The organism is Dactylosporangium salmoneum (genome assembly GCF_039532525.1).
Lineage (GTDB): Bacteria > Actinomycetota > Actinomycetes > Mycobacteriales > Micromonosporaceae > Dactylosporangium > Dactylosporangium salmoneum.
This window is the reverse complement of record NZ_BAAARV010000032.1, coordinates 1-57,671: the sequence shown is the minus strand read 5'-3', so window position 1 is coordinate 57,671 and position 57,671 is coordinate 1. Positions and strand designations below refer to the sequence as shown.

The window sequence follows — 57,671 nt, the reverse complement described above, 5'->3', positions numbered from 1 at the left end:
GCGGCACCCGGCCGGCGCTGCGCATCGTGCTGCTCGAGCGCGAGAACCAGTTCGCGTACCACACCTCGGGCCGCTCGATCTCCTCCTTCTCCGAGAGCCTCGGCGGCGCCCAGCAGCGCGCCCTCACCCGCGCCTCGCGCACCGTGCTCGACGCGTTGGGCGCCGAGTCCGGTACCCCGCTGCTGCGCACCCGCCCCCTCGTGTGGGTCGCCGCGCGGGACGACCTGGCGAGCCTCAATGCCCTGCTGACCGCCAACCCGTCCCTGCGCGCCGTCGACCTGGCCGCCGCGCAGACGCTCTGCCCGGTGCTGCGACCGGAGGCGGTGGCCCGGGCCGCGGTCGAGCGGACCGCCCAGGACGTCGACGTGGACGCCCTCCTGCAGCAGTACCGCGACCGCGCCACCGCCGCCGGTGCGCTCCTTCGCACCGCCATCGGCCTCGAGTCGGGCGTCCGGGACGGGGACGCCTCGGCGACGTGGAACCCGTCGAGCGCGTCAGGCCCGTCGAGCACGCCAGGCCCATCGAGCACGCCAGGCCCATCGAGCACGCCAGGCCCATCGAGCACGCCAAGCCCATCGAGCACGCCAGGCCCGTCGAGCACGCCAGGCCCATCGAGCACGCCAAGCCCATCGAGCACGCCAGGCCCATCGAGCACGCCAGGCCCATCGAGCACGTCGGACACCCCAGCGAGCCCGGCGGCCTCGGGCGGGCCGGTCAGGGCGTCGCTTCCCACCGGACCGCTGGTGTCGGCGGGCTCGGACGGGGTGGGTTGGCGGCTCACCACCGACCGCGGCGAGCTCGTCGCGGCGTACGTCGTCAACGCCGCCGGCCCGTGGGCCGACGCCGTGGCCGCCCGCCTGGGCGCGGACCCGGCCGGCCTGACCAACCTGCGCCGCACGGTCGCGATCGCCTCGGCCGAGCGAGTCGGGCCGAACTGGCCCCTGGTCATGGACGTGGCCGAGGCGTACTATTTCCGGCCCGAGCGCGGTGGCCTGCTCATCTCGCCGGCCGACGAGACCCCGTCGCCGCCCACCGACGCCGTGGCCACGCCGGAAGGCGTAGCCCTCGCGGTCGAGCGCGTGACGGCCTCCACCACGCTGCGCCTGACCCGGGTCCGGACCAGCTGGGCCGGGCTGCGCACGTTCGCCCCCGACCGCAACCCGATCGTCGGTCCCGATCCGAAGCAGGACGGCCTGTACTGGTTCGCCGCCCTCGGTGGCACCGGCATCCAGACGGCCCCCGCTCTAGCCCGCCTGGCCGCCGCCCAACTCCTGGGCGAGCCCTACGAAATCCCCGATCTCCGACCAGAAGCCCTCCTCCCCCGCTGAGAAAGCCGATCCGTCCGCGCGCCAAGCGTATCGACCAGGTACGACATTTTCCGGCGCCGAACTAACCGATGCCCAACTCAGCCAACTCGAAGAAATCGCGGCCGAAGCAGACATACCCGAAATATCCGATAAATCCGTTGCGAAGCGGCGGATTATCGGATCACCAAACACGAACAGCGGGAACGATCAAGCACTGGCCGACAGATCGCCCACCGAAGGCGCCGAAACCGAACGAGCAGCGACCACCGGCAAGACCCCCTCAGTCCGCAGCAGCGCCCGATCCGCGTCCTCGACGAACGACAGATCCGCCTCGACATGCCGGCTGGCCGCCGACAACAACAGCGTCACCACCGGATCCGTGGCCTTGCGCCGCAGCCCGTCGAGATTGCGCAGCTCCCGCATGAGATACGTGCGCTGCTGGGCGAGCACGGTCCGTACCGTCTCCGGATCCCCCGACCGGGCCGCCGCCGTCACCTTGAGGAAGAAGTCGTCCCGGAACCCGCCGGAGCGCGGCGACGCCTCCCCCAGCCACCGCTCCAGCTCCACCAGCCCGGCATCGGTGATCTCGTAGACCACCCGGTCCGGCTTCACGGCCTGCGCGTGCCGGTGCGACACGACCATCCCGTCCCGGGACAGCCGATCCAGGATCTGGTACAGGTGCCCGATGTTCAGCGGCCCCCACTGCGGGCCCACGGCCGTCTCGAAGGCGCCCTTGAGCTCGTACCCGTAGCTGGGCCCCTGCGAGAGCAACGAGAGCACCGCGTGATGGATCGGCATGCGCAGACTCTACCCCTTGCATTGTCACAATGCAGGGGCCAGAGTAGGCACGTGATCCCATTCATCTGGGCACATCTACGGGGGCGCGCGGCGAGGTCGGTGGCGCTGCTCCTTGGTGTGCTGGTCGCGACCACCGGCTTCACCGTGCTCACCGGGGCGACGGACACCGCCCGCCTGCAGGTCACGGGCGAAGTGGACCGGACCGCCACGGCGGCGTACCAGGTGCTGGTGCGGCCCAGGAACACCCGCACGCAGCTGGAGACCGACAAGCAGAAGGTCCGGCCGAACTCGCTGAGCGGCATCTACGGCGGCATCACGCAGGCGCAGGTCGACAGGATCGCCGCCCTCGACGGGGTGGACGTCGCGGCGCCGATCGGCATGGTGGGGTACGCCAACACGATGACCTACCAGGATGTCGACATCACCGGCCTCATCGACAAGTCGCTGGACCGGCAGGTCATCCGCATCGACCGGAAGTTCCTGGGCGACCGGGGCCTGAGCAGCGCCGAGGGCCGCCCCTACTTCGCGTACATCACCAAGCACAAAATCAGCTGGCCCAAGATCGACGGCTACGGCTCGAAGCGGGCCGAGTTCAGCAACGGCGAGGTCATCCCCGGCGAGAAGCTGTGCGACAACGCGATCGCGGTGCTGGAGGACGGCCAGTCGGTGTGCAACTGGATCACCGAGGCCGTGCTGAGCGACCTGATCACCGACGTGCAGTACACCGACCTGAAGATCTTCCGCCTGACCCCGGACGGCCAGTTCGAGCAGGGCGGCATGTCGGCCGCCGCGGCGGGGACCAGCGACCGGGCCGTGATCGGCGTGTCCTGGACCGTGCCGATGCTGCTGGCCGCGGTCGACCCGAAGGCCGAGGCGCGGCTGGTCGGGCTGGACAAGGCGGTGCTCAACGGGCGGTACCTCGGCCCGCAGGACAAGGTCGGCAAGGAGTACGACACGCCGATCACGCCGGTGATCGCCGTGCGCGACCCGTACCCGGACAACAGCCTCAACATCAGCCTGAGCCGCATCCCGGTGAGCAACCCCCCGCCCGGCAACCAGGCCCACGACGCGCTCGACGCCCTCGAGGCGCTGCACGGGCCGGTGCTCGAAACCCGCTCGCTGCAGGGGCAACCGGTCCGGCTCGACGGTGGGCAGGTCCTGCACCCGTTCATGCGCACCGGCGGCATCGACTACGACGAGAGCCCCGACGGCTCGCTTGCCGCCAAGACCGTGCCGGAGAACTCCGACGCGTGGCGCACGCCGGACGCGCACGGGATCATCCTGCCCTGGCAGATCGACGACACCTCGTTCCGGACCATCGAGCAGGGGCACAATCTCGGCGCCACGACGGTCGTCGGGACCTACGACCCGCAGAAGCTCACGGCGTTCGACCCGCTGAGCAACGTACCGATGGAGACCTATCAGCCGCCGGAGGCGACCGGCGACGACCAGGCGACCCGCGACCTGCTCGGCGGCAAGCCGCTGCGGCCCGACGGCAACCCGGCCGGCTACCTGTCCACCCCGCCGACGCTGCTGACCAGCTTCGACTCGCTGCGCGAGCTCTACAAGCTGGAGTACATGGACGTGCCCGATCCCGTCTCCGCGGTCCGCGTCCGGGTGGCCGGCGTCAGCGGGTTCACGCCGGCCTCCCGCGAGCGGGTGCGGGTCGTCGCCGAGCGCATCGCCGCCGAGACCGGGCTGGACGTCGACATCACCTACGGCTCGTCGCCCGCGCCGCAGACGGTCACGATCGCGGCCGGGAAGCACGGCCGGCCGGCCCTGCGGCTGTCGGAGCTCTGGACCCGCAAGGGGGTGGCCGCGGCCATCGTCAGCGCGGTGGACCGCAAGAGCGTCGTGTTGTTCGCATTGGTACTCGTGGTCTGCGCCCTGTTCCTCACCAACGCGGTGGCCGCGGGCGTCCGGGACAGGCGCACGGAACTGGCGACGCTGACCGCGCTGGGCTGGCCCGCGCGCAGAGTGTTCGCCGTCGTCCTCGGCGAGGTGGCCGCGATCGGGCTGGTCGCCGGGGCCGGCACGATGCTGCTGGCGGCCCCGCTCGGGGCCCTCCTCGACGTGCGGGTGCCATGGGGGCGGGCGCTGCTCGCCGTACCGATAGCGCTGGCTCTTTCGCTCCTGGCCGGCCTGGCGCCCGCCGTCGGCGCGTCGCGGACCCGTCCGGCGCGCGGGCTGCGGCCCGTGGCGCTGCGTCCGCGGCGGGCGGGAAGGCCGAGGGGCCCGATCGGCATGGGCCTGCGCAACCTGCTGCGCGTGCCGGGCCGCACGCTGCTCGGCGCGGCGGCGCTGGCCATCGGCATCACCGCGGCCACGCTGCTGGGCGCGGTGACGTTCGCCTTCCACGGCGCGATCGTCGGCACACTGCTCGGCGACGCCGTGTCCCTGCAGGTCCGCTCGGTCGACACGATCGCGGTGGCGGCCACCGTGCTGCTGGGCGCCATCGCGGTGGCCGACGTGCTGTACCTGAACATCCGCGACCGCGCGGCCGAGCTCGCAACGCTGCGCGCCACCGGCTGGACGGCGGGCGCGCTGGGCCGTCTGGTCGCCGCCGAGGGTTTCGGCATCGGCGTGCTGGGCGGGCTGATCGGCGGCGGCCTCGGCCTGGCCGGCGCGGGCTGGCTGGTCGGCGCGGTCACCGCCGGCCTGATCTGGACCGCGGCCGGCGCGCTGGTCGCCGGCGCCCTGGTGGCCACCGCCGCCGCGCTCGTACCTGCGCTGTTGCTGCAGCGCCTGCCCACCGCCCAACTGCTCGCCGAGGAGTAAGCCATGTCGGGTGCCGCGCTGTCGGTCGACGGACTGACGAAGCGTTTCCAGGACATCGTCGCCGCCGACGAGCTCTCGCTGGAGGTCGCCGCGGGCAGCTTCACCGCGGTCACCGGGCCGAGCGGCTCGGGCAAGTCGACCCTGCTGCACCTCGTCGGCGCGATCGAGTCGGCCGACGGCGGCTCGATCACGGTCGACAGCGTGGAGGTGACCGCGCTGCGACGCAAGAAGCTCAGCGAGTACCGCCGCACGGTCGGCTTCGTCTTCCAGCGCTACCACCTGCTGCCCGCGCTCACCGCGCTGGACAACGTGATCGCGCCGGTACTGCCGTTCAAGGTCGGCTTCGACAAGCGGGCCCGGGCCCGGGAGCTGCTCGACGCGGTCGGGCTGGCCGGCCGCGAGCGCGCGCTGCCGGCCCAGCTCTCCGGCGGCCAGCAGCAGCGGGTGGCGATCGCCCGGGCGCTGATCGGCAGACCGAAACTGCTGCTGGCCGACGAGCCCACCGGCAACCTCGACTCGGCCAACGGCACGCAGATCCTCGACCTGCTGCTGGAGCTGCGCGACGAGCGTGGCATGACGGTCCTGCTGGCCACCCACGAGCAGCACATCGCCGCCCGCTGCGACCGGCTGATCCGCCTCGCCGACGGCCGGCTCATCGAGGACATCGACCTGACCGAGGGCGAGCCGCCGGAATCGACCCTGGCGCGCGCCACCCAGCTGCGGCTTTAGCCGGGGTTTGCACCTTTTCACGGGTACGATCGGGTGCACGGGCTTGCGGGTTGGGGGTGGTATGCCGCAACTCGATACCAGCGTCCTCGCGCAGCCCGAGCGCCTCCGGGCCCTGCGCCGCGCCCATCTGCTGCTCGAGTCCTCATCGGCCCCGGTCGACGGGCTCGTCCGGCTCGCGGCCCGCTCCGTGGTGGCCCCGGTCGGCCTGCTCACCCTCGTCGACGACGAGCGTATGCACGTCGTCGGCAGGCACGGCCTGCCACCGGACCTCGAGCGGGTGAACGCCGAGCCGGCCACGAGCTCGTTCTGCCAGTTCGTGGTCAGCGAGAACGCCCCGCTGGTGGTCCGCGACGCGCGCGAGGACCCGGTGCTGCGCGACCTCGGCGTGGTGCACACCCGGCACATCACCGCGTACCTCGGCCAGCCCGTCCACGACGCCGCCGGCCACACGCTGGGCGCCGTCTGCGTCACCGACTCCGTGCCCCGGCACTGGACCGACGACGACATCGCGGCCCTGGCCGAGTGCGCCGGCCTGCTCGAGATGCTGCTGGCCGCCGAGACGTCCCGCGACGACATCACGCTGGCCGCCGCCGAAACCGACGCGGTACTGGAGACCGCGCTGGAGGCGTTCGTGGCGATCGAGCTGACCGGCGAGATCACCCGCTGGAACCGCGCCGCCGAGCGCACCTTCGGCTGGTCCGCGCAGGAGGCGATCGGGCAGTACGTGCACGATCTGGTCATCCCCGAGCGGTTCCGCGCCGCCCACCGCGCCGGGCTGACCCGCCTGGCCCGCGGCGGGGTGCCGCGCCTGCTCGGCCAGCGCCTGCAGCTGTACGCCGTGAACCGCTCCGGCAACGAGTTCCCCGTCGAGCTGACGCTCAACGTCGTCGAGGGCCCGCTGGGCCGGCACGCCCACGCCTTCATCTACGACATCAGCGAGCGGGTCACCGCCGAGCGGCACCTGGCCCGCGAGCGGCACTTCCTCAGCGCCCTGCTCGACAACCTCGACGCCGGCGTGGTCGCCTGCGACGAGCGGGGCCGGCTGATCCTGTTCAACCGCGCGATGCGCGAGGTGGTGGGCCACGACGCCAACGGCAGCACGGCCGAGCAGTGGACCACCGCGGGCACCGCCCCGGGCGCTCAGGCCATCAACGGCGAGGAGATGCCGCTGACCCGGGCGTTCCGCGGCGAGCACATCCGCGACGCCGAGTTCGTCATCCACCTGCCGGATCGTCCGCGCCGCTCGTTCACGGTCAACGCCCAGCCGATCCGCGACTCCGACGGCGCCCGGCTCGGCGCGGTGGCCGCCCTGCACGAGGTCACCGACCGCCGCCGGGCCCAGCGGCTGATCGAGTGCGAGCTGGCCGTCTCGCGCATCCTGGAGCACTCGGCCACCATCGAGGCGGCCGGCCCGGAGCTGCTGGAGACCGTGGCCCGCACGCTGCAGTGGCCGCACGCCGAGATGTGGCTGGTGGACAAGGTCGGCAACGTCCTGCGCAACGCCGCGATGTGGACCGAGCCCGGGTACGAGATCCCGTTCCCCGACCCGCTGCCGCCCGGCAAGGGCGTCTCCGGCGTGGCCTGGGAGACCAGCCAGCCGACCTGGATCCCCGACATCTCGGCGGTCAACAGCCGGCTCAACGTGCCCTCGCTGGCCAAGCACGGCCTGCGGGTCGGCCTGGCCATCCCCATCCGCGACGGCACCGGGGTCACCGGCACGCTGAGCTTCTTCGGCGACGCCGCCGAGCAGCCCGAGCAGTCCCTCATCGCGCTGCTGTCGGGCATCGCGGCGCACGTCGGGCAGTTCCTGGAGCGGCGCTGGGCCGAGGACCTGGCCAAGCAGCTCGCCCGGACCAAGGACGAGTTCATCGCGCTGGTCGGCCACGAGCTGCGCACGCCGCTGACGTCCATCTCGTCGTACACCGAGCTGCTCCTGCACGACCACGAGGACGAGTCGACCCGGGCCGAGTTCCTGGCCGTCATCGCCCGCAACGCGGAGAACCTGCGGGCCATCATCGACGACCTGCTCGACCTGGCCGGCCTGGAGAGCGGCTACGTGACGCTGGTCGAGCGCCCCCTGGACTTCGCCGCCGTGGTCCGCGAGGTGGCCGACGCCAACGCCCCCTCCGCCCGCGACCGCGACCTCGACTTCGCCGTCACGCTGCCCGACAACCCGGCCCCGGTCTCCGGCGACCTCCCGCGCCTGCGCAAGGTCGTCGACCACCTGGTCACCAACGCGGTGAAGTTCACCCCCGCCGGCGGCCGCGTCGAGATCCGCCTCGACGGCGACGTGGCCGGCGTCACGCTGCGTGTGACCGACACCGGCGTCGGCATCCCCGCCGAGGAGCGCTCCCGCCTCTTCGAGCGCTTCTTCCGCGGCTCCAACATCCGCAACCAGGGCGTCCCCGGCACGGGCCTGGGCCTGGCCATCAGCCGCACGGTGGTGGAGCGCCACGGCGGCACGATCACCGTCACCGACCACGGCGAGAAGCCGGGCACGACCTTCGAGGTCCGCCTGCCCGCCTACTGCCCGTGACTTTGCCGGAACATCAGTAGGGCAAGCTGGTCCCATGCACCTTCGATGGTCGACGTTGCTCACCGTGAGCGCGCTGGCACTCAGCGCCTGCTCCGACTCGGGCACGTCATGGAAAAGCCCCGGCAGCGGTACGTCCAATGCTCCCGCCATCCACATCACGTCCCCGGCGGACGGAGCCTCGGACGTGTCGACGGCGCTGGACCTGGTGTACTCGGCCCCCGGCGCCGCGACGGTGACCCTGAAGGACGCCTCCGGCGCCACCGTCTCAGGCGCCCCGTCCACGGCTGACTCGTCCCCTTCGCCGAGCGCCTCTTCCAGCGCCTCCTCCTCTCCCGGCCCCGCTTCCAGCGCCGCCGCCGACACGCATCGGTGGCTGCCGGACAAGCAGCTCAAGTGGGGCACCGAGTACACGGCCACCGTGTCCGCGGGCGGCGGGTCGAGCAGCGTGAAGTTCACCACCATGAAGAAGCCGTCCAGCCTGTCCCGGGTCACCAGCCAGGTCGGCGACAACCAGGTCGTGGGCGTGGGCATGCCGATGATCCTGTCGTTCGGGGTCGACATCCCGAAGGACAAGCGGGCCGAGGTACAACGGCGGCTCTTCATGTCCTCCGACCCTCCGCAGGAGGGCAGCTGGAACTGGTTCAGCGCCAAGGAGATCCACTACCGCCCGAAGGAGTACTGGCAGGCGGGGACCAAGCTGGAGCTGCGCGCCGCCCTGGGTGGCGTCTCCCTCAGCGGCAACACGTACGCCGAGAAGGACCTCACCGTCGACGCCACCGTCGGCCGTCGCCTGATCATGGAGGTCGACAACGCCACCAAGCAGATGACGGTGACGCAGGACGGCACCGTGCTCAAGACGATGCCGGTCAGCCTGGGCAAGCCGAGCAACCCCTCCGACAGCGGCAACTTCATCGTGATGGTGAAGAACGAGTGGGAGTGGTTCGACTCCTCGACCTACGGCGTCCCGGTCGACTCCGCCGACGGCTACCGCACCAAGGTCCAGTTCCCCCAGCGCATCACGTGGAGCGGCCAGTACATCCACGCCGCCCCCTGGTCCGTCGCCGACCAGGGCAAGCGCAACGTCTCCCACGGCTGCGTGAACATCTCGCTGGAGCTCTCCCAGTGGCTGTACGGCGTGACCCACATCGGCGACCCGGTCATCGTCAAGGGCACCGAGGAGCGCGTGAAGTACGGCGACGGCTGGACCGACTGGGAACTCCCCTGGGACCAGTACGTGAAGGGCAGCGCGCTGTAAAAGGCGCCCGATCGGCTGGCCCGTTTTGGCTGGCCGCGGGGTGACCTGGTAGCCTGAATCCTCGCGCACGGTGACGCGTCGTTGTTCCATGCGCCAAGAAACCAACCGAGCTATCAAGACGAGGCTGTCGCGTGGCGAACATCAAGTCCCAGATCAAGCGCAACCGGCAGAACGAGAAGCGCCGCCTGCGCAACAAGTCGGTCAAGTCGTCGCTGAAGACGGCCATCCGTAAGTTCCACGAGGCGACCGCTGCCGGCGACAACGAGACGGCCGCTGCGCTGCTCCGTGACGCGTCGCGCAAGCTGGACAAGGCCGCCAGCAAGGGCGTCATCCACAAGAACCAGGCCGCCAACCGCAAGTCGGCGATCACCAAGAAGCTCCACACGCTGACCACGGCCTGATCCATTCTGCCGGCACTGCGAAAAGCGCCGCCCACCCAGTGGAGCGGCGCTTTCGCTGTGCCCGCGGTCGCCTTCGCGGCCAAAAAAGTGACCTTGGAGGCGAGCCCCCAAGGTCACACCACCGGCGCTAGCAGGCCGGATATATCGGATCTCGCGCGTGCATGCCGACCGACGAGCCGGACGGCAGATCAAAGCCTGTAGGTCCTCAGGTCGCCCCAGAGGCGGCGGACTGGTTCGCCCGGCGCACCTCCGGCTGGCGCGACTGGCCCGAGGAGGAGGTCCTGGCCCCAGCCGGCGCCCCCGGGCACCGGCCGGGCACCGCTAGGCGAATCGGCCCTGGTTGACCCCACCGGTACGCTGCCGAGCCAGGTCATCCTCCGACCGCCACGGCCGCTCCGCGTGCCGCCCGGTCGACAAGTGCCCGCTCGTCACGCCCTCGCCGTCATCGGAGCGCCGCCGCCCCGGAGGCTGCTGCCGCGCGTGCCGCCCGCCGCCGGCCTCCCGGTTCTGCGGCCGCCCGTCGTTCTCCTCGTACCGGCGGCGCTCCCCCGCACCCGCAGGCCGCCCGTGTTCCGCGTCCTGCCCGTAGCCCTCATCCCCAACGCCGCCCGCGTAAGCGCCGCCGCCGTAAGCGCCGCCCGCGTAAGCGCCGCCCCCGTAAGCGCCGCCGCCGCCGTAAGCGCCGCCCCCGTAGCCGTCGCCCCGGTAGCCGCCGTTCCCGGAGTACTCGGCCGAGGCGGAGTGCCCGTCCCCGCCCACCCGGTACGCCTCGCCCCGAGCCGCCAGGTCCCGCGCCGCCTGCTCCCGCTCAGCCGCGCCGAACGCGGCCCCGATCGCGGTGGTCTCCCCGGTGTAGTCGGCGACGTAGCTGGGCGCGTCGGCCTCCCACTCCCCGTACGGGTCCCACGACGACCTCGTCCCGGACGAGCGCGACACCCCCCAGGCCGCCTGGTCGGCGAACCCGGTCTCGTCATCCCAGTCCGCGACCGGCTGGGCCGGCGTCTGGTACCCCGCGGAGTACCCACCCCGGTACTCCGCGCCCTGGTACGCCGCCCCCGCCCGCTGCTCCGTCCATCCCGCCTGGCTCTCCGCCGCCGCGTTGCCGGCCGCCTGGCTCTCCCAGGCCGCCCGGTCGCCCCACGCCGTCTCGCCGCCCCAGTTCCCCGTCGAGCTCCCGGCCGCCGCGCCCGTGCGCCAGGCGGCCTGGTCGCCCCAGCCCCCGGTGTCGGACCAGTCGGCCTCCGCTCCCGGCGTATACGCCGGATCGACGGCCTGCTCCGCCCACGGGTCCTGCGCCGGCCGGTCGCTCCACGCGGCCGGCCGCTCGCTGCGCTCCGCCGGCCGATCGCTCCAGGCCGAGGGATGCAACGGCCGCGACCGCTGGAACCCGTGCGCGTCGGTGTCGGTCCACTCGTCCTCGTACGACTCGTAGCGCATCTGCTCCCCGGTGGCGCCGTGACGCACGCCGTCGCCGTCCACCCCATGGCGGCCGCCGTCCTCGTGCGCGGCGCCGTTGCCGGCGAGGACCGGGCCCGACACCTCCTGCGCCGGCGTCGGCTCGGCGCCGGTGGGCACCGGCGCGTCGTCCGAGGCCGGCGAGATGCCGTGGCCGGCGTCGAGGACCCGGCGGGAGCCGGAGTCACCGCCGTTGCCCGCGTCGCGGGCCGGGACCGAGATCCGGATGACGCCCACCTTCTTGCGCTGGGCGGGCGGCTCGACGGTCCGGGTGCGCACCGTGGTCGTGGCGGCCGCGGGGGCCTCCTGTGCCCGCTCGCCCGAGCCGTCGGCACCCGCGGCCCGAGACCCCGAGCCGTCGGCACCCGCGGCCCGAGACCCCGAGCCGTCGGCGCCTGCGGCCCGAGACCCCGAGGCGGCGGAAGCCGCGGCCCGAGACCCCGAGCCGTCGGCGCCTGCGGCCCGAGACCCCGAGGCGGCGGAAGCCGCGGCCCGAGACCCCGAGGCCGGAGCGCCGGGGCCCGACAGGCCGGCGTCGGATCCTGCGGCGCGGGCGGCGCGGGCGATCTCGGCGCGGTCCAGCGCGGTCGCGGTACGCCGCGGAACCGACGCCCGCTCGTCCGACCGGACATCCGGATCCACCCTGATGGATGACGCTCGATCGGGTGAACCCTCGGCAACCGCGCGGGCGTTCACGCGCGCCTTGCGGGAGCCGCCGATCACCATGTCGTTGACCTTGACCATGATCGCCACGATCGCCGGGAGGACGGGCACGGCCCACCAGCTGACCAGCTCCGCCAACGCCAGGAGAACTCCGGCGGCGATCATGCACTCGAAGAGCAGGAAACTCACGAACCCACCCACGTGCAGGTGGCGAAGCCGCAGCGCACGCACGTACAGCGGTGCCTGGTACGCCGAACCGTTGCTCGTCGTCATCGTCCTATTCCTCCACCGCGCGCAGCGACCACTGCGAACACCGCCCGTTCGAGCGCATAGCCGCGGTCATCAGATCCACCCTTCACGGCGGCATTGCACTCCGCCGCCGCTCGCATGGCATCAACGAGCGCCTCGGCCGTCCAGCCACGGGCTTGGCGCTGCGCGCGTTCGACCTTCCACGGAGGCATTCCCAAACTTCCGGCGAGTTGATATGCGCTCCCCTTGCCGGCCGCGGCCACCCGGGCCACGGTCCGGACCCCGTCGGCGATGGCGTCGGCGATCGGCACCGGGTCGACCCCGACGTGCAGGGCCCACCGCAGCGCCTCCAGCGCCCCGGCCACGTCGCCGACCATCACCGCGTCGGCGACCGTGAAGCCGGACACCTCGGCGCGGCCCTTGTAGTACTGCGCGACGACCTTGGCGTCGATGCGCCCCCCGGTGTCGGCCATGAGCTGCGAGCAGGCCGCCACGATCTCGCGCAGGTCGTTGCCCACCGCCGCGAGCAGCGCCTCGGCCGCGTCCTCGCCGATCTTGCCGCCCTGTCGCCGGATCTCGTTGCGCACGAAGTCGACCCGCTCGCGGTGCTTGCTGATCTTCACCGCCGGCACCACGTCGGCGCCGGCCGCCTTCAGCCCGTCGGCCAGCGCCTTGCCCTTGGCCCCGCCGGCGTGCGTGACCACGAGCACCACGTCGTCCTCGGGGTTCTTCGCGTACCCGACCAGCGCCGCCGACACGTCCTTCTTCGCGTCCTGCCCGTCGTGCACGACCAGCACCCGCCGGCCGCCGAACAGCGACGGGCTGAGCATCTCGGCCAGCTCCCCCGCGACCAGCTCGCCGCCGGGCCGCTGCCGCACCTCGGTGTCCGGCTCCTCGGCGCGCGCGGCGGCGATGGTCTCGGCGACGGCGCGGGAGACGAGCAGCTCTTCGTCGCCGATCACCAGGCGAAGGCGGGGAAGGTTCGACACGCCAGCCATCGTTTCACGCGTCCGGCCGCCGAGGCGGGACGCAACCGCCGCGGTCACACTCCGCGATCCCGCCATCACGCATCGAGCAACGTCCGCACCATTCGGTGAGACGGCGATACCCGAAAAGTCGGATATGTCCGTCACGACGTGGCGGACATATCCCGTCGAACGCTTACTCTCTGCGCACTGACACCGCCAGCCGGCCGTCCCCGTCCCGCAGCACCGCAAGGTCTCCGTGCTCATCGGTACGCAACACCTGCGCCCCGCCCCGCACGAGCCGAGCCATCAGTACCGGGCTCGGGTGCCCGTAGTCGTTGCCGGCCCCCACGCTGACCAGCGCGATCCGCGGCGCGACGGCCTCCAGGAAGCCCTCATCCTGATACGGCGAGCCGTGATGGGCGACCTTCAGGACGTCGGCCCGCAGCGCACCCGGATCGTCCGCCGCGAGCAGGCTGAGCTGCTCCTCCGTCTCCGCGTCGCCGGTCAGCAGCAGCCGCACCCCGCCGGTCGTCACCGCCAGCACCAGCGAGTTGTTGTTCGGATCCGAACGGGTGCCGGTCAGCGGACGCACCGGGCCGAGCACCACCAGGTGCACCCCGCCCACGTCCAGCGCCGCCCCCGGCGGGCCGGCCACGCGGGGCAGGCCGTGCGCGAGGACCGCGGCCCGCGCCGCGACCGGCTCGGCGAAGTCCGGCGCGAGCAGGCCGCCGACGGTGCGCCCGCGCAGCACGCCGTCGAGGCCGCCCACGTGGTCGGCGTGGAAGTGGCTCAGGACGAGCAGCGGGACGCGACGCACGCCGAGGCGACGCAGGCAGCCGTCGACCGGCTCCGGGTCCGGGCCCGCGTCGACGACCACCGCGGCGCCCGGGCCGGCCGCCAGGGCGAGCGCGTCGCCCTGGCCCACGTCGCAGGCCACGATCAGCCAGCCCGGCGGCGGCCAGCCCGCCGCGAGCAGGCGCACCGGCACCGCCCCGAGCACGGCGGCGACGGCGGTGACGAGGACCGCCCGCCGTACCGCCGGGAAGCGAAACCCCACCAGCAGCGCCGTCACCAGCAGCGCGAGCAGCAGCCCGCCCGCCGTGCCGGAGGGCCACGGCAGCACCCCGGCCGGCACGTCCGCGCCCCGGTGCGCGATGAGCACCAGCCAGCGGGCCGGCCACGACGCAAGCCAGGCGGCGAAGGCGGCCGCGGTGGGGGCGAGCGGCGACAGTACCGCCGAGAAGAGCCCCAGGATCGTGGCCGGCGCGACCGCGGGCTCCGCGAGGAGGTTGGCCGGGACGGTGGCCAGGCCGACCCCGCCGGAGATCGCGGCGATGACGGGCCCGCAGGCGGCCTGGGCCGCGGCCGGCACCGCGAGCGCCTCGGCGGCCACCCGCGGCCAGCCCCGGGCCTGCAGCGCCTCCCGCCACCGGGGCGCGATCAGCACCAGCCCGCCGGTGGCGAGCACCGACAGCGCGAACCCGGCGTCGACGGAGAGCTCCGGATCGACGACCACCAGCCCGAGCACCCCGGCCGCCAGCGACGGCACCGCCGCCCGCGGCCGCCCGAGCGCCAGCGCGACGAGGGCCAGCCCACCCATCGCGGCGGCCCGCAGCACGCTGGGCGAGGGACGCACCAGCACCACGAAGCCGGCCAGCGCGACGACGCACACGACGGCCGCCACCCGCGGCCCGGCCCGGGCCCACCGCGCGACCGCGAGCACCAGCCCGACCACGATCGCGAGGTTGGCGCCGGACACGGCTGTGAGATGCGTCAGCCCGGTCGTCTTGAAGTCGTCCGCGAGCGCGGGATCGAGCCGGCTGGTGTCCCCGACGACCAGGCCCGGCAGCAGCCCGCCCGGCTCGGCCGGCAGCCCCGCGCAGGCCCGCTGCAGACCGGCCCGGAGCACTCCGGCGGCCCGCTGCAGGTACGGCGCCGCCCCGATCGGCCGGGGCCTCCCCGGCGCCGAGACGAGCGCCGCCCGCAGGTCGCCTCCCCCGGCGGGCGCGAGCCGCCCCTCGGCCTCGGCCCGCTGGCCCGGCAGGAGCCCGAGCCACCCGCGGTCGGCCCCGAGCACCAGCACCCGGGCGCCCACGGCGATCCGCCGCCCGTCCCCGGTCGCGACCCACTCCAGCCGCGCCGGCACGACGACGGTGGCGTCCCGCCCCACGCGGCCCCGCCCGAGCCGGGGGTCGTCGGTGATCCGCACCTCGACCGTCACCTCCGCATGGCGCGCCGCCAGGCCCCGCAAGGGTTCGGCGTCGCGCTCCCCGACCCGCGCCGCCGTGGCCGCGGCGCCGCACGCCACCCCGGCCGCGACCGCCGCGACGACCCATCGCGTGGCCCGGACCGGACGCCGGCCGGCCAGGAATCGCGTGGCTCGGACCGGGCGCCGGCCGGCCAGGATGGGCCACGTGACGGCGATCAGCAGGGCCGATCCCGCGACGGCCCAGCCGGCGCCGGCCGGGACGAGGAGCGCGCCGATGGCCGCGGACCAGCAGCCCAGGGCGGCACCGGCCAGTCGCATGTCCGCGCTCATACCGTCACGCGGCCCTTGAGCTGCTGGTACTTGGCGTCGCCGATCCCCTCGACCTGCCGCAGGTCGCTCACCGCCCGGAAGCCGCCGTGGGCCTCGCGGTACTCCACGATCCGCTGCGCCAGCACCTCCCCGATCCCGGGCAGGGACTGCAGCTCGGCGGGCGTCGCGGTGTTGAGGTTGACCGGGCCGCCGGCGGGGCCGGCGCCCGGGTTGCCGGCGACCGCCCCCGGCGGCGGGGTCACGCCGATCGCGATCATCTCGCCGTCGACGACCTTGCGGGCGAGGTTGACGCCGGTGAGATCGACGCCGGGCAGCACCCCGCCGGCCGCCTCGATCGCGTCCGCCACCCTCGATCCGGCCGGTAGCCGCACCAGCCCCGGGTGCTGCACGCGGCCCGTGACGGAGACGACCAGCAGCGCCGCCGGGCTTGGCGAGCCCGCGGCCGCCGGGGCCGCGCTCACCTGCGGCGCCGCCGTCACCCGGGGCCGCGACCACCACACGATCCCGGCCGAGATGCACACCACGAGCCCGGCGACCACGAGCAGCACCCGCACCCCGCGCCGCCCCGGATCGAACGCCGAGAACCCGGCCCGCGGCTGTTCGTCCGGCAGCGCCGGGCGTCTCGATCTTCGGAACGCGCCGTCCCATGCGTACTCGTCGCCCGTGTCCGGGAGTTCCGAGGACAAGGGCGTGACCCGGGGGACATCGTCATCATGTTCGTCAGTGCGCCACATGACCCGGCAGGTTAGGCCGGAACGCCCGCCCCTCGCGGGCCTCGACCCCCGGATCTGTGGATAACCGACCCCTTGTGGATAACCGCCGGAACGGCAGTTGATCTGCTATGCGGCGGCCGCGGCCCGGTGCACCACCACGGCCACCATCCCCGGCCCGACGTGCGCGCCGACCACGGCGCCGACCTCGGTGAGGTACGCCGCCCGCAGCCGCTCCCCGAGCCGCTCCTTCAGCGTCGTGAGCAACGCGTCGGCCCGGTCCGGCGCGGCCAGATGGTGCACGGCGACGTCGACGTCCCCGTCGCCGGACACCTCCACGGCGATGTCGACCAGCCGGGCCAGCGCGCGGCCGGCCGTGCGGACCTTCTCCCGCACCACCACCCCCTGGTCGGTGGTGTGCAGGATCGGCTTCACCGACAGCGCGGTGCCCAGCAGCGCGGCCGCCGCCCCGATCCGCCCGCCGCGCCGCAGGAACTCCAGCGTGTCGACGTAGAACAGGGTCGTGGTCCGGGCGGCCGCGTCGACCGCCGCCTGCCGCACCTGCGCGAGCGAGCCCCCGGCGGCCGCGGCCTCGGCGGCGGCCAGGGCCGGGAAGCCGAGCCCCATCCCGGTCGACTGGGTGTCGATGACCGCGACCCGGTCGCCGAACTCCTCGGCCGCCAGCACCGCCGCGTCGTACGTGCCCGAGAGCCGCGCCGACAGGTGCACCGACAGGACGGAGTCCGCGCCGGAGTCGAGCAATTCGCGGTACACCTGGGAAAACGCCTCAGGCGAGGGACGCGACGTGGTCACGGCGACCCGCCGGGCGTTGAGGGCGTCGGCGACCGTGGCCGAGTCGACGTCGACGGTCTCCAGCCCCGGCACGCCGTTGACGACAACGGCGAGCGGCACGACATTGAGCCGCGCGGCGGGCGAGGCGGCGATGGGCAGCGGCGGAAGGTACGCGGTCGAGTCAGTGACCACGGCAACGGTCATGACCGCACCGTAGCCGATTCCGGCCCGGCGGCGCTCAGGGCTCGATCTTCGTGACCTTGAACGGCGTGCCCTGCTGGCAGGTCGTCATGAGGTCCGGCTGGGGCGTGCCGTACACGGTGACCTGCTGACCACTCTTCATCGCCGCCCGGTCCCCGCCGATCAGCAGGTAGGTCTTGGCGTCGGTGGCCAGCAGCACGCACCCGGGCTCCACCCCGTCCTTCAGCGTCCCCCGGACCGAAATCACCGAGCCGGCGGGCGGCGGGGCTGCCGCCGTTGGCGCGGTCGAGGAGGCCTCCGGCGAGGACGGCACGACCGAGGGCGGGGCCAGGGCCGGCGAGGACCCGTCGTGAGAGGCACAACCGCCCAGCGCCGCGAGCACGACCAACGTGGCGATGCGAAGTCTCATGACCGTTTGACGTTAGTCGCCCGGCCACGGTTCCGCGACGAATGCAACGAGACCGCTACGCAACGTTGTGGGCCTCGAGCATCCAGCCGCGCAGCGGGTCGCGCCGCAGGTGGGTGGCGTGGCAGTTGCGCAGCGCGCCGAGCGTCGGGGCCAGCGCCATCGGCCAGCCGAGCAGCCGGACGGTGGCGAACCGGGCGGCCGCCCCGTGGGTGGCCGCCACGATCACGGCGTCGGGCTCGGCGCCGTCGACCGCCTCCTGCAGGGCCGCGTGCATCCGCTTGGCCACCGAGTCGATCTCCTCGACCCCAGCGTCGTCGACCTCCTCGCCGCGCCGCCAGCGGGCGAACGACTCCGGCCAGCGCTCGGTCGCCTCGGCGTGGGTGTGCCCCTCCCACTCCCCGAAGCTGCGCTCGCGCAGCCGCGGGTCGTAGGTCACCGGCAGTCCGGACACGTCGACCAGAGCCCGGGCCGTGGTCGCCGCCCGGGTGAGGTCGCTGGCGATCAACACGGTGGGCTTCAGTGCGAGCAGCCGCGGCGCGCTCTCCATGGCCTGCGCCATCCCCACCGCGGACAGCGGGGTGTCGGTCTGACCTTGGATCCTGTGCGCGGCGTTCCACTCGGTCTGGCCGTGCCGCCAGAGCACGAGCAGCGTCATACGAGGCCCTCCATCGACAGGTCCCGGATCAGGCGGAAGCCGGCAGGTCGCGGTCCACGAACTCGATCTGCGGGCAGTCCTTCCACAGCCGATCGAGCGCGTAGAACTCCCGCTCCTCGGTGTGCTGCACGTGGACCACGATGTCGACGTAGTCCAGCAGCACCCACCGACCGCCGCGCTCGCCCTCGCGGCGCACCGGCTTGGCCTTCTCCGGCAGCTGCACCAGCCGCTCCTCGATCGCGTCGACGATCGACAGGACCTGCCGCTCGTTGGGCGCCGAGGCGAGCAGGAACGCGTCGGTGATGACAAGCTGATCGGCCACGTCGAGAATGACGATGTCTTCGGCCTTCTTGTCGGCGGCCGCCTGCGCGGCGGTGAGCGCCAGCTCGCGGGCACGCTCAGTGGCGGGCACCGGTCTCCCTTCGTCGAACGATCCCGGCCGACCTCACCGGGCTCGTTCCAGCCTCTCACGCGGGTACGACATTTTGCGCATCAGTTGTTGCCGACTTTTCGGTACAAACCGCGCTTTGCGATGTACTGCACAACGCCATCCGGCACCAAATACCAGACCGGCTTGCCCTCCTCCACGCGCCGCCGGCAGTCGGTGGACGAGATCGCCATGGCCGGCACCTGCACCAGGCTGACCGTGTCGTCCGGCAGGTGCGACGCGCTCAGCTCGAAGCCGGGCCGCGTCACGGCCACGAAGTGCGCCAGCTCGAAGAGATCGGCGGCGTCCTTCCACGAGAGGATCTTGCCGAGCGCGTCTGCGCCGGTGATGAAGAACAGCTCGGCATCGCTGCCGTACGCGTCCCGCAGATCCCGCAGCGTGTCCACCGTGTACGTCGGCCCGCCCCGGTCGATGTCGACGCGGCTGACCGTGAAGCGGGGGTTGGAGGCGGTGGCGATGACGGTCATGAGGTACCGGTCCTCGGCCGGGCTCACCGCGAACTCGCTCTTCTGCCAGGGCTGACCGGTCGGCACGAACACCACCTCGTCCAGCCCGAACCGGTCCGCGACCTCGCTGGCCGCCACCAGGTGTCCATGGTGGATCGGGTCAAAGGTGCCGCCCATGATGCCCACGCGCATCACCGCATCGTAATGATCGAACGGCCATTTGCCGTCGTGCCGATCGTCACCCCGGACACATCCGGCCGTCACCCGATCCGGGCGAGGCGCGGCGCGCGGGGCCACCCGCGGCGGTACGGTGGCGCCCATGACGCTGCCCCATCCGAAAGGCGACTTCGACAGCTCCCGCGCCGTGTGGAAGTCCGCACCGGGCGAAAGCCACGGCAGCCGGGTCGAGGTCGCGTTCGTCGACGATCTCATCGGCCTGCGCAACGGCGCCGACCCGGACAGCCCCATCCTGGTCTTCACCCAGGCCGAGTGGGACGCCTTCGTGGCGGGCGCCAAGGACGGCGAGTTCGACGTCTGACACCCGCCCGGGGCGGCCCACCGGCCCGCGGCGACGGCGGCTCAGAGCAGCAGCGTCCGGAGCGGCCCCATCCGCTCCAGGCGCGGCGCGAGCGCGCGCACCTGCAGCAGCAGTGTCACCGCCGTGAACGTCGGCTCCTCGTCCGGCGGCCGGTATCCGGCCCGCCCCGCCAGGAACTCGGCCACCTCGGCCCAGTCGTAGACCGGCCGCCGTGGGTGCGCGAACACAACGCCCGGCAGCGGCCAGGCCCGCACCACCTCCGCCGGCCGCCCGAGCCGCTCCGCCACCGTCTCCACGGTGACCAGCGAGTCGTCGGCGACCGCCGCCGCGGCCCCCAGGCCCGCCGCGTCGAGGTCGCGGACCGCCGACACGACCGCGTCCAGCAGCCCGGGCGCCATCCGGTCGAAGGCCACCCAGGCGACGGCCCCGTCCGCGGCCGGTAGCGCGCACGGCAGCCCGTCGAACTCAGGCGCCGCCGGGACGGTGCCGACCTCCACACACAGATCGTCCGCCCGGTCGAAGAGCGCGTCCGCCGCCGCGTCGGGCAGCCCGCCCGCGACCATCAGCCGGAACTGCCGCAGCCGCGTCATCGCAGCCCCCCGCAGGCCCGGTGCCGCTGCGCGAACGCGTCGATCCGCCGCGCCACCCGCTGCGCCGTGAGGCCGCGCGGCACGTTGGCCGGCACCCCCAGCCAGCCCCGGCACACCGGGCACTCCAGCCGCAGCCAGGCCCGGTCCTCGTCGATGTACCGATGCACAGGTCCTCCCCCCGTGATCCCTTCCCGCCGCTCCAGCGAACACCAGAAAACGCCGCTTGGGAGGGGCCAGCCGGGAGCCCCCGTCGCTGCCCGATATCGATGCATCCGACGCAGCCGTCCGGGGTGCTAACCTCGGATACATGTCGCAGTGCCCCGCGTATCGACAGAGCTGGCGCGCCCCATAGGGGCGGCCATCCTTCGCGCACCGCGATATCCCCACATATCACCACGGCCGCCCGATCCGGGCGGTCGCTTCGTATGCGCGCACGCTCGGCTCGGGCCCGAATCCGAACAGGAGCGAGCGCCATGTCCAACAGCCTGTCCAACCGCCGCATCTCGGGCTTCAAGCCCACCGGCCCGCTGCAGCTCGGCAACTACGTCGGCGCGATCCGCCCGACGGTCGAGGGCCAGCACGCCCACCCCACGATCGCCTTCGTCGCCGACCTCCACGCCTTGACCGTGCCCCACGACCCGGAGCGGCTGCGCGAGCTGTCCCTGCAGGTCGCCGGCCTGCTGGTGGCCGCCGGCCTGGACCCGCGCCGCACGCTCCTCTACCGCCAGTCCGACCTGCCCGCCCATGCCGAGCTGCACTACCTGCTCGAGTGCGTCGCGAGCTACGGCGAGGCGCACCGGATGGTCCAGTTCAAGGAGAAGGGCGGCGGCTCCGGCACGCGCCTGTCCCTGCTCACCTACCCGGTCCTCATGGCCGCCGACATCCTGCTGCACGACATCGAGGAGGTGCCGGTCGGGCGCGACCAGCGCCAGCACGTCGAGCTGGCCCGGGACATCGCCATGCGCTTCAACGAGCGCTACGGCCCGGCGCTGACCGTCCCCCGGGCCGTCCACCCGCCGATCGCGGCCCGCCTGGCCGACCTCGCCGACCCGACAGCCAAGATGGGCAAGACCAACGCGAGGTCCAACGGCGTGCTGTTCCTGCTCGACCCGCCCGACGTCCTGCGCCGCAAGATCATGCGGGCGGTGACGGACGGCGGCACCGAGGTCGCCTACGACCCCGAGCACAAGCCGGGCGTGGCCAACCTGATCGATTTGATCTCGGCATGCACGGGCGGCAAGCCCGAGCAGATCGCCCAGCATCACGAAACGTACGGCGCCCTCAAGTCCACCGCGGTGGACGCCGTCCTGAGCATCATCGAACCCATGCAGCAGCGGTACAACCAGCTCACCGAGGACGAGATCGGGCAGATCCTGGCCGATGGCGCCGAACAGGCCCAGGACAGGGCCGCAAAGACCGTGCACCGCGTCAAGGAGGCCATGGGCCTCACCACCGCACGGCGCGCTCCCGCAGGTACCCCAGCGAGGCCGCAGACGGCGCAGCAACCGCACTGAAGCGGGCCGGCCGGTAGGAGACCTCCTCGAACAGCAGATCGGCCTCCACCAGCAGCGCCCACGGCACGTGGAACACCCGCTCGCCCGGCACGGACACGCCCACCAGATCCACGGAGGGCAGCAGCGCCGGCGTCCCGACCGCCCAGGTGGCCGTCGTGAACGCCGACCCGTCCGGCCGGGCGGCGAGGGTGGCCTCGGCCAGCCGCGGATCGCCCAGGGTCCGCCGCTGGTGCTCGGCGACGTCGACCGCGAGCCGCCGGGCCGCCCGGGCCGCGGCCGGGTACGCCGGATGCCCCCGAGCCGGCAGGAACGGCACCACGCGCCCGTCGTCGTCGGTCGTGTACGCCATCGGCGACAGCGGCCGCGGCGTGCGCGCGTACTCGTCCCCGGCCAGCTCGAACAGCTGCTCGACCAGCCGCGGCTCGTCGGCGCAGACCAGCAGCATGAGCGTGCTGGGCAGGAACGCCACCGCCCGCCCGCCGACCTGCTCGTCGAGCTCGGCCAGCCAGCCCTCCAGGAGCACCCAGGAGACGAGGTGCTCGCCGCCGTAGTCGGGCACGTGCAGTACCGATGGACCGAAGAAGCCCGCCGAGGCAGGCAGCTCGGCGCGGGCCAGCGTGCGCTGGTGTGCCGCGGCGAAGATCTCCTCCGGGCTCACCCCCCAGCGGCCGGGGCTGTCGATGTCCAGCGGGATCTCGCCGACGAGCACGATCTCGTCGAGGTGCGGCAGGGCGGGCCTGCGCAGCGTGCGGGTGCCCCGGGCCGCGTGGCGCAGGGCGAGCCGCAGCTCGGGCAGCGCGGCCGCGAAGCTCTCGGGCTGGGCCGGCGGGATGAGGCTGTGCGCGACGAACTCCCGGACGAACTGCTTGCGATCGCCCGGACTGCGTTGGTACTGCGAAAACGCCTTGGAAAGAAACAATGTGCTGTACGCGTCCTGGCCGCATTCGCACACGATGGCGAACTGGGTCGGGCGGAATTCGGCGTCCCGGAATCCGAGTCTGCGCAGCTCGGCCAGCACCTGGTCGGCGAAGCGCTCCCGTGGTGAACGGGCCGGTCGGGTCAGCCGCTCGAGGATGCCCACCGACCAGACACTAGCCTCAGGCGAGCTCGGACGCGATGGCCTCGGGTGCAATCACGAGTTTTTCGTAACAGAGGCTGAGCGGGCTGTGTACGTACGGTCCATAGGGCGGAATCGGTCGGTAACCGGCGGATTCGTACAATCGGATCGACTCGGGCTGCCGCGCCCCGGTCTCCAGCCGGATCATCAGGTAGTGCGAGCCCGCGGCGAGGTCCTCCAGCGCGGCGAGCATGCGCCGGGCCAGGCCGTTGCCCCGGTAGGCCGGCCGCACGTACATCCGCTTGACCTCGACGGTCTGGTCGTCCAGCGGCTGGATCGCGCCGCAGCCGGCCGCCACCCCGTCCACCGTGGCCAGCACGAACCTGGCCAGCGGGTCGATCGGGAAGCGCCGCGCGGCGGGGCTGCCGTAGCGGTTGGCGGCCTCGGCAGCCGAGAGCGCGACCAGCTCGGACACGGCCGGGTCGGCCGGCGAGCGGCGGACCACCCGGGTCTCCCGCCCGGCGTCGTCGAAGCGCTTCTCGAAGCAGCGGCTGGCCTCGTGCTTCACGTATCCCCCGAACCGCGGGATGGGCCGGTAGCCCGCCGCGAGGAACAGCGAGATCGCCTCGGGCGAGGTCACCCCGGCCTCGAGCCGCACGACGCGGTGCCCGCGAGCGGCGGCGAGGTCCTCGAGGGCGGCCAGCATGCGGCGGGCCATGCCCCGGCCGCGGTGCGCCGGGCGCACGTAGAGCCGGGTCACCTCGGCCGTGTCGATGTCGATCGCGAGCAGCGCGCCGCAGGCGACGGCGTCGCCGCCGACGACCGCGACCAGATACCGGGCGGCCGGGTCGACCGCGTACACGTGGCCGTCCCGGCCACCGTCGCGCGCCCGCAGCTCGACCTGCTGGTCGACCACGAGCGCGATGACCTCCGAGTCGCCCGATGGACGATGCTCGATCAACATGGAACGACGGTACGCACCCTCGATTTCCCCGATGTTTCCCTGAACTGGTAAATCACGTTGCGCGGAGGATCAAAAATCCTCGTCCTCGTCGTCGCCCCCGGGCGAAACTTCCAGCTCCTCGTAGGGCCGGCGGCGGGCCGCCCGCATGGCCTTGCGCTCGGCCGCCCCGACCCGCTTGGACGAGTCTTCGAGGCGGTAGTCGGTGCCCCGGTTACCGGGCACGAACTCCTCCTCGACAAACAGGTTCGGCTGCCAATCGAATTCACGGACGCCAATGCGAACCGGGTCTCCGGGTTGCGCGCCGGCCTTCTTCAGCGCCGTCTCGACGCCGAGCCGGGCGAGGCGGTCGGCAAGATACCCGACGGCCTCGTCGTTGTCGAAGTTGGTCTGGCGCACCCAGCGCTCCGGGGCGCCGCCCTTGACCACGTACACGCCCTCGGCGTCACGCTCGATGACGAAGCCGCTGTCGTCGACCGCGACCGGGCGCAGGATGATCCGGGTCCGCTCCGGCGGCGGCGCGGCCGCCCGGTGCTGCTTGACGAGGTCGGCGAGGGCGAACACCAGCTCACGCAGCCCCTCGTGGGTGACCGCGCTGACCACGTGCACGGCGTAGCCGCGGGCCTCGAGCTCGGGGCGGACGATGTCGGCGAGGTCGCGCCCGTCGGGCACGTCGATCTTGTTGAGCACCACCAGCCGGGGCCGGTCCTCCAGCCCGCCGTAGGCGGCCAGCTCGGCCTCGATGGCGTCGATGTCGGAGAGCGGATCGCGCTCGGTCTCCAGCGCCGCGGTGTCGACCACGTGGGCGAGCACGGCGGTGCGCTCGATGTGCCGCAGGAACTCCAGGCCCAGGCCCTTGCCGGTGGCCGCGCCGGGGATGAGCCCGGGCACGTCGGCGACGGTGAAGGTCTCCTCGCCGGCCTGCACCACGCCGAGGTTGGGCACCAGGGTGGTGAACGGGTAGTCGGCGATCTTCGGCCGGGCCGCGGAGATGGCCGCGATCAGCGACGACTTGCCGGCCGACGGGAAGCCGACCAGCCCGACGTCGGCGACGCTCTTGAGCTCCAGGACGACGTCGATCGTCTCGCCCGGCTCGCCCAGCTCGGCGAAGCCGGGGGCCTTGCGGCGGGTGCTGGCCAGGGAGGCGTTGCCCCGCCCGCCGCGTCCGCCGCGGGCCAGCTCGAACTGGGTGCCGACGCCGACGAGGTCGGCCAGCACGTCGCCGTCGATGCTCTGCACCACGGTGCCGTCGGGCACCCGCAGCGTGAGCGTCTCGCCGTTGGCCCCGTCGCGGTCGTTGCCGGCCCCGCCGTTGCCGTTGCGCGCCTTCTGATGCGGGTGGAAGTGGAAGTCCAGCAGGGTGTGCACGCCGGCGTCGACGACCAGCGTGACGCTGCCGCCGTGGCCGCCGTCGCCGCCGTCGGGGCCGCCGAACGGCTTGAACTTCTCCCGGTGGATGGACACGCAGCCGTGACCGCCGTCGCCGGCCTTCACGTGCAGCACGGCCCGGTCAACGAACGAGGTCACGGTGCACACCTTTCAAAAGCTGTTTTATGGCTCCGGTCCGTCGTGGTGACGACCGTTGGTTCCGTCAGCGCCTGGTCTGGGTCGATCCGAGCGAAGCCCAATCGAGCCAGACTAGGCGAAGCGGTCGAAGCTGGCGCTTCTCCCTGCCAGCTTCGACGTGGGTCACGGTCAGAACCAAAACCCCGGAACACAGCAACGGCGGGCGAGGGGCTGTTATGCCCCCTGCCCGCCGCGCGAAGAAACGAACTCAGCCCTCGGCCGGAGTGATGCTCACGGTCTTGCGGCCGCGCTTGAAGCCGAAGGTCACGTGACCCTGAGCGAGCGCGAACAGCGTGTCGTCGCCACCGCGGCCGACCAGGTCGCCCGGGTGGAACTTGGTCCCACGCTGGCGGATGATGATCTCGCCGGCGTTGACCAGCTGGCCGCCGAACCGCTTCACGCCGAGCCGCTGGGCGGCGGAGTCGCGCCCGTTCCGCGAGCTGGACGCACCCTTTTTGTGTGCCATGGCGCTTAGCCCTACTTCCCGGTGGAGATGCCGGTGACCTTCACCTGGGTCAGCGGCTGACGGTGACCCTGGCGCTTGTGGTAGCCGGTCTTGTTCTTGAACTTGTGGATCCGGATCTTCGGACCCTTGGTGTGCGCGACAAGCTCGGCGGTCACCGAGGCGCTGGCAAGCTTGGCCGCGTCGGTGATGAGATCCTCGCCGTCGACAAGCAGGACCGCGGAGAGCGTCAGCGCATCGCCCGGCTCGCCCACGAGCTTCTCGACCTCGATCACATCGCCCTCGGCGACCTTGTACTGCTTGCCGCCGGTCTTGACGATCGCGTACATAGGACGCGGACTCCTGTCGTAGAGCTCTGGCGGGCTGATCCGGGCCGCGCACTCTCAGGAGAAAGCACGCAAAGACCCTGCACACGAAAGTGCGCTTTGATGAGAGTACGCCATCGCTGGCGTACTCCCCAAATCAGGGCCGGGTCCGGCGGCGAACGCCACCCCGGCGAGTCCGGCGGCGGGCGCCACCGGTCTCCTCCTCGTCGTCCTCGACGTTGTCCGGGTCGTCCTCGGAGGCGATCGGCGTGAACTCCGCCTCCTCCTGGACGTCCTCGACCACGTGCGGGGCCTCGACGGTGGTCTCCTCCTCGGCGACCGCGGTGGCGCCGCGACGACCGCGACGGCGGCTGCGCGGGGCGGGCACGTCGGCCTCCTCCACGCCCGTGGTCACGCCGGGCGACGCGGCGGCCGAGGCGACCTTGGCCACGGCGTGGTTCTGCCCACCGCCGCCCCCGCCACCGCCGCCACGCTTCTCCGGGATCGGCTCGGTGTGGATGATCAGGCCGCGGCCCTTGCACACCTCGCAGGTCTCGCTGAAGGCCTCCAGCAGGCCCTGGCCGACCCGCTTGCGGGTCATCTGGACCAGGCCGAGCGAGGTGATCTCGGTGACCTGGTGCTTGGTCCGGTCCCGGCCCAGGCACTCGGTCAGCCGGCGCAGCACCAGCTCGCGGTTGGACTCCAGGACCATGTCGATGAAGTCGATGACGATGATGCCGCCGAGGTCGCGCAGCCGCAGCTGGTGAACGATCTCCTCGGCCGCCTCGAGGTTGTTGCGGGTGACCGTCTCCTCGAGGTTGCCGCCGGCGCCGGTGTACTTGCCGGTGTTCACGTCGATCACGGTCATCGCCTCGGTACGGTCGATGACCAGGCTGCCGCCGGAGGGCAGGAACACCCGCCGGTCCAGCGCCTTGATCAGCTGCTCGTCGATGCGCAGGTCCGCGAAGGCGTCGCCCGTGCCCGTGTACCGGCGCACCCGCTCCACCAGGTCCGGCGAGACGTGCGACAGGTAGGGCTCGACCGACTCGAAGGCGTCGTTGCCCTGGATCACCAGGTCGCGGAAGTCCTCGTTGAACAGGTCGCGCACGACCCGCACGACCAGCTCGGGCTCCTCGTAGAGCAGGGCCGGCGCGCTGCTGCTGCCGGCCTTCTCCTGGATGGCCTCCCACTGCGCCTGCAGCCGCTTGACGTCGCGGGCCAGGTCGTCCTCGGAGGCGCCCTCGGCCGCGGTGCGCACGATCACGCCCGCGCCGTCGGGGACCAGGTTCTTGAGCACGTCGCGCAGGCGCTTGCGCTCCACGTCGGAGAGCTTGCGGCTGATCCCGGAGGCGTTGCCGTGCGGCACGTAGACCAGGTGCCGCCCGGACAGCGCGATGTGGCTGGTCAGGCGGGCGCCCTTGGTGCCGATCGGGTCCTTGGTCACCTGCACGAGCACCGAGTCGCCGGACTTGAGCGCCTGCTCGATGGTGCGGGTGCGCCCCTCGAGCCCGGTGGCGTCCCAGTTGACCTCGCCGGCGTAGAGCACCGCGTTGCGGCCCCGGCCGATGTCGACGAACGCCGCCTCCATGCTGGGCAGCACGTTCTGCACCCGGCCGAGGTACACGTTGCCGACCATGGAGCTCGACGAGGCCCGGGTGACGTAGTGCTCGACCAGCACCTTGTCCTCGAGCACGGCGATCTGCGTCCGGTCGTTCTTCTGCCGGATGACCATGGTGCGGTCCACGGCCTCGCGGCGGGCCAGGAACTCGGACTCGCTGAGGATCGGCGGACGGGTGCGGCGCTGCTCGCGGCCGTCCCGGCGGCGCTGGCGCTTGGCCTCCAGCCGGGTCGAGCCGGAGACGCCCTGCACCTCGTCGCGCTCGCGGGTGGTGGTGCGCGGCTCGCGGATCTTCACGACCACGTGCGGGTCGTCGCCCGTTTCGGCGTCGCCGGCCGCGCCCTTGCGCCGGCGGCGGCGCCGGCGGCGGGTCAGCCCCTCGCCCTCGCCCTCGTCCTCGCCGTCCTCGTCGGCGGACGCCTCGGCCTCCTCCTCCGCGGCGGCCTCCTCGTCGGCCCCCTCGGCCTCGGCGGCCTCCTCGTCCAGCTCGTCGCCGGCGGTGCCGCGCCCGCGGCCCCGGCCGCGACGGCCGCGACGGCGCCGGCGGCGACCCCCGGCGGTCTCGAAGTCCTCGTCCTCCTCGCCTTCCTCGGCCTCCTCGGCCTCCTCGGCCTCTTCGGGCGCCTCGACGGCCTCCTCGACCGTCGCCTCGACGAAGACGTCCTCGGCGGCGGCCCGGCCGCGGCGGCGGCGCCGGCGACCGGCCGGCTCCTCCTCCTCGGCGGGCTCCTCGGGCTCGAGGGCGACGATCTGCTCGCTGGGCGACATGAACAGCAGCTGCACCGGCGCGGGGGCGCGGCGCCCGCGGCGGGCCGGCGGCGGCTCCTCGACCTCGGCCAGGGGCTCGAGCTCCTCGGGCGTCTCCTCCTCCGCGTCGGCCAGGAGCTCGTCGACGGCGACGGGCTCCGGCTCCTCGGCGGAAGGCTCCTCGACCGGAGGCTCCTCGACGACCGGGGGCTCCTCGACGACCTTGGCGCGACTGCGCCGGGCGCGGGTGGCCTTCACCGGGGCCGGTGGTGGCTCCTCGATCGGCAGGGCCTGCTGTCCGGACTCGCCGGATTCGCCCGACTCCTCGCTCGCCGTCACCTTCCGCCGACGGCGCGTGGTCGCCTTGACGGGAGCCGGCTCCTCCGCGGCGGGCGGAGCCTCGGGCTCCGCCGCCGGCTCGGCGGCGGCCTTCGTGGTCCGGCGCCGCGTACGACGCACGGGGGTAGTGGTCTCTTCGCTGGCTGCGGCAACAGCCACCGGCTCCTCGCCGGTGGTCTCGCCGCTCGCCGACTCGTTGTCGAACATGCGGACGTTCTCCAGTTCTGGCGCTCCCGGGCGCGTCACAACGCAGCCACACGAGGGCACCGCATATATGTTGTGCCGGCGGAGGTTTCCGCTCACGCGGACGATCCGCCGAAAGTCTGCCAACCTCGCGCCCGGCGACCGGCGGCCCGCCACCTGGCGAGTCACCCGTCGTCTACAGCGACGAAGTCCCCACGACTGCCGCCGGCCGATCCACGTCGCCGGACTGGGCGAGCGGATCGACGAGCTCACCCTGCTCGGTCAGCACTCCCTGAGCCAGTCGGGTCGCACGGGGCGGAACCGGCGGCTCCAGGTCGGCCACAACGCGCAGACCGGACAGCACATCGTCGGGTCGCACGGTCGGGGTTACCTGCCGCACGACAAGGTCGAGTATCGCACACGGTATGTCAGTGACCTCGGAAGGTACGTCACCGGGAGCGGAATCCGACAGAACTTCAAGGTCGGAGCAGTCCAACGACACCACCGCTACGCGCGTGTCGAAGGTACGCCGGCCCTGCTTGGTGAGGCGTTCGACGAGCACCTCGGGGGCGTCGAGGAACGCGCGGATGGCCACCGTGGCGTCGTGTGCCGACACGCCGGGCAGCTCGATCCGCCACGCCGAGGCGTCGATCCGGTCGGCGAGGCTGCCCCCGCCGTTGAGCGGCGACTCGACCGCCTCGAGCACGTCGAGGCCGGGCGAGAGGGCGGCGTCGAGCGCCACCCGCAGCTGGTCCGGCTCGACGACGGCCCGCAAGCCGATCTCCAGGTACTCCGCCTCGCTGGCCACCCCCGTCGGCGCGGCGCTGGCGTAGGAGACCTTCGGGTGCGGGGTGAAGCCCTGGGAGTACGCGATCGGCACGTTGGCCCGCAGCAGCGCCCGCTCGAAGGCCCGGGCGAAGTCGCGGTGGGAGGTGAACCGCAGGGGGCCCCGCTTGGCGTACCGCAGCCGGATCCGCTGGACGACGGGGTCCTGGTTGCTCTCGGGCTGACGCTTAGCCATGGTTCGCCTCGGTAGTTCCAGCAGAAGCACTGGGCACCCGCAGCCCGGCAACGGGGGTGAGCGGCAGGAGCTTGCGCCCCGTGGGCCCGATCTGGATCTCGGTGTCCTGGCTCGGGCAGACGCCGCAGTCGAAGCACGGCGTCCAGCGGCAGTCGTCCTGCTCGTAGCCGGTCAGGGCGTCCTGCCAGTCCTGCCAGAGCCAGTCCTTGTCCAGCCCGGAGTCCAGGTGGTCCCAGGGCAGGACCTCGTGCTGCTCGCGCTCCCGGGTGGTGAACCAGGCCAGGTCCACGCCGAACTCCGGCAGCACCTCGGCCGCCGCGCCGACCCAGCGGGCGAAGGAGAAGTGCTCGGACCAGCCGTCGAAGCGGCCGCCCTGCTCCCAGACCCGGCGGATCACCGCGCCGACGCGCCGGTCGCCCCGGCTGAGCAGGCCCTCCACCTGTGAGGGCTCGCCGTCGTGGTACCGGTAGCCGATCGCCTTGCCCAGCGACCGGTCGGCGTTGATGGCGTCCTTGAGTGCCTTGAGCCGCCGGTCGATGACTTCCGGCTCCTCCATGGGCGCCCACTGGAAGGGCGTGTGCGGCTTGGGCACGAAGCCGCCGATGGAGACCGTGCAGCGGATGTCCCGCGACCCGGTGGCGGACCGGCCGGCCCGGATCACCTCGTGCGCAAGCTTGGCGATCTGCAGCACGTCGTCGTCGGTCTCGGTGGGCAGGCCGCACATGAAGTACAGCTTCACCTGGCGCCAGCCGTTGGTGTACGCCGTGACGACCGTGCGGATCAGGTCCTCCTCGGTGACCATCTTGTTGATCACCTGGCGGATCCGCTCCGAGCCGCCCTCGGGCGCGAAGGTGAGGCCGGTGCGCCGGCCGTTGCGGGAGAGCTCCTGGGCCAGCGTCACGTTGAACGCGTCGACCCGGGTCGAGGGCAGCGACAGCGAGACGTTGGTCCCCTCGTACTGCTGCGCCAGCCCCGAGCACATGTCGCCGATCTCGGAGTGGTCCGCCGAGGACAGCGACAGCAGCCCCACCTCGTGGAAGCCGGAGAACTCCAGCCCCTCCTTGACCATCTGCCCCACGGTCGTGATCGAGCGCTCGCGGACCGGCCGCGTGATCATCCCCGCCTGGCAGAAGCGGCAGCCCCGGGTGCAGCCGCGGAAGATCTCGACCGCGTAGCGCTCGTGGACCGTCTCGGCCAGCGGCACCAGCGGCTTCTTCGGGTACGGCCACGCGTCAAGGTCCATCGTGGTCCGCTTGTGCACGCGGAAGGGCACGTCGGCCCGGTTCGGCACGACGCGCTGGATGCGCCCGTCCGGCAGGTAGTCGACGGCGTAGAAGCGCGGCACGTACACCGACTCGGTCCGCGCCAGGCGCAGCAGCAGCTCGTCGCGTCCGCCGGGCGCTCCCTCGGCCTTCCACTTGCGGACGATCTCGGTGATCTCCAGGACCGCCTCCTCGCCGTCGCCGAGCACGGCGGCGTCGATGAAGTCGGCGATCGGCTCCGGGTTGAAGGCCGCGTGGCCGCCGGCGACCACGATCGGGTGCCGTTCGTCCCGCTCGCGCGCCTCGAGCGGGATGCCGGCCAGGTCGAGCATGGTGAGCATGTTGGTGTAGCCGAGCTCGGTTGCGAACGAGACGCCGAACAGGTCGAACGCGACGACCGGCCGGTGCGCGTCCACCGTGAACTGCGGCACGCCCTCGGCGCGCATGAGCGCCTCGAGGTCGGGCCACACGGCGTAGGTGCGCTCGGCGAGCACGTCGGGCTGCTCGTTGAGCACCTCGTAGAGGATCTGCACGCCCTGGTTGGGCAGGCCGACCTCGTAGGCGTCCGGGTAGGACAGCGCCCACCGCACCGTGGCGGCGTCCCAGTCCTTCACTACCGCGCCGAGCTCACCGCCGACGTACTGGATCGGCTTGCTGATCCGCGGCAGCAGTCGCTCGAGTTGCGGGAAGACGCTCGTCACACTCACGGATAACCAGGGTACCTAGCCCTCCCGCTTGCGACGATGCGGCGCCCTCCCACGGGGCTGCGCCGGGGGTGGGGTGGCCGGGTGCGGCGGGGGAATGCGCAGCGTGACGGGCTCGCCGGCCCGCACGACGACCTCCTCGCCGTGGTGGCGCAGCTCGACCTCGCCCTGGTCGACCCGGTACGTCGCCTGCCCGTGCTCGACCGTGACGCGCAGCACGTCGCCGTGGACCGTGAGGGCGAACTGCAGCCGGTTGAGCTGGCCCGGCAGCCGCGGCACGAAGGACAGCTCGCCGCCGTAGTCCCGCATGCCGCCGAAGCCGGCCACGAGGGCCAGCCAGGTGCCGGCCAGCGAGGCCATGTGCACCCCGTCGCCCGCGTTGTGCTGCAGGTCGTACAGGTCGACGAAGGCCGCCTCGCCCAGGTAGTCGTAGGCCAGCTCCGTGTGGCCGACCTCGGCCGCCATCACCGCCTGCGTGCACGCCGACAGCGAGGAGTCGCGGACCGTGCGCTCGTCGTAGTAGTGGAAGTTGCGGCCCTTCTCCTCCGCCGTGAACGCGTCGCCGCGCCAGTGCATGGCCAGGATGAGGTCGGCCTGCTTGACCACCTGGCGGCGGTACAGGTCGAAGTACGGGTAGTGCAGCAGCAGCGGGTAGTCCTCCGGCGGCGTGTTGTCGAAGTCCCACTCCTGGTGCAGCGTGAAGTTGACCGACTGCTGGTGGACGCCCAGCTCGCGGTCGTACGGCAGGTGCACGTTCGCCGCCGCGTCGCGCCACGAGGAGATCTCCTCGTCGTCGATGCCGAAGGTGCGGGAGCGCTCCGGGTGCCGCTCCGCGGCGTCCGCGGCCGAGCGCAGGTTGTGCTGCGCCATGAGGTTCGTATAGATGTTGTCGTCCGCGATCGCGCTGTACTCGTCGGGCCCGGTCACCCCGTCGATGTGGAACACCCCGTGCCGGTCGTGGTGGCCGAGCGAGCGCCACAGCCGGGCGGTCTCCACCAGCAGCTCCAGCCCGTAGTCGGCCTCGAACTCGGCGTCCCCGGTGGCCTGCACGTAGCGGACCACGGCGGCGGCGATGTCGGCGTTGACGTGGAAGCCCGCGGTGCCGGCCGGCCAGTAGGCCGAGCACTCCTGCCCGCGGATCGTGCGCCAGGGGAAGGTGGCCCCCTTCAGCCCCAGCTGGCGGGCCCGGTCCCGGGCCATGTCCAGCGTGTCGTGGCGCCACCTCAGCCCGTCCCGGGCGACCTGGGGGTGCGTGTACGTCAGCACCGGCAGCACGAAGCTCTCGGTGTCCCAGAAGACGTGCCCGTCGTAGCCGCGGCCGGTGAGCCCCTTGGCCGCGATCGGCCGCGCTTCGGCCCGCGCGCCGGCCTGCATGAGGTGGAACAGCGCGAAGCGGACCGCCTGCTGGATCTCGGCGTCGCCGTCGACCTCGACGTCGGCCTGGGCCCAGAACTGGTCGAGGTACGTCCGCTGGGCCTTGACCAGCCCGTCCCAGCCGCCGAGGCGGGCGCCTGCGATCGCGCCGTGCACCTGGTCGCGGATCGCCTGCCGGGAGCGCTGGCTGGACCAGCCGTAGGCGAGGTACTTCACGATCCGCAGCCGCTGCCCGGGCTGCAGCTCGCAGGCGAACGTGGTGCGGGCCCAGTCGTCGGTGGCCTCGGTGTGCGAGCGCACCGGCACCGGGGCCTCGACCTCGTGGTCCATCTCGGCGCCGAGGCGCAGGAGGCTGGCGTTGGTCCGGTGCAGCAGCTGCGCGTTGAGCTCCCGGGCGTAGTGCCCCTCGGCAACGAGCGCGTGCCCGAGCGCGGCGGAGACCCGCGGGTCCTTGCTCGGCGCCGGCACGTCCTCGTTGGCCACCAGCTCGGACTGCACGATCACCCGGGCCGGCGCGTCGACCGGCTCGACCTCGTAGAGGAAGGCGGCCACCGAGCGCTGCTCGAGCGAGACCAGCCGGACCGTGCGCACCTTGACCTGCTGCCCGGCCGGCGAGATCCACTCCACGTCGCGCAGCAGGGTGCCGGCCCGCAGGTCGAGCACCCGCTCGTGGGAGACCAGGTTGCCGTAGCGCACGTCGAAGGGCTCGTCGTCGACCAGCAGCCGGAAGACCTTGCCGTTGGTGACGTTGACGATTGTCTGCCCTTCCTCCGGGAAGCCGTAGCCGGCCTCGGCGTACGGCAGCGGTCGCTCCTCGTAGAAGGAGTTGAGGTAGGTGCCGGGCAGCCCGAACGGCTCGCCCTCGTCCAGGTTGCCGCGCAGCCCGATGTGCCCGTTGGCCAGGGCGAACAGCGACTCGGTCTGGCCGAGGGCGTCGAGGTCGAGCCGCGTCTCGCGCACGGCCCACGGCTCTACAGGGAAGGTGCTCACGACCGCTCCTCCAACAGCTGTCCGAGATCCGGTACCACCACGTCGGCGCCGCTGCGCCGCAGGTCCTCGGCATGATCGCCGCCGACCCGGTCGACGCCCACCACGAAGAACCCGCCGGCCCGCCCCGCCGCGACCCCGGCCAGTGCGTCCTCGAAGACCGCCGCGCGGGCGGGCTCGACGCCCAGTTCGCGGGCCGCCTCGAGGAAGGTGTCGGGGGCCGGCTTGCCCTTGAGCCCGCGCTCGCGGATCGTGACCCCGTCGACCCGGGCCTCGAGGTACTGATCCAGCCCGGTCGAGGTGATGACCTGCAGCGTGTTGGCGCTGGAGCTGACCACCGCCCGGCGCAGCCCCACCTCCTTGGCCCGGCGCAGGTACTCCGCCGACGACGGGTACGGCTCCAGCCCGCCCTGCTCCAGCAGCTTCAGCAGGAGCACGTTCTTGCGGTTGCCCAGCCCGTTGACGGTCTGCGCGTCCGGCGGGTCGTCCGCCGTACCCTCCGGCAGCGAGATGCCCCGGGAGCTCAGGAAGTCGCGGACACCCGCCTCGCGGGGCTTGCCGTCGACGTAGTCGTTGTAGTCGTGGACCGGGTCGAAGCCCGGCAGGCCTCTGGCCCGCAGGAACTCGTCGAACGTCGCGGTCCAGGCCTTGTTGTGGATGACCGCCGTAGGGGTCAGCACACCGTCGAGATCGAACAGGCACGCGCTCACGTGATCCGGTAGACCCAGCACCCCTGCGACGTTATCGCCGTAACGCGAACTCTGCGCGGCGTGCACGGGGTCGTTAGCCTTCAGTTGTGACACAACCGCCGGACGAGTCGCCGACCCAGCGGCAGCCGGCCTCCCCTCCCACTTGGGTCGGCTCGGCCTCCGTGCCGTCCGACGGTTCCCGCCGGCGCCGCCAGTGGGAGGACACCCTCGACCTGCCCGTGCAGCCCCACACGCTCGACCTGCCGGCGCGGGTGGACTACGTTCCCGTCCCACCGCCCGGCTACGGAAAGCCGCCACCCGGCTACCGTCCCGGCCCCATCCCGCCACCGTGGCAGTTCCAGAAGCGCAGGCGGCGCAAGTGGCCCTGGGTACTGCTGATCATGTTCCTGCTCTGCGCGGGCTGCTGCGGCGGCTCCTACGCGTGGGCGCGGCCGTGGTGGGTGCAGTACCCGGCCTCGGTGAACGTCGACGCCGGCGTGGCCGGGCTGACCAAGGTCAACGACGCCGCGAGCAGGAAGACGGCCGAGCAGCTGCAGACGTCGCTGACCTCGGACCACCTCGACGAGTCGGGGTTCACGGTGGCGTACCAGGACACGACCGACGGCCGCGCGAAGATCCTCGTCTTCGGGGTCACCCGGTTCATCACCGACCCGGCCCGGGACCTCGACGCCAGCCTGCGCAAGCTCGGCACCAAGATCCAGGTGCAGAACGTCCGCGAGGTCGACCCCGGCCTGCTCGGCGGCGAGCAGCGCTGCGCCGCGTCCCGCCTCGACGGCCGCGCCGCCACCGTCTGCGGCTGGGCCGACCACGGGGTGATCGCGATCGCCGTCTTCGCCGGCAAGTCCGTCGAGGCCGCCTCCACCTCGATGCAGAGCATCCGCGCGGCGATCGTGACCCGCGGCTAGTCCTCGACGTCCGCCTGCCACAGGTCCGGGCCGAACACCTCGTACTGGATGTCGCTCGGCGCCACGCCGCGCTCGATCAGGGCGCCGCGCACGTCCCGCATGAACGGCAGCGGGCCGCACAGGTAGTAGAGGGCGTCGTCCGGCAGCTGGACCTGGGAGATGTCCATCAGGCCCGCGAACACGTCGTCCACCGCCAGCTCGGAGTCGGCGCCCCGCTCGTACCACACGTGCAGCGTCGCGCCGGGCAGCTTCGCGATGTCGGCGACGACCTGGCCGCGCAGCGGGAACGACTCCTCGTCCACGTCGGCGTGCAGCACCATGACCCGCAGGCCCGACTCCGCGGTGACGAGGTGGGACAGCATCCCGGCCATCGGCGTGACCCCGATGCCGGCGCTCGCGAACACGACCGGGCGGCCGGAGTCGTCGAGCACGACGTCGCCGTAGGGCGCCGACAGCGTCACCCGGTCGCCGACGCGCAGGTCCTGGCACATCAGCGTCGACACCTCGCCGTCGGGCCCGCCCTCGCCGCGGATCCGCTTCACCGAGAACTGGCGGTGCCGGCCGTCGTCGGCACGGCTGAGGCTGTATTGCCGCGGCTGCCGGACGCCGTCGGGCATCGGCATCAGCGCGGTGACGTACTGGCCGGGCAGCGACCTGCGCACCAGCCGGTCATCGACGCGGCGGACGACGAACGTGACGACGTCGTCGGTCTCGGGGATCCGCCGCGCGACCTCCCACGTCCGCCACACCGTCCTGGGCGTGAGCCCGTGCCCGCTGTAGAGCCCGCGCTCGATATTGATCAGCGCGTGGGCCAGCAGCCAGTACACCTCGTCCCAGGCCGCCGCGACCTGCGGCGTCACCGCGTCGCCGAGCACGTCGGCGATCGCCGCCATCAGGTTGTCGTGGACGATGCCGTACATCCCGGGCTCGACCCCGAGCGAGGCGTGCTTGTGCCCGATCCTCGTCAGCAGCCGCTCCGGCGGGTGCTCCGGCGACTCCACCTGGGCCCGCGCGAAGGCCACCACGGCGCCCGCGATGGCCTGCTGCTGCGCGCCGGTGGCCTGGTTGCCCCGGTTGAACAGGCCGTCGATCAGCTCGGGGTGCGCCGCGAAGAGCCGCTGGTAGAACCGGTCGGCGATGGCCCGGATGTTGTCGGTCACGGCCGACAACGTCGCCGCCACGACCTGGCGGGCCTGATCTGACAGCACGGATCTGACGCTACTGCCGCGGCCTGCGGCACCCTCACCGCCGCCGGGTGATCGCGCCGGGCGCGAGAAACGGCTCCGGGGGATCGGGTGCTGGGAACACCCGATCCCCCGGAACTGTGTTGGTGGAGGAAGGTCTCTGGTTACGGCAGCGTGGCCAGGTGCGGCTTGACCGTGTTGGCGAAGCCGTTGCCGTTCTTCACGTCCCAGTTGATCGACCAGGTCATCGCGCCGCGGATGCCCGGGTAGGTGTGCGGCGGCTTGAACGTGCCGCAGTTGGTGCCGACGGCCAGGCAGTCCAGCGCCTGGTTGACCAGCGACGGGGAGACCACGCCGCCGCCCGCCGCGCCGGTGCCGGCCGGCAGGCCCAGGGCCACCTGGTCCGGGCGCAGCCCGTTCTCCAGCTGGATGCAGGCCAGGGCGGTCATGAAGTTGACCGTGCCCTGCGAGTACGCCTGCATCTGGTCGCAGCCGAGCATGCTGCCGGAGTTGTAGTACTGCGTGTGGACGACCGTCAGGATGTCCTTGATGTTGAGCGCCAGCGCGAAGTAGCTGCTGCCGGTCGACTGCATGTCGATCGTCTGCGGCGCCATCGTGATGATCAGGTTCGCGCCCGCCTTGGACCGCAGCGAGCGCAGGGCCTGGCCCATGTACGTCGGGTTGAGCCCGTTCTCCAGGTCGATGTCGATGCCGTCGAAGCCGTAGGCCTGCATGATCGAGTATGCCGAGTTGGCGAAGTTGGTCGCCGAGTTGGCGTCGCCGACGCTCACCGTGCCGGTCTCGCCGCCGACGGAGAGGATGACCTTCTTGCCCCGCGAGTGCATCGTGGCGATGTCGGCCTTGAAGTCGGCGTCGCTGTAGCCGCCGAGCGCGCTGGACAGCCCGGAGTCGACGCTGAACGCCAGGCCGCCGGGGGTGCCGGTGGCGGTGGCGAAGGCGACCGCGATGAGGTCGTAGTTGGCCGGCGTGTCCCGCAGCCGCAGCGGCGTGGCCGGGTTGACGAAGTCCTGCCAGTAGCCGGTCAGGAAGTGCGTCGGCAGCCCGCCGCCCGGGTTGGTCGGCGACGTGCTCGGCGAGGCCGACGGCGACGACGAGGGCGACTTGGACGGGGACGCCGACGGCGAGGCCGACGGGGACTTCGAGGGCGAGGCCGACGGGGTCGTCGGGCCGACCGTGGTCGGGTTGCCGCCCGGGCCGTTGAGCGAGAAGTCGTCGGCGGTGTAGGCGGGCTGGCCGTACCAGCCGTGCACGTAGACGGTGGCCGACGTCTGGGTGGCGCCGGTGGTGAACGCGACCGAGAGGTTCGCGTAGGCCCCGTTGGTGCCGGGCGTCCACGTGCTGGCGTCGACCCCGCCGGTGACGCCGATGAAGACGTAGGAGCCGTTGACGAAGCCCGAGAAGGTGTACTTCGTGTTGGGCTGCACCGACACCGTCTGCGAGCACTGGGCGGTGGTGCTCCCGGGGGTTCCGGCGAGCTTGTAGGTGCCGGTGTGGGCGGCCCCGGACGTGACCGACGCGGAATCGCAGGTCCAGCCGGACGTCGTGCCGGTCTCGAAGCTCGGGTTGGTGATCAGCTCGGCGGCGGACGCGGGCATGGCGAGGACGACCCCGGCGAGGGTCAGCACCGCCGCGCCGGTCCCTGCGAGCAGGGTGATGTGGCGAGGACGCATGGAAGCTCCAGTGGGGGTGGACGTCGATGGGCGTCGACGTTCCCCCAACGAAACACGCGCCAGAAATTAATGTCAAGGTTTGTTTACTATTTCTTATGGCTCCGCCGAAACCGGCTTCTGGCGGCGCGCTATCCTCAGTGGTACAGGCGTCGACCCGGCCATCACCGGCGAGCCTCCGGAAGAACGGCCGCCCAGGTGGCCCAGTAGACCCGGACGGGTACCGGCCCGTGACAGCCGGCCAACGAGCGGCCGCCGGACGCACCATCCCGGTGGCAAGCGGGGTGGTACCGCGGATCGGGCGACCGGTTCGTCCCCGCGTGGAGTCGAAGAAGCGACCACGCGAGGAGATTGACCACCGATGGCCTACCCGATGCACCGCGCGGGCACCGGCGTCCCGGCGAGCCCGAGCCTCCCCGAAGTCGAGCGCGAGGTCCTGGACTACTGGTCCGGCGACGGGACGTTCCAGGCCTCGGTGGACCAGCGCCCGGCCGGCGAGAACGGCGCGAACGAGTTCGTGTTCTACGACGGGCCCCCGTTCGCCAACGGGCTGCCGCACTACGGTCACCTGCTGACCGGCTACGCCAAGGACGTCGTTCCGCGGTACAAGACCATGAAGGGCTTCCGCGTCGAGCGCCGCTTCGGCTGGGACTGCCACGGCATGCCCGCCGAGGTCGAGGCCGAGAAGCAGCTGGGCATCACGACCAAGGCCGAGATCCTCCAGCTCGGCGTCGACAAGTTCAACGCGGCCACCAAGGAGTCGGTGCTGCGCTACACCAGCGAGTGGGAGCGGTACGTCACCCGCCAGGCCCGCTGGGTCGACTTCACCAACGACTACAAGACGCTCGACCTGGACTACATGGAAAGCGTCATGTGGGCCTTCAAGACCCTGTACGACAAGGGCCTGGTCTACGAGGGCTTCCGGGTGCTGGCGTACTGCTGGCGCTGCGAGACCCCGCTGTCCAACACCGAGCTGCGCATGGACGAGGACGTCTACCGCGACCGGCAGGACCCGGCCCTGACCGTGGCCTTCCAGCTGGAGACCGGCGAGAAGATCCTGGTCTGGACGACCACGCCGTGGACCCTGCCGTCCAACCTGGCCATCGCGGTCGGCCCCGAGATCGAGTACGCGGTGTTCGAGGAGAACGGGCAGCGCTACATCCTGGCCGACTCGCGGGTCGCCGCCTACGAGAAGGAGCTGGCCGGCGCCACCCGCACGGGCTCGGTCGCCGGCGCGGAGCTGGTCGGACGGCGGTACACCCCCCTCTTCGACTTCCTCGCCGACACCCCGAACGCCTTCCAGGTCATCGGGGCCGACTTCGTGACCACCGAGGACGGCACCGGCGTGGTGCACATGGCGCCCGCGTTCGGCGAGGACGACCAGAACGCCTGCGCGTCGGTGGACATCCCGACGGTGGTGACCGTCGACGAGCACACGCGGTTCACCTCGCTCGTGCCGCCGTACCAGGGGCTGCAGGTCTTCGAGGCCAACAAGCCGGTGATCCGCGACCTCAAGGCGGCCGGCGTGGTGGTGCGCCACGACTCGTACACCCACTCCTACCCGCACTGCTGGCGCTGCGACACCCCGCTGGTCTACAAGGCGGTGTCCTCCTGGTTCGTGCAGGTGACCGCCTTCCGCGACCGGATGGTGGAGCTCAACCAGCAGATCACCTGGACGCCGGAGCACATCAAGGACGGCTCCTTCGGCAAGTGGCTGGGCAACGCCCGCGACTGGTCGATCAGCCGGAACCGGTTCTGGGGCTCGCCGATCCCGGTGTGGAAGTCCGACGATCCGCAGTACCCCCGCATCGACACCTACGGCTCGCTCGACGAGCTCGAGCGCGACTTCGGCGTGCGCCCGACCGACCTGCACCGCCCCGAGATCGACAACCTGACCCGGCCCAACCCGGACGACCCGACCGGGCAGTCGGTCATGCGCCGGGTGCCGGAGGTGCTGGACTGCTGGTTCGAGTCCGGCTCGATGCCGTTCGCGCAGGTGCACTACCCGTTCGAGAACGCCGACTGGTTCGAGCACCACTACCCGGGCGACTTCATCGTGGAGTACATCGGGCAGACCCGCGGCTGGTTCTACACCATGCACGTGCTGGCCACCGCGCTGTTCGACCGCCCGGCGTTCAACAACTGCGTGAGCCACGGCATCCTGCTGGGCGAGGACGGCCGCAAGATGTCCAAGAGTCTGCGCAACTACCCGGACGTCTACCGGGTGTTCGACGCGTACGGCTCGGACGCCATGCGCTGGTTCCTGGTCTCCTCCCCGGTGCTGCGCGGCGGCGACATGCCGGTGACGGAGACCGGCATCCGCGACGCCGTGCGCCAGGTCCTGCTGCCGCTGTGGAACGTGTGGTACTTCTTCTCGCTGTACGCCAACGCCGACGGCTATACCGCGCGGCGACGCACCGACAGCACCGACCTGCTGGACCGGTACGTGCTGGCCAAGACCGGCGAGCTGGTGGCCACCACCGGGCGGCAGCTGGACGCCTACGACATCTCCGGTGCGTGCGGCACCGTGCGGGCCTACCTCGACGCGCTCACCAACTGGTACGTGCGCCGCTCGCGGGACCGCTTCTGGTCCGGCGACCACGACGCGTTCGACACCCTCTACACGGTGCTCTCCACGCTGGCCCAGGTGGTGGCCCCGCTCGCGCCGCTGACCGCGGAGGAGATCTACCGCGGCCTGACCGGCGAGCGCTCGGTGCACCTGACCGACTGGCCGTCGGCGGAGCAGTTCCCGGCCGACCACCAGCTGGTGGCCGACATGGACGCCGTGCGCGACGTGTGCTCGGCCGCGCTGTCCCTGCGCAAGGCCCGCGGCCTGCGGGTGCGCCTGCCGCTGCAGACGCTCACCGTGGCCACGCCGAACGCCGAGGCCCTGCGGCCCTTCGCGGCGCTCGTCGCCGACGAGGTGAACGTCAAGGCGGTCGAGTTCACCGGCGACGTGGCGGCCCACTGCACGCCGGTGCTGACGTTGGTACCGCGGGTGCTCGGCCCCCGGCTGGGCAAGGACGTGCAGCAGGTCATCAAGGCGGTGAAGGCCGGCGACTGGGGCCGCAACGGCGACGCGGTGATCGCGGGCGGGGTGGAGCTGCGGGAGGGCGAGTACGACCTCAAGCTCGTGGCCGCCGACCCGACCCAGTCGGCGCCGCTGCCCGGCGGCGAGGGCGTGGTCGTGCTCGACAGCACGGTGACCCCGGAGCTCGCCGCCGAGGGCCTGGCCCGCGACCTGGTCCGGGTGATCCAGCAGGCCCGCCGCGACGCCGACCTCAACGTGTCGGACCGGATCGTGGTCGTGGTCGACGGCCCGTCCGCGGTCGCCGAGGCGCTGGCCGCCCACTCGGCCTTCGTGGCCGGCGAGACCCTGGCCAACTCCGTCGAGCTGGGCACCCTGGTCGACGGCTTCGCCGGCGAGGTCGGCGAGGGCGACCAGGTCAAGGTGGCGGTGACGCCCGTCTAGCGCCTCCGGTCGTGCTCCCCGGTGGGCATGACCACCACCATCGTGAGGACCGCCTCCACCGCGCCGGTGTTCCGGTAGCTGTGGGGGCGGTCCGCCGGAAAGTCGATGGTCTCGCCGGGCTTCGCGGCGTACACCGCGGAGTCGACGGTGATCTCCAGCTCGCCCTGGCGAATGTGGATGATCTCGCGGGTGCGCGGCGCGTGGTCGCCGGAGTCGTGCTCCTCCCCCGGCGCCATCCGCCAGTCCCAGACCTCCACGAACGCGGGATCGTTCACGCCGCGCAGCAGCCGCCCGGACCCGCCTTTCGGCCCGCGCCACAGCACCGCCGGCTCGTCCGCCCCGACGACCTTCACCACCGGCTCGGGCTCGCCCTCCAGCAGCCGCCCGATGCTGACCCCGAACGACTCGGCCACCCGGCACAGCGTGCCGATGCTCGGGTTGGTGCGGGCCCCCTCGATCTGCACGAGCATGCCCTTGCTGACGCCCGAGCGGGCGGCCAGCTCGTCCAGCGACCACCGCCGCCCCTGCCGCAGGCCCTTCACCTGCCGCGCGATCGCGGCCTGCGCGTCCCGCTCCCGGTCGGTCAAAATATTTTCCTTCACGGTCAGTATTGTGATACGACTATGGCATGTTCGCCGTCGCCGACGATGTACTCGACCTGTGCCGCTCCGTGGGCCATGAGGCTACCGTCCTCGCGATCCTGGCCGACGGGCTGCGCAACGGCCCCGGCGACCCTTCCCTGCTGCGCGAGGCGGTCGAGGCCGCCGGCGACCTCAGCGCGCCGCACCCGCACCTGGAGGCCTGGCGGGACGTGTACCGCGCGTTCGGCGCCAAGCCCCAGCGCACCCCGTGCTCGGCCGAGGCGCTGCGCAAGCGGGCCGCCCGCGGCGACCTGCCGTCGGTCAACCGCCTGGTGGACGCCTACAACGCGGTGAGCATCCGCTTCGCCGTCCCGATCGGCGGCGAGGACCGGGCCCGGCTGACCGGCGTCGAGCGGCTGGTCCGCGCGACCGGCGACGAGGAGTTCGACACGGTGAAGGACGGCGCCCCGGCCGTCGAGTCGCCGGAGCCGGGCGAGGTCATCTGGCGCGACGACGTGGCCGTGACGTGCCGGCGGTGGAACTGGCGCCAGGGCCGGCGCACCGCCCTGACCGGGTCGACCACCTCGGCCGTCTTCCTGCTGGAGGGCCTGGACCTGGACCTGCGCCCGGCCGCGGACATGCTGGCCGGCCTGCTCGACGCCGACTCGATCCGCATCGAGCGGCTCGCATGACGCCTTCGCAACGGGCTTTTCCGATAAGTCGGGCGCTGCGCGCCACGACTTATCGGATTTATCTCCCGACGGGGCACGAGTCCGGACTCACCGGCTCATGATCGGGATCGTCTTCGCGGCGCTGTCGGGGCTCGTCTGGGGGGTCGGCGACTTCGCCGGCGGCAAGGCCAGCCAGAAGGCCGACGCGCTGCTCGTCGTGGTGCTGTCGAAGGCCGCGAGCGTGCCGCTGCTGGCGCTGTACCTCTTCCTGCTCCCGGCGCCCGTGCACCCCCGCACGCTGGCCTGGGGCGCCGCCGCCGGCGTGCTCGGCGTGCTCGGCATGTTCGTCTTCTACCGCGCCCTGGCCGGCGGGGCGATGGCGATCGTCGCCCCGGTGAGCGCCGTGACCACCGCCCTGCTGCCGGTCGGCTTCGGCCTGGCCGCCGGCGAGCGCCCGGGCGCCCTCGCGCTCACCGGCGCGGCCTGCGCGGTCGCGGCGATCGGCCTGGTCAGCGCGGCCGGCGGTGGTGCCGAGACCGGTACCGCGGGAAAGGTCACCGGCCGGCTGATCGGCCTCGCGCTGCTGTCCGGCGCCGCGTTCGGCCTGTTCTTCACGTGCCTGTCCCGGACCGGCGGGCACGCCGGGCTGTGGCCGATCGCGGGCGCCCAGGTGGCCGCGCTCGCCCTCGGCGCGCCCCTGCTCGTGCGTCGCCTGCGGGCCGGCGTCGCCCGCCCGGCCGGCTCCCCGGCCCGCTGGCTGGTGCTGGCCGGCGCGCTGGACATGAGCGCCAACGCGCTCTACCTGCTGGCCGTCGATCGCGGGGACCTCAGCATCATCGCGCCGATCGCCGCGCTCTATCCGGTCTCCACGGTACTGCTGGCCATGCTCGTCGACCGCGAGCGCCTTCGTCTCGTGCAGCTGGCCGGCCTGGGCCTGGCCGCGACCGCCCTGGTGCTCGTGGCGTCGTAGGAGCCGCGGGTGGTGTTGCCCACCTTGTGAACTCTCCGGCTGCCCTGGCCCGGGGCGGCCGTTAGAGTGTGCGGCAGTGTCCAGTTGAGCTGGGAGGACATTTGTCCGCGCTCTATGCGGTCGGCAAGATGACGGTCGCACCCACGGTGCGCGTGCTGTGGCACCCGAAGATCAGCGGCCTGGACAACGTCCCGAAGGACGGCCCGGCGATCCTCGCCAGCAACCACCAGTCGGTCCTCGACTCGGTGATGCTGGGCGCGATCGCCCCCCGCAACGTGTACTTCCTGGCCAAGAACCAGTACTTCACCGGCCCCGGCCTCAAGGGCGCCATGATGCGCCAGATCATGTTCGGCCTGAACCAGATCCCGGTGGACCGCTCCGGCGGCCGGGCCAGCCTCATGGCGCTGGACGCCGCCCTGCCGGTGCTGCGCGACGGCCACGTGCTGGGCATCTTCCCCGAGGGCACCCGCTCGACCGACGGCCGCCTCTACCGCGGCCGGCCCGGCGTGGCCAAGCTCGCCCTGGACGCCCCGGCCCCGATCATCCCCGTCGGCCTGATGGGCTTCGACCAGGTCATGCCGATCGGCGCCTCGCTGCCCAAGCTGGGCCCGAAGGTCGAGGTCCGCTTCGGCGAGCCGCTGGACCTGAGCCAGTGGCAGGGCGGCGGCGAGGTCGACAGCCGGGGGCTGCGCGAGGTCACGCTGAAGCTCATGAACGCGATCCAGCAGCTCACGGGGCAGGAGTACGTCGGCCGCTACGCGCCCAAGCGCCCCGACCAGCTCGCCGAGACCGCCGAGTAGCGCGCCGCCCCTTCGGCGACCCCTCGGCGGATCTCAACCCAACCTGTCGGCAGATCTCAAGCCAGGCTGTCGGCAGATCTCAGGGCAGGCTGTCGGCAGATCTCAGGGCAGGCTGTCGGCAGATCTCAGGGCAGGCTGTCGGCAGATCTCAGGGCAGGCTGTCGGCAGATCTCAGGGCACTCCTTCGGCAGATTGAAAGCCACCCCGTCGGCAGATCGAAACCCAACCGGTAGCCTGACGGTGTGCGCCGAGCCGCCGACTACCTTCCTCGCCACGCCGCCGAGCTGGTCCTCGAGGCCCTGGAGGACACCCGCGTGGTGGTACTCAACGGCGCCCGCCAGGTCGGCAAGAGCACCCTCGCCGAGATCGTGCTCAAGCAGCACCCCGGCGGCGTGGCCCGCTTCCTGGACAACCCCGGCACCCGCACCGCGGCCCAGGCCGACCCCGTCCGCTTCGTCCAGCACGACGGCCTGATGCTGATCGACGAGGTACAGCGGGTGCCGGACCTGTGGCTGGCCATCAAGCACATCGTGGACCGCGACCCGCGCCCCGGCCGCCTCCTGCTCACCGGCTCGGCCCGCCTGCTGGCCCTGCAGAGCCTCCCCGACGCGCTGCCCGGCCGCTCCGAGACGATCGAGCTCTGGCCGCTGGCCCAGGGCGAGATCGACGACGCCCCCGACGGCTTCGTCGAAGCCGCCTTCCGCCACGGCGCCGACCTGCGGGTCCCCGACGCCCCTGACTTCTCCCGCCGCGAGTGCCTGGCCCGGGCCCTGCGCGGCGGCTACCCGGAGGCCGTGCGCCGCGAGACCCCGCGCCGCCGCGAGCGCTTCTTCGAGGGCTACCTGGACGACGTCATCACCCGCGACGTGAAGCAGGTCGCCGACATCGAGAAGGCGGCCGACATGCGCCGCCTGGTCTCCCTGCTCGCCGCCCAGGCCGCGGGGCTGCTCAGCGTGAACCGGCTGGCCACCGAGCTGGCCGTCTCGGCCCCGACCGTGCGCCGCTACATCGAGATCCTGGAGACCATCTACCTGGTCCGCCTGATCCCGGCCTGGTCGGCCAACGCCACCACGAGGGCGGTCGCCACGCCCAAGGTGATCTTCGTCGACCCCGGCCTGGCCGGCTTCCTCTCCACCGGCGCCGTCGGCGGCATGCCGGAGGGCGGCCTGATCGAGAACTTCGTGCTGAGCGAGCTGGCCCGCCAGCTCACCTGGTCGCGCAGCTCGATCCGCCTCTTCCACTACCGCGACCGCGACCAGTACGAGGTCGACGCGGTCCTGGAGGACAACGCCGGCAACGTGGTCGGCGTGGAGGTCAAGGCGGCCGAGACGGTCCGGCCGGACGACTTCCGCGGCCTGCGGCTGCTCCAGCGCCGCCTGGGGCCGCGCTTCCGGGCCGGCTTCGTCCTCTACTGCGGGACCGAGCCGCTGAGCTTCGGCGAGGGCCTGGCCAGCCTGCCGATCTCGGCCCTCTGGACGACCCCGCCGGACGCTCTATGAAACGGATGTACCCGAATCTGCCGTCAGAGGGCCAGCTCGGGGAACCACAGGCCGATCTCGCGCTTCGCGCTGTCCGGCGAGTCGGAGGCGTGGACCAGGTTCTCCCGGTTGGACAGGGACAGGTCGCCGCGGATGCTGCCCGGGGCGGCCTTGCGGCCGTCGGTGGCGCCGATCAGGGTGCGGACCACCGCGATGGCCTCGTCGCCGGAGACGACCAGGGAGACCAGCTCGCCGGCGGTCATGAAGTCCCGCAGCGCCGGGTAGTACGGCCGCTCGACGTGCTCCGCGTAGTGCTGGTCGGCCAGCGCCACGTCCATCGTGCGCAGGGTCATCGCCTCGATGGTCAGGCCCTTGCGCTCCAGCCGGCCGATGATCTCGCCCACCAGGCCGCGGCGAACGGCGTCGGGCTTGATGAGAACGAGCGTGCGCTCGGACACGAGGGCTCCTCCAAGATTCACGGTACTGCCCGAAGCCTACCGAGCGTCACGACGCGCATCCCGCCAGGGTGCCTGAGACTTCCGTTTCGGGAATGATCGGGCATAGCCTGATGTCAGTCGTCTGGGGAGGTCGACTTGCCGTCCAGCAACCGCGCGTCTTCGTCTGACAGCCGGAATCTGGTCATACTGCTGCTGATCGTGATCGGCGGCTTCTTGGCCTTTTGCGGCCTGGGCATGACAAACGCGCTCGTCGTTGCGCTCGGCGTGATCGTCGCCGCGGCCGGGCCTGTCATGATCATGGTGCTCAACTCGCGGAACAAGGTCCGGCTGTACGTCCAGGGCACCGCCCTCGTCGAGGACATCACGCCAAGGCCCACCTCGGAAGGCCGCACGGCCCGCGGCCGGCTCGAGCTGACCATCACCGCGACCGGCATCCCGCGCGTCACGGTCACCGGCACCGACCCGGCCATCCCGCTGGAGAAGTGGCCGGAGCGCGGCGCCGTGCTGCCGGTGCAGGTACTCAAGGGCACCCCGCGCAAGTTCACCGTGCTCTGGGACCGCGTGCAGACCTACCAGGAGGTCATGGCCGAGGACATGCACGCCCCGCTCGGCGGCGCCGCCTTCGACGAGGCCGACGAGGACGGCTACTCCGTCGACGGGGACGACTACTACCGCCCGCCGGCCCAGGGCACCCGCGTCCCGCCGGACGACACCCCGACGCTGCCCAACCTCCCCCCGATCGACCCCGACCAGGACGAGCCCGTCGGCGCCACCGCGGGCGCCCGCACCGGCTCCGCCGTGGGCGGCGCCCCGGCGGAGCAGATCCCGCCCGCCGCGCGCCGCGCGACCCGCCCGCGGCCCCGGCCGAAGCACGCGGTCGTCGATCCGGCCCACCGCCCGGCCGGTCCCCTCGGCGCCACCTCGCTCGCCCCGCAGTCTGCGGCCGCCTACGCCTTCACCTCAACCGAGCCGGAACCCGAGCCCGAGCCTCACGAGGACCTCGACACCCCGGAAGCCGCGGTCGCCCCGGAGGCCATCGGGGAGACGGCGACGGAAGCGGACGCGGACGCTATCGCGGAGACGGAGCCGGCGGCGGAGACAGAGGCAGCGGCAGCGGCAGCGGCGGAGGCCGACGCTATCGCGGAGACGGAGACTGAAACGGAGGCGGAGGCGGCGGAAGCCCCGGTGGCCGAGACTGCGGAAGCCGAGAGCCCAGCCGAAGCGCTGGCCGCGGACGAGCCGGCCGAGGTCGAGACCGACGCCGACGAGCCCTCCGACCAGGCCGGCCAGACGATCATCGGTGAGGAGGACGAGCCGGTCATCATGCGGCTGCGCTCCACGCCGAGGCCCGGCGGCGCCCACCGCCGCCCGAGCCCGTACCCGCGCCCGAGCGCCCACGACCGAGTCCGCCGCAGCCGCCCCGGCCGACCACGGCCGACCACGGAACCGCCGACCGAACCACCGGCGGACCTGATCGAGCCCGCCGCCGAGCCCGACACCGAGTTCTACGACGAGCCCGAGGCGACCTACCCGGACCAAGCCGAGCCACCGGCCGCGACCGCGGACCCGGAGGAGTACGCGCTCCCGGAGCCCGGCCCGATCGTCATCTTCCCGGAGCCGAAGGACATCGAGCCCGCCCCGGTGCTGTTCTACCCGGACCGCGAGTCGGAGCAGCCCCCGACGCGCCTCGGCCGCCCGGAGCACCCGGTCATCGAGGGCGAGCTGGCCGACGAGGAGCCCGACCTCGATCTGTGGCCCGACCCGGAGCCGCGGCCCGAGATCGAGGAGCCGCCGCAGCCGCTCGGCTCGGCCTGGGGCAGCAACGGCCGCGGCCCGGTCCCGGTCGGCGCCGGCCTCTACAGCGCCCCGCCGATCGTGCGCACCCCGCCGCCGGACCCGGCCGGCCGGGACGACGAGGACGACGAGCCGGCGGTGACCCCCGACCCGTACGCCACCGAGCACTACCTCCCGCCCGAGGACCAGCTGGAGGAGCAGCCGCTGACCGAGGGGGCCGTCGCGGAGTTCCTGGAGGCCGCGGGCCCGCGCCGCCCGGCCACGCCGCTGGACGAGATCAACGGCGTGAGCATCACGCTCATCGTCTCCGACCTGCAGCGCTCCCGGCGCTTCTACCGCGACACGCTCGGCCTCACCGAGCTGGACAGCGGCGACACGAGCGTGGTGCTGAAGACCGGCGCGGCCCGGGTGGTACTGCGCCGGGTCGCCGACATGCCGCCGGTCGACCGCCGGGTGGTGCACCTGAACCTCGACGTGCCGGACGTGTACGAGGCCTACGAGCGGCTGCGCGAGCAGGGCATCGACTTCGTGCACCGGCCCCGGGTGGTGCCGCAGGGCGAGCAGCTCGAGCTGTGCTCGGCGACCTTCCGCGACCCTGACGGCCACGCCATCGCCCTGACCCGCTGGGAGCTGCGCCGCTAGGCCGCCGCCCGCCGCCGCTAGGCCGCCGCCCGCCGCCGCTCCGCCGCCGCCCGCCGCCGCTCCGCCGCCGCCCGCCGCCGCTAGGCCGCCGCCCGCCGCCCCGAAGTTTATGCTAAAACGGACATGCCGCCTGTCGGGGTATAAGTCCGATAAGTCGTGGCGCGCCAGCGCCCGACTTATCGTCTCAACCCGAGTCCGCCGAGTACCTGCGCAGCGTCTCCGCGGCATCGGAAACCATCAGCGCACGGAGTTCCGCCGGCTCCAGCACCTCCAGGTCGGGCCCGAAGCGGCCGAAGTCGATCCGCGCGTGCTCGAAGGACTCGATCGGCACGACCGCGCGCACCCACCCCGGCTGGGAAGGGTCGGGCGCGCCGGTCTCCCGCAGGGCCCGCGAGGCGACGGGGCCGAGCATCCACCACAGTTCGACCGCGCGCGGAGCCAGCCGTACCGTCGCCGAGCCCCCGCTGTAGAGGGTCTCCTGCAGCCGCTCGGACCACTCCAGCCAGTATCGCCGCAGGTCGAAGCCCTCCGGGCGCTCGAAGCCGGCGTCGAGTGGCTCCACCCCGTCGACGCGGGCGATCCGGTAGGCGTTGACCCGCGTCCGGCCGCGGGCCACGAGGTACCACGCGATGCCCTTGAGGACCAGGCCGAGCGGCTCCAGGGTGCGCTCGACCGGGGTCTGGTCCCACTTGCGGTACCGAATCCGGATCTTCTGCTCCTGCCACACCGCCGCGGCGATGGTGTCCAGGTGCGGGGGCGCCTCCGGGTCGCGGAACCAGCCGGGCGCGTCCACGTGCACGCGCTCCTGGATGCGCCCCGCCGTCGTGCGCTGCTCGGCCGGCAGGGAGGCCAGCAGCTTCAGCCGCGCCGCCTCCAGCGTCGGGCCGAGGCCGAGGTCGCCCGCGGTGGCGCCGCTGCCGTCGAGCAGCAGCGCGGCCGCCTCGTCGGTGGTGAGTCCAGTGAGGGTGGTTCGGTAGCCGTCGAGCAGCTGGAAGCCGCCGGCCGGGCCGCGGTCGGCGTAGACGGGCACGCCCGCGGCCGACAGGGCCTCGATGTCGCGGTACACCGTGCGGACGGACACCTCGAGCTCGTCCGCGATCTGCTGCGCGGTGAGCCGGCCCCGGGTCTGCAGCAACAGCAGCGTCGACAGGAGCCGGCTCGCGCGCATCAGTCGGGCTTGTTCGCGTAGACCGAGCGGCGCACGTACAGCGCGTAGAGCCAGGCCGGGCCGAAGACCACCCCGAGGGCGATCAGCGACCAGTGCAGGAACCCGCCGCCGAACAGCGCGACCTGCACCAGCAGCCCGGCGACCCACGCCCACGAGTGCTTGAGCAGCCCGCAGAGCAGGAAGCACACGACCGCGAGGACCCCGCACAGCCAGATGGCGCCGGTGGCGTGGCCGAGCTTCGCCAGCGGCAGCAGCGCCAGCAGCAGCACGATCCCCTCGACGGCCAGGCCGGCCGAGCCGACGCCGCGCACGGCGGCGCTCGGGTTCTTCAGTCCCGCCGGCGCGCTCATCGCTTCAGCAGCCCGCGGGCGTCGGCGACGGTCACGACCGAGCCGGTGATGAGGATCCCGACGGTGCCGGGGACGGCGTTGTCGGACTCGGCGAGGGTGACGGCCGCGTCGATGGCATCCGGCAGGTCCGGTACGACGTGCACCCGATCGGCCCCGAACAGCTCCTCGGCGAGCGACCCGAGCTGCGCCGCCGACATGGCCCGGGGCGAGCTGTTGCGGGTCACCACGACGCTCTCGGTGATCGGCTCCAGCAGCTCGAGCATGCCCTCGATGTCCTTGTCGGCGAGCGCCGCGACGACCGCGACGAGCCCGCTGAACGCGAACTCCTCGGTCAGCGCCCGCACCGTGGCCGCCATGCCGTGCGCGTTGTGCGCGGCGTCGAGCAGGATCGGCGGCGAGTTGCGGATCCGCTCCAGCCGGCCGGGCGAGGTGGTCCCGGCGAATCCGTCGCGCACCGACTCCGGGTTGAGCGCCCGCCCCGCCCCGGCGCCCAGGAAAGCCTCCACGGTGGCGAGCGCGACGGCCGCGTTCTGCGCCTGGTGTTCACCATGCAAGGGCAGGAAGATTCCCTCGTACGTCCCGGAGAGCCCCTGCAGCGTCAGCACCTGCCCGCCGACGGCCAGGTCCCGGTGCACGACGCCGAACTCGCGCCCCTCCCGGGCCAGCGTCGCGCCCACCTCGGCGCAGCGCTCCAGGATCGGGCGCATCGCCTCCTCGGGCTGCAGCGCGCAGATCAGCGTCGAGCCCTTGTGCACGATGCCGGCCTTGGCCCAGGCGATCTCCTCGATCGTGTCGCCCAGCCACTCGGTGTGGTCCAGGCCGATCGGCGTGATGACCGTGGTCTGGGCATGCAGCACGTTGGTGGAGTCGTCCGCGCCACCGAGGCCGACCTCGACCACGGCCACGTCGACGGGCGCGTCGGCGAACGCGGCGAAGGCCATCGCGGTGGTCATGTCGAAGTACGTCAGGGGCTCGTCGCTGCGCGCGTCGAGGAACTCGGCCAGCGGCGCCACCTCCTCGTACACCTCGACGAACTTCGCCTCGCTGATCGGCTCGCCCTCGATGCTGATCCGCTCGGTGATGCTCTGCAGGTGCGGGCTGGTGTACCGCCCGGTGCGCAGCCCGTGCGCCCGCAGCAGCGAGTCGATCATCCGGGCCGTGGACGTCTTGCCGTTGGTGCCGGTGAGGTGGATCGACGGGTACGCCCGCTGGGGGCTGCCGAGCGTGTCGAGCAGCCCCTCGATGCGGCTCAGGTCGAACACCATGCGGGTGAACCCGCGCGCGTTCAGCTCCTGGTCGACCTCACTGAAGGATCGGGTCACTGCAATGCTTCCAATTGGGCGGCGATGCGGGTCAGGTCGGCCTCGGCGGCCTCCAGCCGCTGGCGGATCTTCGCGACCACCGGCTCGGGCGCCTTGTCGGTGAAGGCCGAGTTGCCGAGCTTGGCCCGGCACTGCGCGGCCTCCTTCTCCGCCGCGGCCTGGTCCTTCGTGAGCCGGGCCCGCTCGGCGGCGACGTCGATCGCCCCGCGGGTGTCCAGCTCGACGGTGACCCCGACGCCGACGGCCAGCTTCGCCGTCGCCGCGAACTCCCCACCGGCCGGGTCGAGGCGCGCCAGCGAGCGGATCAGCCCCTCGTGCGCGGCCAGCCCGGCGGCGTCGAGCCCCTCGAGCCGGGCCACCACCCGCTGGGCCGGCTTCACGCCCTGGTCGGCGCGGAACCGCCGGACCTCGGTGACGACCCGCTGCAGGTTCTCCACCTCGCCCTCGGCGGCGTCGTCGACGAGATCCTTGTCGGCGCTCGGCCACTCGGCCCGCACGACCGTCGCCCCACCGGTGAGCGTCGTCCACAGCTCCTCGGTGACGAACGGCATGATCGGGTGCAGCAGCCGCTGCAGGCTCTCCAGCACGTGGCCGAGGACCCGCCGGGTGACCGCCTTGGCCGCCTCGTCGTCGCCGGTGAGGACCGGCTTGGTCAGCTCCAGGTACCAGTCGCAGACGTCGTCCCACGCGAAGTGGTAGAGCGTGTCGCACACCTTGGCCAGCTCGAACGCCTCGAACTGCTGGTCCACCTCGCCGATGACGTGCTGCAGGCGGGACAGGATCCAGCGGTCCACGGTGCTCAGCCCGGCCGTTGGCAGTTCGCCCTCGACGGTGGCGCCGTTGGACAGCCCGTAGCGGGTGGCGTTCCACAACTTGTTGGCGAAGTTGCGCGCCCCCTGGACCCACTCCTCGCTCACCGGCACGTCGGCGCCCGGGTTGGCCCCGCGCAGCAGCGTGAAGCGGGTCGCGTCGGCGCCGAAGCGCTCGATCCAGTCCAGCGGGTCGACGACGTTGCCGAACGACTTCGACATCTTCTTGCCGTACTGGTCGCGGACCATGCCGTGGAGCATGACCACGTCGAAGGGCTGCCGCCCGCCCATCGCGTAGAGGCCGAACATCATCATCCGGGCAACCCAGAAGAACAGGATGTCGTACCCCGTGACGAGCACGCTCGTCGGATAGAACTTGGCGAGGTCGGCCGTCTCGTCGGGCCAGCCGAGCGTGGAGAAGGGCCACAGCGCCGAGCTGAACCAGGTGTCCAGCACGTCGGCGTCCTGCACCCAGCCCTCGCCGGTGGGGACCTCGTCGTCCGGGCCGACGCACACGAGCTCGCCGTTCGGCCCGTACCAGACCGGGATCCGGTGGCCCCACCACAGCTGCCGCGAGATGCACCAGTCGTGCATGTTGTCGACCCAGCCGAAGTACCGCTTCGTGAGCTCCGGCGGCTCGACCCGCACCCGCCCGTCGCGCACCGCGTCGCCGGCCGCCTTGGCCAGCGGCTCGGTCCGCACGAACCACTGCAGTGACAGCCGCGGCTCCACCGTCGTGTTGCACCGCTGGCAGTGGCCGACGGCGTGCACGTACGGCCGCTTCTCGGCCACGATCCGCCCCTCGGCCCGCAGCGCGGCCACGACCGCCGGCCGGGCCTCGTAGCGGTCCAGCCCCAGGAACGGCCCGTGCGTGGTGATCACGCCGCGCTCGTCCATGATGGTCAGGCTCGGCAGGTCGTGGCGCTGCCCGATCTCGAAGTCGTTCGGGTCGTGCGCCGGGGTCACCTTGACCGCGCCGGTGCCGAACGCCGGGTCGACGTGCACGTCGGCCACGATCGGGATCCGCCGCCCGGTGAGCGGCAGCTCGACCTCGGTGCCGACCAGGTGCTTGTAGCGCTCGTCGTCGGGGTGCACGGCCACCGCGGTGTCGCCGAGCATCGTCTCGGCCCGCGTGGTGGCCACCACGATCGCGTCGTCGCCGTCGCCGTAGCGGATGGAGACGAGCTCGCCCTCATCGTCGGAGTGCTCGACCTCGATGTCGGAGAGCGCGGTCAGGCAGCGCGGGCACCAGTTGATGATCCGCTCGGCCCGGTAGATGAGCCCGTCGTCGAAGAGCCGCTTGAAGATGGTCAGCACGGCCCGGGACAGGCCCTCGTCCATGGTGAAGCGCTCGCGGCTCCAGTCCACCGAGTCCCCGAGCCGGGTCATCTGCCCAAGGATCTTGCCGCCGGACTCGGCCTTCCACTGCCAGACCTTCTCGACGAACGCCTCACGCCCGAGGTCGTGCCGGGACACGCCGTCGCTGGCCAGCTGGCGCTCGACGACGTTCTGCGTGGCGATGCCGGCGTGGTCCATGCCGGGCAGCCAGAGCGTCTCGTACCCCTGCATGCGCTTGCGCCGCGTCAGCGCGTCCTGCACCGAGTGGTCGAGCGCGTGCCCGATGTGCAGCGACCCGGTGACGTTCGGCGGCGGCAATACGATCGTGAACGGCGGCTTGTCACTGGACGCGTCCGCCTTGAACAGACCGTCGGCTACCCATTGCTCGTACCGCCGCTGCTCGACCTCGCCGGGGGCATATTGAGCCGAGAGCGCCGGGGCTGCCTGCGCCGCGCGTGGAGTATCCGTCACACGCAAAGTCTAGAACTGTCGCGGAGGGGGTCTACGCTCGCCTTTGCCCCTTAACTCAGGAGACTGATCGACGGTGACCCACCCGCCGCAAAACCCGGACGACGAGCCGCGCTCGGAGCCGTTCCGACCCGTGTCGTACGACCTGGCTCCGGAGTTCGGCACGCCCCCGCCGCCGAGTAACCCGGCCCCGTACGGCCCGCCGCCGGCCAACCAGCCGCCCCCGCCCGGCTACCCGGTCTCCGGCCAGCCCGGCGCCGGCTACCCGGCCTCCGGCCAGCGCGGCGTCGGCTATCCGACCGCGGCCCAGCCTGGCGCCGGTTACCCCGTCTCCGCCCCGCCCGGCGCCGGCTACCCCGTCTCCGGCCAGCCCGTCTCCGGCTATCCGGTGTCGGCTCAGCCCGCGCCTCCGGCGATGGGGCAGCCCGGCTATCCCCCGGCCCAGCCCACGTTCGCGCCGCCCCCGCCGCCGGCGAAGAAGGGCAAGGGCCTGAAGATCACGCTGGCTGTGGTCGGCGCCGTGTTCCTGGTCTGCGCCGTGGTCGCCTGCGTCTACTTCTACCCGTTCATCAGCGAGGGCAACGCCCACGTGGCCGCGCCCCCGAGCCTGCCCGGCGGCCTGACCAAGGAGACCGGCGACTCCGCCACCACCCTGGCCAACAGCGCCGAGTCCTCGCTGCGCAGCGACGTCTCGGGCCTGGACGAGATCGCCACCGGCGTGTACACCGCCGGCGGCAACACCGACAAGCTGGTCGTCGTGGTCGCCGCCACCGGCACGTTCCTGTCCCCGGGCTCCGAGGTCGACAACGCCTTCAAGGGCTTCGACGGCGCCTCCGGCCAGACGTCGGTCGGCGCGGTCCGCTCCTACAGCGCCGGCAAGCTGGGCGGCACCGTGAAGTGCGCCGACGGCAAGGCCAGCACCGGCGACGGCACCAAGTTCGCGCTCTGCGCGTGGGGCGACCACGGCAGCATCGGCGTGGTGATCTTCTTCGGCCGTTCCGCCGCCGACGCCGCCCCGCTCTTCGTCCAGATCCGCGAGGCCGTGCAGACCCGCTGACCCGCAGATCCGCTGATCCGCCTGATCCGCCTGATCCACTGACCCGCTGACCCGCTGACCCGCTGACCCGCAGATCCGCCGACCCGCAGATCCGCAGATCCGCAGATCCGCAGATCCGCAGATCCGCAGATCCGCAGATCCGCTGACCCGCCTGATCCACTGACCCGCTTGCCCCGAACCTGACCTGGCTCGGGGCCGGGTCCAGCTCCGCTCCTGGCCGCTGGCCGGCGCATCCATGACGGCATCTCGCCGGGGCGCCGGCCAATCCCAGGCCCGGCCCCCTGCGTCGCCTCCGCGCCGGACGCCCTTGGACCGAGCCGACCTGCGGCGATCTGCCCTCCGCCGACTGTCCGGCAACCACCCAGGGTCGCTTGCTACAGTGCGCCGATGGTCGACCCCGACGGCGGTCCCGCCGGCCTGTACACCTACGACGAGGACGAGCCCGAGGAGGCCCCCGCCCCTCGCATCCGTCTCAAGCGCGTCGCCATCATCTCCGGCTCGATCGCGGCCGCGGCGCTGCTCATCTCCGGCGTCATCTACGGCCCCACGGTCGCCCGGGTCCTGGGCCAGAGCGACACCGAGATCAAGTCCCCGGGCAAGGTCGGCAACTTCACGCTGGACACCAGCGACGGCGCGAAGGACACCGCCGAGTACATCCGCGACGCCATCGCCACCAAGGTCAACCTCGACACCAGCTACGGCCTGATCTACCACGACGGCAAGTCCGACGCGATCCTGGTCGCCGGCACGGCCCGCATCTGGAAGCCCGCCGACACCCTGAAGTCCGCGTTCGACGTGGTGACCGACGACAACGGCGGCGTCCGCGACCTGCACGACGTCGACGCCGGCCCCCTGGGCGGCACAGTCCGCTGCGGCGCGACCAAGGTCGACGACGCGGACCTCTCCGTCTGCGGCTGGGCCGACAACGGCTCGCTGGGCGTGGCCCTGTTCTCGTCCCGCTCGGTCACCGACTCCGCGAAGTCCATCCTGGACCTGCGCTCCGCCGTGGAACACCGCTCCTGATCGACCCTCTTCCTGATCAACCCTTTGACCCGGAACACGAAGAAGCGGCCGCCCCGAACGGGACTGGCCGCTTTCTTATTCGCCGGCGCCCAATTCTTGCGGGCACCCGGGAAACGCATCAGGGGCCCACCGAATCGGTGGGCCCCTGGCGAAAGTTTGTCCGGCGGCGTCCTACTCTCCCACACTCTCTCGGGTGCAGTACCATCGGCGCTGGA

Annotated in this window: 47 protein-coding genes (1 of these 47 running past the window's edge); 17 read left to right on the top strand and 30 right to left on the bottom strand. The window is 72.4% G+C overall.

Annotated elements, in window-relative coordinates:
• Positions 1-1,328, top strand: partial view of an NAD(P)/FAD-dependent oxidoreductase gene (locus ABD352_RS21550; protein WP_344614237.1) — the 3' portion only. It extends 85 nt beyond the left edge of the window; the window shows 1,328 of its 1,413 coding nt (coding positions 86-1,413); its start codon lies beyond the left edge, outside the window; it ends in the stop codon at positions 1,326-1,328.
• A gap of 186 nt (positions 1,329-1,514) precedes the next feature.
• Here ABD352_RS21550 and ABD352_RS21545 read toward each other — a convergent pair whose 3' ends face one another.
• A complete protein-coding gene (locus ABD352_RS21545) occupies positions 1,515-2,105 on the bottom strand; it encodes a PadR family transcriptional regulator (RefSeq protein ID WP_344614236.1) in 591 nt (196 codons plus the stop codon).
• A 51-nt stretch (positions 2,106-2,156) separates the two neighbouring features.
• Here ABD352_RS21545 and ABD352_RS21540 point away from each other — a divergent pair, with 51 nt between their 5' ends.
• The 5 genes from ABD352_RS21540 to rpsT all read left to right on the top strand — a co-directional run bounded on the left by ABD352_RS21540 (position 2,157) and on the right by rpsT (position 9,804).
• Positions 2,157-4,883, top strand: coding sequence for an FtsX-like permease family protein (locus tag ABD352_RS21540; protein WP_344614235.1), 2,727 nt, complete (start codon positions 2,157-2,159; stop codon positions 4,881-4,883).
• Positions 4,884-4,886: 3 nt separating this feature from the next.
• A complete protein-coding gene (locus ABD352_RS21535; RefSeq protein ID WP_344614234.1) occupies positions 4,887-5,612 on the top strand; it encodes an ABC transporter ATP-binding protein in 726 nt (241 codons plus the stop codon).
• A gap of 61 nt (positions 5,613-5,673) precedes the next feature.
• Positions 5,674-8,148 (top strand): ATP-binding protein, encoded by a 2,475-nt coding sequence (locus ABD352_RS21530; RefSeq protein ID WP_344614233.1) that lies wholly within the window; start codon positions 5,674-5,676, stop codon positions 8,146-8,148.
• Between the two features lie 34 nt (positions 8,149-8,182).
• Complete coding sequence (locus ABD352_RS21525) at positions 8,183-9,403, top strand: L,D-transpeptidase (protein ID WP_344614232.1); 1,221 nt, start codon at positions 8,183-8,185, stop codon at positions 9,401-9,403.
• A 131-nt stretch (positions 9,404-9,534) separates the two neighbouring features.
• Positions 9,535-9,804 (top strand): 30S ribosomal protein S20, encoded by a 270-nt coding sequence (gene rpsT, locus ABD352_RS21520; protein ID WP_344614231.1) that lies wholly within the window; start codon positions 9,535-9,537, stop codon positions 9,802-9,804.
• A 321-nt stretch (positions 9,805-10,125) separates the two neighbouring features.
• Here the strand turns inward: rpsT and ABD352_RS21515 are convergent, their stop codons facing one another.
• The 9 genes from ABD352_RS21515 to nadD form a co-directional block, all read right to left on the bottom strand.
• Positions 10,126-12,195, bottom strand: a complete 2,070-nt coding sequence (locus tag ABD352_RS21515; protein WP_344614230.1) for a hypothetical protein — start codon at positions 12,193-12,195, stop codon at positions 10,126-10,128.
• Entirely contained in the window at positions 12,192-13,169 is a 978-nt protein-coding gene (holA, locus tag ABD352_RS21510) for a DNA polymerase III subunit delta (protein ID WP_344614229.1), read from the bottom strand. Before holA ends, ABD352_RS21515 begins: the two co-directional genes overlap by 4 nt.
• Before the next feature lie 163 nt (positions 13,170-13,332).
• Positions 13,333-15,678 (bottom strand): ComEC/Rec2 family competence protein, encoded by a 2,346-nt coding sequence (locus ABD352_RS21505; protein WP_344614228.1) that lies wholly within the window; start codon positions 15,676-15,678, stop codon positions 13,333-13,335.
• A complete protein-coding gene (locus ABD352_RS21500) occupies positions 15,675-16,412 on the bottom strand; it encodes a ComEA family DNA-binding protein (protein WP_344614227.1) in 738 nt (245 codons plus the stop codon). The genes ABD352_RS21505 and ABD352_RS21500 overlap by 4 nt, the downstream gene beginning before the upstream one ends.
• Positions 16,413-16,517: 105 nt before the next feature.
• Positions 16,518-17,384, bottom strand: coding sequence for a DegV family protein (locus ABD352_RS21495; RefSeq protein ID WP_344614226.1), 867 nt, complete (start codon positions 17,382-17,384; stop codon positions 16,518-16,520).
• Positions 17,385-17,418: 34 nt separating this feature from the next.
• Positions 17,419-17,790, bottom strand: coding sequence for a hypothetical protein (locus ABD352_RS21490; protein ID WP_344614225.1), 372 nt, complete (start codon positions 17,788-17,790; stop codon positions 17,419-17,421).
• Positions 17,791-17,845: 55 nt separating this feature from the next.
• The gene (locus tag ABD352_RS21485; RefSeq protein WP_344614224.1) at positions 17,846-18,445 is read right to left on the bottom strand and encodes a histidine phosphatase family protein; all 600 of its coding nucleotides are present in this window, start codon (positions 18,443-18,445) and stop codon (positions 17,846-17,848) included.
• A gap of 28 nt (positions 18,446-18,473) precedes the next feature.
• Positions 18,474-18,857 carry a ribosome silencing factor gene (rsfS, locus tag ABD352_RS21480; protein ID WP_344614223.1) on the bottom strand — a complete coding sequence of 128 codons (384 nt, stop codon included), beginning with the start codon at positions 18,855-18,857 and terminating at the stop codon, positions 18,474-18,476.
• 80 nt (positions 18,858-18,937) lie between these two features.
• Positions 18,938-19,531: a nicotinate-nucleotide adenylyltransferase gene (gene nadD, locus ABD352_RS21475; protein WP_344614294.1), complete on the bottom strand. Its 594-nt coding sequence runs from the start codon at positions 19,529-19,531 to the stop codon at positions 18,938-18,940.
• Between the two features lie 127 nt (positions 19,532-19,658).
• Between nadD and ABD352_RS21470 the strand changes: the two genes are divergently transcribed.
• Positions 19,659-19,877 (top strand): DUF397 domain-containing protein, encoded by a 219-nt coding sequence (locus ABD352_RS21470; protein ID WP_344614222.1) that lies wholly within the window; start codon positions 19,659-19,661, stop codon positions 19,875-19,877.
• A gap of 41 nt (positions 19,878-19,918) precedes the next feature.
• Here the strand turns inward: ABD352_RS21470 and ABD352_RS21465 are convergent, their stop codons facing one another.
• Positions 19,919-20,467, bottom strand: coding sequence for a hypothetical protein (locus tag ABD352_RS21465; RefSeq protein WP_344614221.1), 549 nt, complete (start codon positions 20,465-20,467; stop codon positions 19,919-19,921).
• On the bottom strand, positions 20,464-20,634 hold the full coding sequence (locus tag ABD352_RS21460; protein ID WP_344614220.1) for a hypothetical protein: 171 nt from the start codon (positions 20,632-20,634) through the stop codon (positions 20,464-20,466). Before ABD352_RS21460 ends, ABD352_RS21465 begins: the two co-directional genes overlap by 4 nt.
• A 306-nt stretch (positions 20,635-20,940) precedes the next feature.
• Here ABD352_RS21460 and trpS point away from each other — a divergent pair, with 306 nt between their 5' ends.
• The gene (gene trpS, locus ABD352_RS21455; RefSeq protein ID WP_344614219.1) at positions 20,941-21,981 is read left to right on the top strand and encodes a tryptophan--tRNA ligase; all 1,041 of its coding nucleotides are present in this window, start codon (positions 20,941-20,943) and stop codon (positions 21,979-21,981) included.
• On the opposite strand, the gene ABD352_RS21450 is transcribed toward trpS, so the two are convergent.
• From ABD352_RS21450 to ABD352_RS21405, 10 genes are all read right to left on the bottom strand, one after another.
• Positions 21,914-23,062, bottom strand: a complete 1,149-nt coding sequence (locus ABD352_RS21450) for a hypothetical protein (RefSeq protein ID WP_344614218.1) — start codon at positions 23,060-23,062, stop codon at positions 21,914-21,916. The genes trpS and ABD352_RS21450 overlap by 68 nt on opposite strands.
• Before the next feature lie 16 nt (positions 23,063-23,078).
• Positions 23,079-24,002, bottom strand: coding sequence for a GNAT family N-acetyltransferase (locus ABD352_RS21445; protein WP_344614217.1), 924 nt, complete (start codon positions 24,000-24,002; stop codon positions 23,079-23,081).
• Between the two features lie 69 nt (positions 24,003-24,071).
• Positions 24,072-25,526 (bottom strand): GTPase ObgE, encoded by a 1,455-nt coding sequence (gene obgE, locus ABD352_RS21440; RefSeq protein WP_344614216.1) that lies wholly within the window; start codon positions 25,524-25,526, stop codon positions 24,072-24,074.
• Between the two features lie 247 nt (positions 25,527-25,773).
• Positions 25,774-26,031, bottom strand: a complete 258-nt coding sequence (rpmA, locus tag ABD352_RS21435) for a 50S ribosomal protein L27 (RefSeq protein WP_344614215.1) — start codon at positions 26,029-26,031, stop codon at positions 25,774-25,776.
• An 11-nt stretch (positions 26,032-26,042) separates the two neighbouring features.
• Positions 26,043-26,357: a 50S ribosomal protein L21 gene (rplU, locus tag ABD352_RS21430; protein WP_344614214.1), complete on the bottom strand. Its 315-nt coding sequence runs from the start codon at positions 26,355-26,357 to the stop codon at positions 26,043-26,045.
• Positions 26,358-26,490: 133 nt separating this feature from the next.
• Positions 26,491-29,244, bottom strand: a complete 2,754-nt coding sequence (locus ABD352_RS21425) for an Rne/Rng family ribonuclease (protein WP_344614213.1) — start codon at positions 29,242-29,244, stop codon at positions 26,491-26,493.
• A gap of 172 nt (positions 29,245-29,416) precedes the next feature.
• Positions 29,417-30,241 carry a TIGR03936 family radical SAM-associated protein gene (locus tag ABD352_RS21420; protein WP_344614212.1) on the bottom strand — a complete coding sequence of 275 codons (825 nt, stop codon included), beginning with the start codon at positions 30,239-30,241 and terminating at the stop codon, positions 29,417-29,419.
• Positions 30,234-32,210, bottom strand: a complete 1,977-nt coding sequence (locus ABD352_RS21415; RefSeq protein ID WP_344614211.1) for a TIGR03960 family B12-binding radical SAM protein — start codon at positions 32,208-32,210, stop codon at positions 30,234-30,236. The genes ABD352_RS21420 and ABD352_RS21415 overlap by 8 nt, the downstream gene beginning before the upstream one ends.
• Positions 32,211-32,225: 15 nt before the next feature.
• Positions 32,226-34,571 carry a glycoside hydrolase family 65 protein gene (locus ABD352_RS21410; RefSeq protein ID WP_344614210.1) on the bottom strand — a complete coding sequence of 782 codons (2,346 nt, stop codon included), beginning with the start codon at positions 34,569-34,571 and terminating at the stop codon, positions 32,226-32,228.
• Positions 34,568-35,299 (bottom strand): beta-phosphoglucomutase family hydrolase, encoded by a 732-nt coding sequence (locus ABD352_RS21405; protein WP_344614209.1) that lies wholly within the window; start codon positions 35,297-35,299, stop codon positions 34,568-34,570. The genes ABD352_RS21410 and ABD352_RS21405 overlap by 4 nt, the downstream gene beginning before the upstream one ends.
• 65 nt (positions 35,300-35,364) lie before the next feature.
• Between ABD352_RS21405 and ABD352_RS21400 the strand changes: the two genes are divergently transcribed.
• Complete coding sequence (locus ABD352_RS21400; RefSeq protein WP_344614208.1) at positions 35,365-36,183, top strand: hypothetical protein; 819 nt, start codon at positions 35,365-35,367, stop codon at positions 36,181-36,183.
• Here ABD352_RS21400 and ABD352_RS21395 read toward each other — a convergent pair.
• Together ABD352_RS21395 and ABD352_RS21390 are read right to left on the bottom strand one after the other, a co-directional pair.
• Positions 36,180-37,391 carry a globin domain-containing protein gene (locus ABD352_RS21395; protein ID WP_344614207.1) on the bottom strand — a complete coding sequence of 404 codons (1,212 nt, stop codon included), beginning with the start codon at positions 37,389-37,391 and terminating at the stop codon, positions 36,180-36,182. The genes ABD352_RS21400 and ABD352_RS21395 overlap by 4 nt on opposite strands.
• A gap of 140 nt (positions 37,392-37,531) precedes the next feature.
• A complete protein-coding gene (locus tag ABD352_RS21390; RefSeq protein ID WP_344614206.1) occupies positions 37,532-39,058 on the bottom strand; it encodes a chitinase in 1,527 nt (508 codons plus the stop codon).
• A 358-nt stretch (positions 39,059-39,416) separates the two neighbouring features.
• Between ABD352_RS21390 and ileS the strand changes: the two genes are divergently transcribed.
• Positions 39,417-42,527 (top strand): isoleucine--tRNA ligase, encoded by a 3,111-nt coding sequence (gene ileS / locus ABD352_RS21385; protein ID WP_344614205.1) that lies wholly within the window; start codon positions 39,417-39,419, stop codon positions 42,525-42,527.
• On the opposite strand, the gene ABD352_RS21380 is transcribed toward ileS, so the two are convergent.
• Positions 42,524-43,129, bottom strand: coding sequence for a helix-turn-helix domain-containing protein (locus ABD352_RS21380; RefSeq protein WP_344614204.1), 606 nt, complete (start codon positions 43,127-43,129; stop codon positions 42,524-42,526). The two genes, ileS and ABD352_RS21380, sit on opposite strands and share 4 nt — an antisense overlap.
• A gap of 26 nt (positions 43,130-43,155) precedes the next feature.
• Here ABD352_RS21380 and ABD352_RS21375 point away from each other — a divergent pair, with 26 nt between their 5' ends.
• The 4 genes from ABD352_RS21375 (at position 43,156) to ABD352_RS21360 (ending at position 47,048) form a co-directional block, all read left to right on the top strand.
• The gene (locus tag ABD352_RS21375) at positions 43,156-43,800 is read left to right on the top strand and encodes a B3/B4 domain-containing protein (RefSeq protein ID WP_344614203.1); all 645 of its coding nucleotides are present in this window, start codon (positions 43,156-43,158) and stop codon (positions 43,798-43,800) included.
• Between the two features lie 97 nt (positions 43,801-43,897).
• Positions 43,898-44,749, top strand: a complete 852-nt coding sequence (locus ABD352_RS21370; protein WP_344614202.1) for an EamA family transporter — start codon at positions 43,898-43,900, stop codon at positions 44,747-44,749.
• Positions 44,750-44,877: 128 nt separating this feature from the next.
• The gene (locus ABD352_RS21365; protein ID WP_344614201.1) at positions 44,878-45,549 is read left to right on the top strand and encodes a lysophospholipid acyltransferase family protein; all 672 of its coding nucleotides are present in this window, start codon (positions 44,878-44,880) and stop codon (positions 45,547-45,549) included.
• A gap of 242 nt (positions 45,550-45,791) precedes the next feature.
• Positions 45,792-47,048, top strand: coding sequence for an ATP-binding protein (locus ABD352_RS21360; protein WP_344614200.1), 1,257 nt, complete (start codon positions 45,792-45,794; stop codon positions 47,046-47,048).
• 23 nt (positions 47,049-47,071) lie between these two features.
• Here ABD352_RS21360 and ndk read toward each other — a convergent pair whose 3' ends face one another.
• Entirely contained in the window at positions 47,072-47,485 is a 414-nt protein-coding gene (gene ndk / locus ABD352_RS21355) for a nucleoside-diphosphate kinase (protein WP_344614199.1), read from the bottom strand.
• A 234-nt stretch (positions 47,486-47,719) separates the two neighbouring features.
• Here ndk and ABD352_RS21350 point away from each other — a divergent pair, with 234 nt between their 5' ends.
• Positions 47,720-49,921, top strand: a complete 2,202-nt coding sequence (locus ABD352_RS21350) for a VOC family protein (RefSeq protein ID WP_344614198.1) — start codon at positions 47,720-47,722, stop codon at positions 49,919-49,921.
• 184 nt (positions 49,922-50,105) lie between these two features.
• Here the strand turns inward: ABD352_RS21350 and ABD352_RS21345 are convergent, their stop codons facing one another.
• From ABD352_RS21345 to ABD352_RS21330, 4 genes are read right to left on the bottom strand one after another with little or no spacing between them, the layout of a single operon-like run.
• Complete coding sequence (locus ABD352_RS21345; protein WP_344614197.1) at positions 50,106-51,089, bottom strand: helix-turn-helix transcriptional regulator; 984 nt, start codon at positions 51,087-51,089, stop codon at positions 50,106-50,108.
• Positions 51,089-51,439: a DUF4233 domain-containing protein gene (locus tag ABD352_RS21340; RefSeq protein ID WP_344614196.1), complete on the bottom strand. Its 351-nt coding sequence runs from the start codon at positions 51,437-51,439 to the stop codon at positions 51,089-51,091. Before ABD352_RS21340 ends, ABD352_RS21345 begins: the two co-directional genes overlap by 1 nt.
• Positions 51,436-52,704, bottom strand: a complete 1,269-nt coding sequence (locus ABD352_RS21335) for a bifunctional folylpolyglutamate synthase/dihydrofolate synthase (RefSeq protein WP_344614293.1) — start codon at positions 52,702-52,704, stop codon at positions 51,436-51,438. Before ABD352_RS21335 ends, ABD352_RS21340 begins: the two co-directional genes overlap by 4 nt.
• Positions 52,705-52,757: 53 nt before the next feature.
• A complete protein-coding gene (locus ABD352_RS21330) occupies positions 52,758-55,379 on the bottom strand; it encodes a valine--tRNA ligase (RefSeq protein WP_344614195.1) in 2,622 nt (873 codons plus the stop codon).
• 73 nt (positions 55,380-55,452) lie between these two features.
• Here ABD352_RS21330 and ABD352_RS21325 point away from each other — a divergent pair, with 73 nt between their 5' ends.
• Both ABD352_RS21325 and ABD352_RS21320 read left to right on the top strand, forming a co-directional pair.
• Positions 55,453-56,433 (top strand): hypothetical protein, encoded by a 981-nt coding sequence (locus ABD352_RS21325; RefSeq protein WP_344614194.1) that lies wholly within the window; start codon positions 55,453-55,455, stop codon positions 56,431-56,433.
• Positions 56,434-56,820: 387 nt separating this feature from the next.
• Positions 56,821-57,456, top strand: coding sequence for a hypothetical protein (locus ABD352_RS21320; protein ID WP_344614193.1), 636 nt, complete (start codon positions 56,821-56,823; stop codon positions 57,454-57,456).
• Positions 57,457-57,671 lie beyond the last annotated feature (215 nt).

Bases quoted from the DNA above. Each gene is read 5' to 3' on its own strand.
- ABD352_RS21545 (WP_344614236.1), bottom strand. From the start codon at position 2,105: ATGCCGATCCATCACGCGGTGCTCTCGTTGCTCTCGCAGGGGCCCAGC.
- ABD352_RS21535 (WP_344614234.1), top strand. From the start codon at position 4,887: ATGTCGGGTGCCGCGCTGTCGGTCGACGGACTGACGAAGCGTTTCCAG.
- ABD352_RS21530 (WP_344614233.1), top strand. From the start codon at position 5,674: ATGCCGCAACTCGATACCAGCGTCCTCGCGCAGCCCGAGCGCCTCCGG.
- ABD352_RS21525 (WP_344614232.1), top strand. From the start codon at position 8,183: ATGCACCTTCGATGGTCGACGTTGCTCACCGTGAGCGCGCTGGCACTC.
- ABD352_RS21515 (WP_344614230.1), bottom strand. From the start codon at position 12,195: ATGACGACGAGCAACGGTTCGGCGTACCAGGCACCGCTGTACGTGCGT.
- holA (WP_344614229.1), bottom strand. From the start codon at position 13,169: ATGGCTGGCGTGTCGAACCTTCCCCGCCTTCGCCTGGTGATCGGCGAC.
- ABD352_RS21505 (WP_344614228.1), bottom strand. From the start codon at position 15,678: ATGAGCGCGGACATGCGACTGGCCGGTGCCGCCCTGGGCTGCTGGTCC.
- ABD352_RS21500 (WP_344614227.1), bottom strand. From the start codon at position 16,412: ATGTGGCGCACTGACGAACATGATGACGATGTCCCCCGGGTCACGCCC.
- ABD352_RS21495 (WP_344614226.1), bottom strand. From the start codon at position 17,384: ATGACCGTTGCCGTGGTCACTGACTCGACCGCGTACCTTCCGCCGCTG.
- ABD352_RS21490 (WP_344614225.1), bottom strand. From the start codon at position 17,790: ATGAGACTTCGCATCGCCACGTTGGTCGTGCTCGCGGCGCTGGGCGGT.
- ABD352_RS21485 (WP_344614224.1), bottom strand. From the start codon at position 18,445: ATGACGCTGCTCGTGCTCTGGCGGCACGGCCAGACCGAGTGGAACGCC.
- nadD (WP_344614294.1), bottom strand. From the start codon at position 19,531: ATGCGCGTGGGCATCATGGGCGGCACCTTTGACCCGATCCACCATGGA.
- ABD352_RS21470 (WP_344614222.1), top strand. From the start codon at position 19,659: ATGACGCTGCCCCATCCGAAAGGCGACTTCGACAGCTCCCGCGCCGTG.
- ABD352_RS21465 (WP_344614221.1), bottom strand. From the start codon at position 20,467: ATGACGCGGCTGCGGCAGTTCCGGCTGATGGTCGCGGGCGGGCTGCCC.
- trpS (WP_344614219.1), top strand. From the start codon at position 20,941: ATGTCCAACAGCCTGTCCAACCGCCGCATCTCGGGCTTCAAGCCCACC.
- ABD352_RS21445 (WP_344614217.1), bottom strand. From the start codon at position 24,002: ATGTTGATCGAGCATCGTCCATCGGGCGACTCGGAGGTCATCGCGCTC.
- rpmA (WP_344614215.1), bottom strand. From the start codon at position 26,031: ATGGCACACAAAAAGGGTGCGTCCAGCTCGCGGAACGGGCGCGACTCC.
- rplU (WP_344614214.1), bottom strand. From the start codon at position 26,357: ATGTACGCGATCGTCAAGACCGGCGGCAAGCAGTACAAGGTCGCCGAG.
- ABD352_RS21425 (WP_344614213.1), bottom strand. From the start codon at position 29,244: ATGTTCGACAACGAGTCGGCGAGCGGCGAGACCACCGGCGAGGAGCCG.
- ABD352_RS21420 (WP_344614212.1), bottom strand. From the start codon at position 30,241: ATGGCTAAGCGTCAGCCCGAGAGCAACCAGGACCCCGTCGTCCAGCGG.
- ABD352_RS21390 (WP_344614206.1), bottom strand. From the start codon at position 39,058: ATGCGTCCTCGCCACATCACCCTGCTCGCAGGGACCGGCGCGGCGGTG.
- ileS (WP_344614205.1), top strand. From the start codon at position 39,417: ATGGCCTACCCGATGCACCGCGCGGGCACCGGCGTCCCGGCGAGCCCG.
- ABD352_RS21375 (WP_344614203.1), top strand. From the start codon at position 43,156: ATGTTCGCCGTCGCCGACGATGTACTCGACCTGTGCCGCTCCGTGGGC.
- ABD352_RS21370 (WP_344614202.1), top strand. From the start codon at position 43,898: ATGATCGGGATCGTCTTCGCGGCGCTGTCGGGGCTCGTCTGGGGGGTC.
- ABD352_RS21365 (WP_344614201.1), top strand. From the start codon at position 44,878: ATGACGGTCGCACCCACGGTGCGCGTGCTGTGGCACCCGAAGATCAGC.
- ABD352_RS21350 (WP_344614198.1), top strand. From the start codon at position 47,720: ATGACAAACGCGCTCGTCGTTGCGCTCGGCGTGATCGTCGCCGCGGCC.
- ABD352_RS21345 (WP_344614197.1), bottom strand. From the start codon at position 51,089: ATGCGCGCGAGCCGGCTCCTGTCGACGCTGCTGTTGCTGCAGACCCGG.
- ABD352_RS21340 (WP_344614196.1), bottom strand. From the start codon at position 51,439: ATGAGCGCGCCGGCGGGACTGAAGAACCCGAGCGCCGCCGTGCGCGGC.
- ABD352_RS21335 (WP_344614293.1), bottom strand. From the start codon at position 52,704: ATGGTGTTCGACCTGAGCCGCATCGAGGGGCTGCTCGACACGCTCGGC.
- ABD352_RS21320 (WP_344614193.1), top strand. From the start codon at position 56,821: ATGGTCGACCCCGACGGCGGTCCCGCCGGCCTGTACACCTACGACGAG.